Source organism: Chryseobacterium sp. G0162 (assembly GCF_003815715.1).
Classification (GTDB): Bacteria; Bacteroidota; Bacteroidia; order Flavobacteriales; family Weeksellaceae; genus Chryseobacterium.
Genome location: NZ_CP033922.1, coordinates 3,707,400 through 3,763,923, shown reverse-complemented (window position 1 = coordinate 3,763,923; position 56,524 = coordinate 3,707,400). Strand labels below are relative to the sequence as shown.

General features: G+C 35.0%; 66 protein-coding genes and 1 riboswitch (2 of these 67 only partly in view). Of the genes, 39 read left to right on the top strand and 27 right to left on the bottom strand.

What is annotated here, in order from left to right; translation table 11 throughout:
* Positions 1-135, top strand: partial view of an endonuclease gene (locus EG344_RS17075; RefSeq protein ID WP_123910596.1) — the final stretch only. It extends 1,659 nt beyond the left edge of the window; the window shows 135 of its 1,794 coding nt (coding positions 1,660-1,794); the start codon falls outside the window, past its left edge; the stop codon is at positions 133-135.
* A gap of 69 nt (positions 136-204) precedes the next feature.
* Here EG344_RS17075 and tssD read toward each other — a convergent pair whose 3' ends face one another.
* The 3 genes from tssD to namA form a co-directional block, all read right to left on the bottom strand.
* Positions 205-609, bottom strand: coding sequence for a type VI secretion system tube protein TssD (tssD, locus tag EG344_RS17070; RefSeq protein WP_123910595.1), 405 nt, complete (start codon positions 607-609; stop codon positions 205-207).
* Between the two features lie 187 nt (positions 610-796).
* Positions 797-1,081: a DUF2752 domain-containing protein gene (locus EG344_RS17065; protein ID WP_123910594.1), complete on the bottom strand. Its 285-nt coding sequence runs from the start codon at positions 1,079-1,081 to the stop codon at positions 797-799.
* A gap of 34 nt (positions 1,082-1,115) precedes the next feature.
* Positions 1,116-2,168 (bottom strand): NADPH dehydrogenase NamA, encoded by a 1,053-nt coding sequence (gene namA, locus EG344_RS17060; protein ID WP_123910593.1) that lies wholly within the window; start codon positions 2,166-2,168, stop codon positions 1,116-1,118.
* A 100-nt stretch (positions 2,169-2,268) separates the two neighbouring features.
* Here namA and EG344_RS17055 point away from each other — a divergent pair, with 100 nt between their 5' ends.
* Positions 2,269-2,751 (top strand): cytidine deaminase, encoded by a 483-nt coding sequence (locus EG344_RS17055; RefSeq protein WP_123857242.1) that lies wholly within the window; start codon positions 2,269-2,271, stop codon positions 2,749-2,751.
* A 533-nt stretch (positions 2,752-3,284) separates the two neighbouring features.
* On the opposite strand, the gene EG344_RS17050 is transcribed toward EG344_RS17055, so the two are convergent.
* From EG344_RS17050 to EG344_RS17020, 8 genes are all read right to left on the bottom strand, one after another.
* The gene (locus EG344_RS17050; RefSeq protein WP_123857243.1) at positions 3,285-3,593 is read right to left on the bottom strand and encodes a barstar family protein; all 309 of its coding nucleotides are present in this window, start codon (positions 3,591-3,593) and stop codon (positions 3,285-3,287) included.
* Complete coding sequence (locus EG344_RS17045; RefSeq protein WP_123910592.1) at positions 3,590-4,210, bottom strand: Zn-dependent protease; 621 nt, start codon at positions 4,208-4,210, stop codon at positions 3,590-3,592. Before EG344_RS17045 ends, EG344_RS17050 begins: the two co-directional genes overlap by 4 nt.
* An 82-nt stretch (positions 4,211-4,292) precedes the next feature.
* Positions 4,293-4,808 (bottom strand): ribonuclease domain-containing protein, encoded by a 516-nt coding sequence (locus EG344_RS17040; RefSeq protein ID WP_228412754.1) that lies wholly within the window; start codon positions 4,806-4,808, stop codon positions 4,293-4,295.
* Between the two features lie 83 nt (positions 4,809-4,891).
* The gene (nadE, locus tag EG344_RS17035; RefSeq protein ID WP_123910591.1) at positions 4,892-5,686 is read right to left on the bottom strand and encodes an NAD(+) synthase; all 795 of its coding nucleotides are present in this window, start codon (positions 5,684-5,686) and stop codon (positions 4,892-4,894) included.
* 13 nt (positions 5,687-5,699) lie between these two features.
* Positions 5,700-5,882: a hypothetical protein gene (locus EG344_RS24445; protein WP_317126477.1), complete on the bottom strand. Its 183-nt coding sequence runs from the start codon at positions 5,880-5,882 to the stop codon at positions 5,700-5,702.
* A gap of 37 nt (positions 5,883-5,919) precedes the next feature.
* A complete protein-coding gene (locus EG344_RS24440) occupies positions 5,920-6,234 on the bottom strand; it encodes an N-acetyltransferase (protein ID WP_317126476.1) in 315 nt (104 codons plus the stop codon).
* A gap of 6 nt (positions 6,235-6,240) precedes the next feature.
* Positions 6,241-6,762: a GNAT family N-acetyltransferase gene (locus EG344_RS17025; protein ID WP_123910590.1), complete on the bottom strand. Its 522-nt coding sequence runs from the start codon at positions 6,760-6,762 to the stop codon at positions 6,241-6,243.
* Between the two features lie 10 nt (positions 6,763-6,772).
* Positions 6,773-7,411 (bottom strand): leucine-rich repeat domain-containing protein, encoded by a 639-nt coding sequence (locus tag EG344_RS17020; protein WP_123910589.1) that lies wholly within the window; start codon positions 7,409-7,411, stop codon positions 6,773-6,775.
* 46 nt (positions 7,412-7,457) lie between these two features.
* Here EG344_RS17020 and EG344_RS17015 point away from each other — a divergent pair, with 46 nt between their 5' ends.
* The 11 genes from EG344_RS17015 to EG344_RS16965 all read left to right on the top strand — a co-directional run bounded on the left by EG344_RS17015 (position 7,458) and on the right by EG344_RS16965 (position 17,835).
* Positions 7,458-8,444, top strand: a complete 987-nt coding sequence (locus EG344_RS17015) for a gliding motility protein GldB (RefSeq protein WP_185145568.1) — start codon at positions 7,458-7,460, stop codon at positions 8,442-8,444.
* 83 nt (positions 8,445-8,527) lie between these two features.
* The gene (locus EG344_RS17010; protein WP_123910587.1) at positions 8,528-9,430 is read left to right on the top strand and encodes an ABC transporter ATP-binding protein; all 903 of its coding nucleotides are present in this window, start codon (positions 8,528-8,530) and stop codon (positions 9,428-9,430) included.
* Positions 9,431-9,437: 7 nt separating this feature from the next.
* Positions 9,438-11,639, top strand: coding sequence for a thioredoxin-like domain-containing protein (locus tag EG344_RS17005; protein ID WP_123910586.1), 2,202 nt, complete (start codon positions 9,438-9,440; stop codon positions 11,637-11,639).
* A 24-nt stretch (positions 11,640-11,663) separates the two neighbouring features.
* Positions 11,664-11,987, top strand: a complete 324-nt coding sequence (gene gldC / locus EG344_RS17000; RefSeq protein WP_123857252.1) for a gliding motility protein GldC — start codon at positions 11,664-11,666, stop codon at positions 11,985-11,987.
* A gap of 115 nt (positions 11,988-12,102) precedes the next feature.
* Positions 12,103-13,242: a cystathionine gamma-synthase gene (locus EG344_RS16995; RefSeq protein ID WP_123910585.1), complete on the top strand. Its 1,140-nt coding sequence runs from the start codon at positions 12,103-12,105 to the stop codon at positions 13,240-13,242.
* 69 nt (positions 13,243-13,311) lie between these two features.
* The gene (locus EG344_RS16990; RefSeq protein WP_123910584.1) at positions 13,312-13,758 is read left to right on the top strand and encodes a GNAT family N-acetyltransferase; all 447 of its coding nucleotides are present in this window, start codon (positions 13,312-13,314) and stop codon (positions 13,756-13,758) included.
* Between the two features lie 77 nt (positions 13,759-13,835).
* A complete protein-coding gene (locus tag EG344_RS16985) occupies positions 13,836-14,348 on the top strand; it encodes a DinB family protein (protein ID WP_123910583.1) in 513 nt (170 codons plus the stop codon).
* Positions 14,349-14,629: 281 nt separating this feature from the next.
* On the top strand, positions 14,630-15,058 hold the full coding sequence (gene tnpA / locus EG344_RS16980; protein ID WP_123910582.1) for an IS200/IS605 family transposase: 429 nt from the start codon (positions 14,630-14,632) through the stop codon (positions 15,056-15,058).
* Positions 15,059-15,374: 316 nt separating this feature from the next.
* Positions 15,375-15,923, top strand: coding sequence for an L-threonylcarbamoyladenylate synthase (locus EG344_RS16975; RefSeq protein ID WP_123910581.1), 549 nt, complete (start codon positions 15,375-15,377; stop codon positions 15,921-15,923).
* Positions 15,924-16,031: 108 nt separating this feature from the next.
* Positions 16,032-16,376: a nuclear transport factor 2 family protein gene (locus tag EG344_RS16970; protein ID WP_123910580.1), complete on the top strand. Its 345-nt coding sequence runs from the start codon at positions 16,032-16,034 to the stop codon at positions 16,374-16,376.
* A gap of 37 nt (positions 16,377-16,413) precedes the next feature.
* Positions 16,414-17,835, top strand: coding sequence for a CCA tRNA nucleotidyltransferase (locus EG344_RS16965; RefSeq protein ID WP_123910579.1), 1,422 nt, complete (start codon positions 16,414-16,416; stop codon positions 17,833-17,835).
* A gap of 158 nt (positions 17,836-17,993) precedes the next feature.
* Here EG344_RS16965 and EG344_RS16960 read toward each other — a convergent pair whose 3' ends face one another.
* From EG344_RS16960 to pafA, 3 genes are all read right to left on the bottom strand, one after another.
* A complete protein-coding gene (locus tag EG344_RS16960) occupies positions 17,994-19,070 on the bottom strand; it encodes a hypothetical protein (protein WP_123910578.1) in 1,077 nt (358 codons plus the stop codon).
* A gap of 18 nt (positions 19,071-19,088) precedes the next feature.
* Positions 19,089-20,921, bottom strand: a complete 1,833-nt coding sequence (locus tag EG344_RS16955) for a TonB-dependent receptor plug domain-containing protein (RefSeq protein ID WP_123910577.1) — start codon at positions 20,919-20,921, stop codon at positions 19,089-19,091.
* 32 nt (positions 20,922-20,953) lie between these two features.
* Positions 20,954-21,132: riboswitch (cobalamin riboswitch) on the bottom strand.
* A gap of 157 nt (positions 21,133-21,289) precedes the next feature.
* Positions 21,290-22,936, bottom strand: a complete 1,647-nt coding sequence (gene pafA, locus EG344_RS16950; protein ID WP_123910576.1) for an alkaline phosphatase PafA — start codon at positions 22,934-22,936, stop codon at positions 21,290-21,292.
* A gap of 103 nt (positions 22,937-23,039) precedes the next feature.
* Here pafA and EG344_RS16945 point away from each other — a divergent pair, with 103 nt between their 5' ends.
* The 3 genes from EG344_RS16945 to EG344_RS16935 are packed head-to-tail and all read left to right on the top strand — an operon-like array spanning position 23,040 to position 24,804.
* A complete protein-coding gene (locus tag EG344_RS16945; protein WP_123910575.1) occupies positions 23,040-23,825 on the top strand; it encodes a hypothetical protein in 786 nt (261 codons plus the stop codon).
* A gap of 39 nt (positions 23,826-23,864) precedes the next feature.
* On the top strand, positions 23,865-24,257 hold the full coding sequence (locus EG344_RS16940; RefSeq protein ID WP_123910574.1) for a VOC family protein: 393 nt from the start codon (positions 23,865-23,867) through the stop codon (positions 24,255-24,257).
* Positions 24,258-24,267: 10 nt separating this feature from the next.
* On the top strand, positions 24,268-24,804 hold the full coding sequence (locus tag EG344_RS16935) for a GNAT family N-acetyltransferase (RefSeq protein WP_123910573.1): 537 nt from the start codon (positions 24,268-24,270) through the stop codon (positions 24,802-24,804).
* Positions 24,805-24,851: 47 nt separating this feature from the next.
* On the opposite strand, the gene EG344_RS16930 is transcribed toward EG344_RS16935, so the two are convergent.
* Positions 24,852-26,192 (bottom strand): M28 family metallopeptidase, encoded by a 1,341-nt coding sequence (locus tag EG344_RS16930; protein ID WP_123910572.1) that lies wholly within the window; start codon positions 26,190-26,192, stop codon positions 24,852-24,854.
* 132 nt (positions 26,193-26,324) lie between these two features.
* Between EG344_RS16930 and EG344_RS16925 the strand changes: the two genes are divergently transcribed.
* The 5 genes from EG344_RS16925 to EG344_RS16905 are packed head-to-tail and all read left to right on the top strand — an operon-like array spanning position 26,325 to position 29,083.
* The gene (locus EG344_RS16925; protein WP_123910571.1) at positions 26,325-26,873 is read left to right on the top strand and encodes a hypothetical protein; all 549 of its coding nucleotides are present in this window, start codon (positions 26,325-26,327) and stop codon (positions 26,871-26,873) included.
* A gap of 9 nt (positions 26,874-26,882) precedes the next feature.
* The gene (locus tag EG344_RS16920; protein ID WP_123910570.1) at positions 26,883-27,455 is read left to right on the top strand and encodes a Crp/Fnr family transcriptional regulator; all 573 of its coding nucleotides are present in this window, start codon (positions 26,883-26,885) and stop codon (positions 27,453-27,455) included.
* Between the two features lie 53 nt (positions 27,456-27,508).
* Entirely contained in the window at positions 27,509-28,063 is a 555-nt protein-coding gene (locus tag EG344_RS16915) for a putative glycolipid-binding domain-containing protein (RefSeq protein ID WP_123910569.1), read from the top strand.
* Positions 28,047-28,346, top strand: a complete 300-nt coding sequence (locus tag EG344_RS16910; RefSeq protein ID WP_123910568.1) for a hypothetical protein — start codon at positions 28,047-28,049, stop codon at positions 28,344-28,346. The genes EG344_RS16915 and EG344_RS16910 overlap by 17 nt, the downstream gene beginning before the upstream one ends.
* A gap of 14 nt (positions 28,347-28,360) precedes the next feature.
* Complete coding sequence (locus tag EG344_RS16905; RefSeq protein WP_123910567.1) at positions 28,361-29,083, top strand: DUF1963 domain-containing protein; 723 nt, start codon at positions 28,361-28,363, stop codon at positions 29,081-29,083.
* A 458-nt stretch (positions 29,084-29,541) separates the two neighbouring features.
* Here EG344_RS16905 and EG344_RS16900 read toward each other — a convergent pair whose 3' ends face one another.
* The 3 genes from EG344_RS16900 to EG344_RS16890 all read right to left on the bottom strand — a co-directional run bounded on the left by EG344_RS16900 (position 29,542) and on the right by EG344_RS16890 (position 33,358).
* Positions 29,542-30,468, bottom strand: coding sequence for a malate dehydrogenase (locus EG344_RS16900; protein WP_045500033.1), 927 nt, complete (start codon positions 30,466-30,468; stop codon positions 29,542-29,544).
* 119 nt (positions 30,469-30,587) lie between these two features.
* Entirely contained in the window at positions 30,588-31,139 is a 552-nt protein-coding gene (locus EG344_RS16895) for a biliverdin-producing heme oxygenase (protein WP_123910566.1), read from the bottom strand.
* Positions 31,140-31,159: 20 nt separating this feature from the next.
* Entirely contained in the window at positions 31,160-33,358 is a 2,199-nt protein-coding gene (locus EG344_RS16890) for an ATP-binding protein (protein ID WP_123910565.1), read from the bottom strand.
* A 372-nt stretch (positions 33,359-33,730) separates the two neighbouring features.
* On the opposite strand from EG344_RS16890, the gene EG344_RS16885 reads away from it, so the two are divergent.
* The 6 genes from EG344_RS16885 to EG344_RS16860 all read left to right on the top strand — a co-directional run bounded on the left by EG344_RS16885 (position 33,731) and on the right by EG344_RS16860 (position 41,056).
* Positions 33,731-34,780 (top strand): linear amide C-N hydrolase, encoded by a 1,050-nt coding sequence (locus EG344_RS16885; protein ID WP_123910564.1) that lies wholly within the window; start codon positions 33,731-33,733, stop codon positions 34,778-34,780.
* 339 nt (positions 34,781-35,119) lie between these two features.
* Positions 35,120-36,238, top strand: a complete 1,119-nt coding sequence (locus EG344_RS16880) for a porin (protein WP_410493984.1) — start codon at positions 35,120-35,122, stop codon at positions 36,236-36,238.
* Between the two features lie 20 nt (positions 36,239-36,258).
* The gene (locus EG344_RS16875) at positions 36,259-37,689 is read left to right on the top strand and encodes an anion permease (protein WP_123910562.1); all 1,431 of its coding nucleotides are present in this window, start codon (positions 36,259-36,261) and stop codon (positions 37,687-37,689) included.
* 16 nt (positions 37,690-37,705) lie between these two features.
* Positions 37,706-38,362 carry a succinate dehydrogenase cytochrome b subunit gene (locus EG344_RS16870; RefSeq protein ID WP_123910561.1) on the top strand — a complete coding sequence of 219 codons (657 nt, stop codon included), beginning with the start codon at positions 37,706-37,708 and terminating at the stop codon, positions 38,360-38,362.
* A gap of 12 nt (positions 38,363-38,374) precedes the next feature.
* A complete protein-coding gene (locus EG344_RS16865) occupies positions 38,375-40,291 on the top strand; it encodes a fumarate reductase/succinate dehydrogenase flavoprotein subunit (RefSeq protein ID WP_123910560.1) in 1,917 nt (638 codons plus the stop codon).
* A gap of 12 nt (positions 40,292-40,303) precedes the next feature.
* A complete protein-coding gene (locus EG344_RS16860; RefSeq protein ID WP_123910559.1) occupies positions 40,304-41,056 on the top strand; it encodes a succinate dehydrogenase/fumarate reductase iron-sulfur subunit in 753 nt (250 codons plus the stop codon).
* A gap of 514 nt (positions 41,057-41,570) precedes the next feature.
* On the opposite strand, the gene EG344_RS16855 is transcribed toward EG344_RS16860, so the two are convergent.
* Positions 41,571-42,533, bottom strand: coding sequence for a hypothetical protein (locus EG344_RS16855; RefSeq protein WP_123910558.1), 963 nt, complete (start codon positions 42,531-42,533; stop codon positions 41,571-41,573).
* Positions 42,534-42,595: 62 nt separating this feature from the next.
* Complete coding sequence (locus EG344_RS16850) at positions 42,596-43,609, bottom strand: nucleoid-associated protein (protein WP_123910557.1); 1,014 nt, start codon at positions 43,607-43,609, stop codon at positions 42,596-42,598.
* A 640-nt stretch (positions 43,610-44,249) separates the two neighbouring features.
* On the opposite strand from EG344_RS16850, the gene EG344_RS24015 reads away from it, so the two are divergent.
* From EG344_RS24015 to EG344_RS16840, 4 genes are all read left to right on the top strand, one after another.
* Positions 44,250-44,414, top strand: a complete 165-nt coding sequence (locus EG344_RS24015; RefSeq protein ID WP_164464455.1) for a hypothetical protein — start codon at positions 44,250-44,252, stop codon at positions 44,412-44,414.
* A gap of 11 nt (positions 44,415-44,425) precedes the next feature.
* On the top strand, positions 44,426-44,782 hold the full coding sequence (locus EG344_RS16845) for a hypothetical protein (RefSeq protein WP_123910556.1): 357 nt from the start codon (positions 44,426-44,428) through the stop codon (positions 44,780-44,782).
* 82 nt (positions 44,783-44,864) lie between these two features.
* Complete coding sequence (locus EG344_RS24400; protein WP_262484600.1) at positions 44,865-44,996, top strand: hypothetical protein; 132 nt, start codon at positions 44,865-44,867, stop codon at positions 44,994-44,996.
* Positions 44,997-45,047: 51 nt separating this feature from the next.
* Positions 45,048-45,443 carry a hypothetical protein gene (locus EG344_RS16840; protein WP_123857288.1) on the top strand — a complete coding sequence of 132 codons (396 nt, stop codon included), beginning with the start codon at positions 45,048-45,050 and terminating at the stop codon, positions 45,441-45,443.
* Positions 45,444-45,594: 151 nt separating this feature from the next.
* Here EG344_RS16840 and EG344_RS16835 read toward each other — a convergent pair whose 3' ends face one another.
* Positions 45,595-46,107 carry a thioredoxin family protein gene (locus EG344_RS16835; protein ID WP_123910555.1) on the bottom strand — a complete coding sequence of 171 codons (513 nt, stop codon included), beginning with the start codon at positions 46,105-46,107 and terminating at the stop codon, positions 45,595-45,597.
* A gap of 124 nt (positions 46,108-46,231) precedes the next feature.
* Here EG344_RS16835 and EG344_RS16830 point away from each other — a divergent pair, with 124 nt between their 5' ends.
* From EG344_RS16830 to EG344_RS16805, 6 genes are all read left to right on the top strand, one after another.
* Complete coding sequence (locus tag EG344_RS16830; RefSeq protein ID WP_123910554.1) at positions 46,232-47,020, top strand: AraC family transcriptional regulator; 789 nt, start codon at positions 46,232-46,234, stop codon at positions 47,018-47,020.
* Between the two features lie 312 nt (positions 47,021-47,332).
* Positions 47,333-47,752: a DoxX family membrane protein gene (locus EG344_RS16825; RefSeq protein WP_123910553.1), complete on the top strand. Its 420-nt coding sequence runs from the start codon at positions 47,333-47,335 to the stop codon at positions 47,750-47,752.
* Positions 47,753-47,771: 19 nt separating this feature from the next.
* Positions 47,772-48,125 (top strand): cupin domain-containing protein, encoded by a 354-nt coding sequence (locus EG344_RS16820; protein WP_123910552.1) that lies wholly within the window; start codon positions 47,772-47,774, stop codon positions 48,123-48,125.
* 126 nt (positions 48,126-48,251) lie between these two features.
* Positions 48,252-48,974 (top strand): ankyrin repeat domain-containing protein, encoded by a 723-nt coding sequence (locus EG344_RS16815; RefSeq protein WP_123910551.1) that lies wholly within the window; start codon positions 48,252-48,254, stop codon positions 48,972-48,974.
* A 126-nt stretch (positions 48,975-49,100) separates the two neighbouring features.
* Complete coding sequence (locus EG344_RS16810; RefSeq protein WP_123910550.1) at positions 49,101-49,397, top strand: hypothetical protein; 297 nt, start codon at positions 49,101-49,103, stop codon at positions 49,395-49,397.
* Between the two features lie 131 nt (positions 49,398-49,528).
* The gene (locus tag EG344_RS16805; protein WP_123910549.1) at positions 49,529-50,557 is read left to right on the top strand and encodes a hypothetical protein; all 1,029 of its coding nucleotides are present in this window, start codon (positions 49,529-49,531) and stop codon (positions 50,555-50,557) included.
* Positions 50,558-50,658: 101 nt separating this feature from the next.
* Here the strand turns inward: EG344_RS16805 and EG344_RS16800 are convergent, their stop codons facing one another.
* Positions 50,659-51,267 carry a hypothetical protein gene (locus EG344_RS16800; RefSeq protein ID WP_123910548.1) on the bottom strand — a complete coding sequence of 203 codons (609 nt, stop codon included), beginning with the start codon at positions 51,265-51,267 and terminating at the stop codon, positions 50,659-50,661.
* 25 nt (positions 51,268-51,292) lie between these two features.
* Complete coding sequence (locus EG344_RS16795) at positions 51,293-51,778, bottom strand: hypothetical protein (protein ID WP_123910547.1); 486 nt, start codon at positions 51,776-51,778, stop codon at positions 51,293-51,295.
* A 317-nt stretch (positions 51,779-52,095) separates the two neighbouring features.
* Between EG344_RS16795 and EG344_RS16790 the strand changes: the two genes are divergently transcribed.
* Positions 52,096-52,590: an SRPBCC family protein gene (locus EG344_RS16790; RefSeq protein WP_198418053.1), complete on the top strand. Its 495-nt coding sequence runs from the start codon at positions 52,096-52,098 to the stop codon at positions 52,588-52,590.
* Positions 52,591-52,730: 140 nt separating this feature from the next.
* On the opposite strand, the gene EG344_RS16785 is transcribed toward EG344_RS16790, so the two are convergent.
* A complete protein-coding gene (locus EG344_RS16785; protein ID WP_123910546.1) occupies positions 52,731-53,237 on the bottom strand; it encodes a hypothetical protein in 507 nt (168 codons plus the stop codon).
* Positions 53,238-53,311: 74 nt separating this feature from the next.
* Entirely contained in the window at positions 53,312-53,767 is a 456-nt protein-coding gene (locus tag EG344_RS16780) for a DUF3291 domain-containing protein (RefSeq protein WP_123857307.1), read from the bottom strand.
* 93 nt (positions 53,768-53,860) lie between these two features.
* Here EG344_RS16780 and EG344_RS16775 point away from each other — a divergent pair, with 93 nt between their 5' ends.
* On the top strand, positions 53,861-54,223 hold the full coding sequence (locus EG344_RS16775; RefSeq protein ID WP_123910545.1) for a winged helix-turn-helix transcriptional regulator: 363 nt from the start codon (positions 53,861-53,863) through the stop codon (positions 54,221-54,223).
* Between the two features lie 39 nt (positions 54,224-54,262).
* On the opposite strand, the gene EG344_RS16770 is transcribed toward EG344_RS16775, so the two are convergent.
* Together EG344_RS16770 and EG344_RS16765 are read right to left on the bottom strand one after the other, a co-directional pair.
* A complete protein-coding gene (locus EG344_RS16770; protein ID WP_198418054.1) occupies positions 54,263-54,871 on the bottom strand; it encodes a membrane lipoprotein lipid attachment site-containing protein in 609 nt (202 codons plus the stop codon).
* Positions 54,872-54,879: 8 nt separating this feature from the next.
* Positions 54,880-56,524 carry the 3' portion of an RDD family protein gene (locus EG344_RS16765; protein ID WP_123910544.1) on the bottom strand. Its footprint extends 77 nt past the window's final position, so 1,645 of the gene's 1,722 nt are visible here — the last part of the coding sequence; its start codon lies beyond the right edge, outside the window; it ends in the stop codon at positions 54,880-54,882.

The following is a 56,524-nucleotide window of genomic DNA, read 5'->3' as shown; positions in this document are numbered from 1 at the left end:
ACGCTTCAGGGGAAAGTTATTCAGACGATTGACAGACCTTTCAGGAATGGAAATGTAATCAGAACCGGAAGTCTTAATCAGGGAGTTTATATTTTGAAACTGGATGGAACTACACTGCAGTTTTTAGTAAAATAATCCAAATATATTTATAATAAAAAGACTGTCTTTGATTAAGACAGTCTTTTATTTTTAAGAGATAAATATTTAGCTGCTTGGCCAAAGTCCTGCATATTCAGAATTACCATAAGTAATGGTTTCAGCGCTTATTACAAAGCTAATCAGCATATTGTTACTGTCTATTGCATCAAAGTCTACTTCATGTTGAATAACATATCCGTTTTCCCATTTCAAGGTAATTAATGTACCTTCTTCGTGAGATTTATTGAAGTTGATTTCTCCTGATGTAGGTTTATATTTGCTATTAAGTAAACTTTCCAGAACATCAGATTTCTCTGTTGCTTCGATGGTTACTTTTATCAGTGCATTTGACGGATCTGATGCTACACGTCCTGAAACGTCAGTAGCTCTTGAAACGCTGTAATTAAGTTTTAATAACTTCTGACCTTCACCTCCATTGAATTTTAAGATTCCTCTTGAATTTCCTGCCATATTCTTAAATTTAAATCATTAATGATAGCCCTGTTTAAAGGATTTTCTATAACAAAGATAGACTTCAAGTTCTAATATCAAAAGTTTTGAGGGAACAGTTTTAAAAATTGTAGTAATTCTACGACTTCATACTTTATAAAATTATAGAATTTTCAAAAAAGAACTTTGATTTACATTTTTCTCTTCCCTATAATAAGAAATGTTTGTAAACATAGGAAACAATCATAATGACAAGATTGATGACAATCAGGATCATAAGAACAGGGGAATATTTTCTATTCTTATCTATAAAACTTAATCCCAAAATGAAAAAAAACAGCAATACCGAGTATACAGCAGGATACATTTTAAATGCCTCTGAAAATTTCCCTTCAAAGACCAAAACAATGGCACGCTGAGCGCCACAACCCAAACATTCTACCCCCAGAAATTTTTTACTTGGGCAGGTCAGCATAAAGTCTTCTATATTCATTTCTTTTCTTTAGGATGATGGTATTCCTATCTTGTTATGATGAGATCTTCGCTCTGGTATATTGATGTGGGAAAAAGCATTCTTCTTTCATTTCAAAGCTTCCCTGAACTGCAATGTAGGGATTTCTTAATATTTCCCTTGCTACAAAGATCAGATCTGCTTCTCCATGCTGAAGAATTGTCTCAGCTTGCTCCAATTCTGTAATTAAGCCTACAGCTCCTGTTTTTACCCCAGCTTCGCTTTTGATCTGGGAAGACAAAGGAACCTGATACCCGTTGAAAACTGAAATTTTTGCTCCGTGGATATTCCCGCCACTTGATACATCCACAAGGTCAACGGAATGCTCTTTTAAGACTTTTGCCAACGCTACGCTATCCTGAATATCCCAGCCATTTTCTGCATATTCTGTTCCGGAGATCCTTACAAAAAGTGCCGTATTTTCATTCAGTTCTTCATTCACTGCATTTACAATTTCCATGAGAAAACGGATTCTGTTCTCAAAGCTTCCGCCGTATTCATCTGTCCGGATATTGGATAACGGTGACAAAAACTGATGGATAAGATAGCCATGCGCTCCATGAATTTCAATAACATCAAAACCTGCTTTTACTGCTCTTCGGGCTGCTTTTTTAAAATTCTGAACCTGTTCTTTTATCTCATCGGTGCTCAACGCATGTGGAATTCTTTCTGAAGGATGATAAGGAATGGAGCTTGGTGCAATGGTTTCCCAACCTTCTTCAATAGGAATCTGCAAATTATTCCATGTGGAACCTTTTCTACCGGCATGGGCCAGTTGAATTCCTATTTTACTGTCTGAATTTTCATGAACAAATTCTACTATTCGCTGTAACTTTTCTGCTTGTTCATCATTCCAAATTCCCATGCAGTGATTGGTAATTCTTCCTCTCGGTTCTACTCCTGTAGCTTCCACTACAAGCAAGCCGGTTCCTCCCTGTGCTCTGCTCCCGTAATGCACCAGATGAAAGTCGTTGGCCATTCCGTTTTCGCATGAATACATACACATGGGAGACATTACCCAGCGGTTTTTCAGTTCTATATTTCTGAATTGTATTGAAGTATATAACATTTTATAGTCTTAAAAAATTGAACTTTTCATTGGAAGAATAAAATATTGCCCACCTCATTAAAAAGAACTAATTTTACCCCCCTTTTTTAGTCTACAATATATGAAAAAAGACATACAGATCAGTTACGAATATTTTAAAAATAGCAGCGAACTGAGCGATATAGAAAAACAATTATTCGAAAGAGCCAAAGAGGCTCGCGCAAACGCTTATGCACCTTATTCTCAGTTTTTTGTAGGATGTGCTGTGCTGTTGGAAAACGGAGAAATATATTCCGGAAACAATCAGGAAAATGCTGCTTTCCCTTCAGGGCTTTGCGCTGAGAGAACTACTCTTTTTTGGGTAGCCGCCAACTTTCCCAATGTGAAGGTAAAAAAGATCTTCGTTGTGGGTGGTCCTAAAGAATTTCACGAAAAAAACCCACCAATTCCACCTTGTGGGGCCTGTCGTCAAAGTTTAATAGAATATGAAACCAAGCAAAACGAAAACATTGACCTTTATTTTTCAAGTATGAATGAAGAGGTTGTGAAAGTTCATGCAGTGAAGGATTTATTGCCTTTCTATTTTGATTCTACCTTTTTATAAGGTGAACCTGTAGATTTGTAATGTATGATTTTAAAGTAAATATTTGGCTTTGCTGTGATATTTAAAATAATACGGACTTACATGTTATGGTGAGTTATATTGAATTTAAAACCAACAGTCGTTCTGTTGGTTTTTATTTTTAATACCTAAAATTTTATCTACATTAAAATTTAATACAACCATGTTTGTACTCCTATAGCCGTGAATGATATGTAGCCTGAAACCTATGTACCTATGTCGTTTAATTTTTTTAACTACATAAGTACATAGATATTATTCCTCAAAATATACGTTTCCTGAAAATCTTTATTTTTTTTGCACCTTAAAAGGAGTACTTTATTGAAACTCTTTGCGCCTTGGCATTTTTCAACAAACAGTATCAAAGAGAAACTTGTGAAATCCCCTTTATCTGCGTAAAAATATTCTCCATATAACTTAAAACTCTCGCTGATTTTGCTGATTGAGCCAATCTTTAAACAATAAAAAAGGTTGTTCTATTTCTAAAACAACCCTATTACTTTTTACATTACCTACTAGTCTTCTGTTTCCTCTTCGTCTTCGTCATCTTCATATTGCTCCAGATAGTAGCTGAAAGTGAAATCCTCAACTTCTTCCTCTGCATCTTCTAATGTTGTCAGCAGGTCTTCAAAAATTTCAAGCTGATCTACCGTCATATTCACGAATTCAATGTGAAGTGGCATTTCAAGGTCTCCGGTAATGGTATCGAAAAGCGCATCAAGGTTATCCCCGAAATGTTCAGGAAGCTGAACTTTTTCTTTTAATTGAGCATAGAAATCCTCATAATCGCCTATTTCTGTAAAATCTATATATACTGTCTTCATATTGAACTAAATTTCCAATTTTTACTGATTAAAAAAGTTTTGCATTTCTTACAAAAATCCGTTTCCTCATTAGTAGGATTTTTACCTTCTGCATCTCTCATAAAGCACATTTTTTCCGGGCAATGTGGTAGCCCCTGAGTATGACCAAGCTCATGAATAGCGATCTTATAAAACTGCTCGTCTGAGTTTTTCTTGTTTAATCTAAAATCTGATGCTATACAAGCTTTTCCCGGTCTATAACCTAAACCCATCACCCCAAAGTCTTTTATTTTACCTTTGGTCACACTAATATCTTTTGAAGTGAGTCCAATGGTAACAAAGCCTTCCCTGGTCTTAGTGTTTAAAAACTTAATCGTTGAATCCGCTCTATAGCGGTTTCTTTCCTTATAATAAGCATTTCCAGGAAAATCTATAGCTTCAAGAACTTTAACATTAGGATATACTTTTTTAATCCCTTCAGCTACTGTTTTCACTTTTTCAGATTGTATACCTCTGAATGGCTGAATGAGTATGGTTATTGCAGGTTTTTGTTTCTGTACTTTACCATTCCTTTGTTTTTCCGAGCATGAAAACATCAGAAATAAAAACAGTAAATAAGCAAAACTATTATTTTTCAAAATTACTACTTATCCTGGTTTAAATACAAATTATCCTTTTTTACTTTAGATCTTGTCATCGCTTCGTTCCTCAAAGTGATAATTACTGTCTTTCAAAACTCTTATAATGGTTTTTGGTAAGGTAAACATCTCCATTTTTGGTATAAATAATCCGGTCTGCATTTCTTCCACCACAATGGTAATTAACATCGGCTTCAAAATATTGATTTCCATCAGGTAATCTCCCTTCCCTGTTCCCAAATTTATCTCCGCCAATAGCTTTTCCTGGAATTGCTTCACAAAGATTTCCTCTTGAAGGATTCCAGCCCTGTTTTCTGGCTTCATTTTTTGTGATGTAGTAATCCGGAAGTCTATGGTTTTGTTTTACATAACTGATCACCGTTTTTTCTTCAGTCAGCTTTTCAATAGAAACCTGTATTGATGAATTCCCGGTATTATACTGATCTTCTGTGGAAGTACTTCCATAGCTTACAGCCTCAGTTTTAGCTGAGGATGAATGATCTTTACTCTTAATAAAATTATTATAGATATACATCACCGACATTCCGAAAAGAAGGCCCAAGCATATAAAAAATACCGCTCTTATTTTACTATTCATAGTAACAATATAATATTAATGTAATAATGTATCAGTCTAGCAATATACCAATGATTGGTACATTGCTAAATAGTACATTTTATTTATGATTCTCTCCAATCTTCAGGAATATCACAAACCGGAATAGGATCCATCTTATGTTTTGCTGCTTTATGCATTCTGTCAAAGATTTGGAATACCTCTTTATCTCTGCCTTCATAATCTTCAGCTGTTTTGCTTCCGTATTCTTTCTGAATTTTTTCCAGTTCCGGATACGTTGCTCCAATTTGCTGCTCATCTGTACGGTCTACATCCCAAAGTCCGTCCGTAGGAATTGCTTCCTGAATGCTTTTAATCAGATTCAACCCTTTTGCTAAAGCATACACTTCTGTTTTATAAAGGTCTCCAATTGGAGAAACGTCTACTCCACCGTCTCCATACTTCGTATAAAATCCAATTCCGAAATCCTCCACTTTATTTCCGGTTCCACACACTAAAAGTCCGTTAATCTGGCCGTAATAATACAGTGTAAGCATCCTTAAACGCGATCTTGTGTTGGCAAATGCCAGTTTCTCATTCGGATACAGATCATCTTTTACGTCAAAAGTCTTATAAAGCTCTTCAAAAGCAGGTGTTAAATCTACAGACATGATTTCCACATTGGGAAATCTGGATTTCAGGTCATTCATGTGATCCTGTGCTCTGTCTACCTGGTCAGCTTTCTGACGGATTGGCATTTCGATCAATAATGTTTTTAGTCCGGTCATTGCGGCCAGGGTAGAAACCACTCCGGAATCTACTCCTCCGGAAACTCCAATTACATATCCATTTACTCTGGCTTTTGTGGCATAATCTTTTAACCAGCCAACAATATGATCTATCACTTTCTGTGTCTGCATCGTTTATATTTTTTTAGTCTATTCCAAATTCTTTGGGATATTTTACCCTCCCTTTTATATTTTTTAATCCATCTTTTACCAATTCAATGGCCATTCCATTTTCTTCCGGAATTTCAAACGGAAATGAGATCCCAAAATTACTTGTTTTTTTGTAACCAAACTTTGGATAATATTCTTCATGTCCAATTAAAATCACCGATTGGTATCCTAGTTTTTGAGCTATAAGATGTCCTTCACGAATTAATTGTCTGCCAATTCCCTGATTTTGAAACCCAGGTTTTACAGAAACAGGGGGCCAAAGCTAATGATTCAAAAATTTCTGAATCATTTTCAATGATAAGCTTTGTAAATAAAATATGCCCGGCAACACGCCCATTCTCATCTTCTGCAACCAAAGACAGTTCAGGAATAAATGCTTCAGACTTTCTCAATTTTTCTACAAGAAAATGTTCCTGATGATCGCTATGTTCCATATCCCTGAAAGCATCTTCTATAAGCTTAAAAACTTCTTCATAATCTTTTACTTCTTCTTGTCTTATTGTTATCATTATCTATTAAAAATATTGTTCACGTTTCAATTCATACCAAAAGCATTTAACTCCTGAGTCTTCAAATTCCTCTGTATTCTTGAAGCCCAGCTTTTTTAAGATATAATTTGAGCCTGTATTTCCAGAATCTGCGTAGGCATAAATAACGTCTGCTTCTAACTCGTTAAAACCATACTCCAGAGATGCTCGTGCAGCTTCTATGGCATAACCTTTGCCCCAGAATTCAGGAATAAAACGATAGCCCAAATCCAATGTATTCACATGTCCGTTGATAGGTTGTTTCAATAATTTCAAGCCGCTCCATCCAATCATCAAACCACTTTCTTTTTCAATTACGGCAAGTCTGCCAACTCCATTTTCTTCATATTGTTTCTGAATCATTTTGATTGCTTCTTTTGATTCATCAACATTTATCACTGGTTTTCCGAGATATTTCATCACCTCAGGATCAGAATCCATAAGGAACATCCGATCAAAGTCAGCCTCTTCAAGTTTTCTTAAAATAAGTCTTTGGGTTTCTATTTTCATAGTATGAATTTTAGTCAGTCGTTCCAAAAATGGTAACCTCTGTTTTTAATCCTTTCTTGATGTCTTCCTCTTTCATTTTATTTCCACCTACGTTTAAAGTCTGCAAAGCAGGATTTCCGGAAATATCAATTTTAGAAATCTTGTTATGTTCCACATTCAGTCTTCTTAAATTTTTAAGCTGGGACAAATCAATTGTTTTTAGCTGATTTAAAGATAATGTTAATTGGTCAATTTTTGGTGTTGCCTTCAGGGAAATAGTTTCCAAAAGGTTATTATCCATATATAAAGACGTAATATTTCCCAGGTTTTCAGCTTTAAATGATTTCACTTTACATCCTGTACATGAAAAAAGATTCAGTTTATCCATATCCTTCAGAACGATCGTAGAAATAGCATTTTCATCCAGCATAATCATTTTTACATTTTTAAAGAAATGCAGATCATCTGTAGAAGTAATCCCTTTTTGGACCAGAAACAGGTTATTAACGGCTTCTGCTTCAAAGTTACTTATCATTCCATCTTTATTCAGATCAAAATTTTCAATGACTGCCTTTTCCAGATTTTTATCTTTAAACTCAAGCTTCTGTCCCTGTAAAAAAGCAAATCCGAAAATACCGATGAATGCTGTAAATATTTTAAATTTCATCATGAAATCTCCATTTAATCCTTATTTTTGTAAACTTAATGTAAAAATAATGAAGATTTTCAGATACATTGCCTTTTCTTCTATTTTAGTTGTGGGATTGAATTCCTGTAAAAAAGAACCTGAAAACCAATGGAAAATAGAGGTAAAAGATACCACCGAAAAAATTGAAATGACGGATATTTCCAAAGTGTTTTATAATCCTAATGTTGCATTAGACCAGTTTAAAGCTCAGTTTCCGTGGTTTCAGGGAACTGTTTCTGATGCTGACTTCTCTAAAAGAAGAGCCGATGCAGAAGAAATTAAGATCTATAAGGAAGCCATTGGAAAAATAGACCAAGCGAAATTACAGAAAGAGCTTCAGGATTTATTTTCACACATCAAACATTATTTCCCAAGGTTTAAAAGTCCAAAAGTATATCTGTTTTCATCGGCCTTACAAATGGTTCAGGATCCTATCTTTTATGATGAAAAAGGAAATCTTCTATTCATAGATATTACTGGTTTTATGGGTGATGGTAATGCTCATTACAAAGGACTGGAGGTTTACTTTCAGAAATCGATGAACCCACAGAATATTGTTCCTAAGGTTTCTCAGCTTTTTGCTGAAAATATTGTAACAGAATCTCCGGATCATCAAAAATTCATAGATCAGGTCATTCTTAATGGAAAAGTGATGATTCTACAGGATGCTTTTCTTCCTGATTTTCCTGATTATCTGAAAATGAATTATACAAAGAAACAATATGAATGGGCTACATACAATGAAGCCAATATCTGGAATTATTTTGTAGAAAGTAACCTGTTATTTGGAGATGATCCAAGGTTGGGAGAGCGCTTTATTGCTCCGGGACCATTCTCAAAGTTCTATACTGAAATAGACAACGAATCCTCCCCACAAATCGGGATTTTTACAGGATGGCAGATCTGTAAAGCTTATCTTAAAGAGAAACCTGAAACAAAACTGACAGACTTCCTGAAAATGGATGCTACACAAATTTTTAACGAATCCGGTTATAAGCCTCGTGTAACAAAGTAACCGTTATTTCATACCTATATAAGACTTTTTGTAACTACAGAAAGTCTTTTTTTTATTTTTCACCTTTCATCAACACAGTATATATGGAAAATTTAATTAGTATTCGAAATCTAAATTATGGATTTACTCCCCATCAGCTGATTCTGAAAAACATTGATCTTTCGGTCCCCAAAGGAAGTATTTTTGGATTCCTGGGAGCCAATGGTGCCGGAAAATCTACAACGATGAAAATGCTGATCGGCAGTATTCCTGACGACAACCATACCATCCGGATTTTTGACAAGGATTTATCTGATCTCTATCCGGAAGGATTCCAAAAAATTGGGAGCCTGATAGATACAGCTGCATTTTATGACCATCTTTCCGGATGGGATAACCTCATTATCATTTCCAGGCTTCGAGACTTACCTGAATCAGAATGTGAAAGGGTTTTGAATCTCGTAGGCCTTTGGGAAAGCAGAAAAATGAAAATGAAAAAGTATTCTCTGGGAATGAAACAAAGACTTTCTATTGCCATGACTTTACTTGGAAAACCGGATTTGCTGATTCTGGATGAACCTGTAAACGGTCTTGATCCGAATGGAATGCTGGAGATACGGGAACTCTTGATGAAACTCAACAAAGAGGAAGGGGTTACTATTTTCATTTCCAGTCATCTGCTTCAGGAAATAGAAAAAATGATTACCCATCTTGCCATTATTTCCCATGGTGAAATACGCTTTACAGGAAGCATACAGGATCTTAATGAACTCTACCGATACAATCATATCAGAATAGGAATCAACAATGCCTCCCAGTTTATCCATGAAATTCCGGAGCAATATTCTCCTAAAATCATCAATGAGAATACTGTAGAAATCACTGCAGAATCTAAAGAACATATTGTTACCCTTATCAAAAAACTGGTTTTGAATCATGCAGAGATCTTTGAGATCAGAAATAATGCAGGTCTTGAAGACTGGTTTATGGAAATAACAAAAAACTAAAACACAAATGAAAAAATTAATGACAGCCATCGGCACAGAATGGCTAAAAACAAAAGGATTAGGACTCACTTATATTGCTCTTATCTTAGGAGCATTGATCCCACTGCTGGGTTTTGTTCCTGAATTTTTCAAAAAGAACATCATAATAGATGAAATGCTGAACTATTCTGTATTTGAAAAAGCCATAGGTGGTGAAGCTATTAAATATTTCACATTTTTCGTATTACTTTTATTTGTGATTATCGCTTCCAACAGGATTGCCCAGACTGATCATAAAAACAATGGGTGGCAACTGATGGAAACGCAGCCTTTAAGCAGGCTTCAGTTGTATTTTTCAAAGTACATTATTCTGATATTCCTTTGTACTCTATGTATTGCTTCTTATTTTGGATTTAATATTATTTTAGCTTTAATAGATTATTATGTACATCCTGATCCAGCGAAACTGCTTACTTTCGATGCAGCCTGGATGATAAAAACCTTTATCAGGATCTGGGTGACTATTTTAGGAATTGCAGCGCTTCAGCTTTGTGTTTCTGTAGCATTTCAAGGCTTTATCTGGTCATTTCTTATCGGTTCATTGGGAGTAGCGTCTAATATTACTTCTCTTGTACAGAAACAGTCTTTTTTCTTCAATCCTTATAGTTCTCTATACACTTTTTGGAATGCTCCGGAAATAAAAGGGCTGAACAGTTTCATTTCCCACTCTGAGTACATGAGTCTTTTCTGGATGATTATTTTTCTTAGTCTGGGCTATTTTTGGTACAGTAAAAAAGGATTTAAAAATGCTTTTCTTAAAAACAGAAAACAGATTTTTATTTCTGCCGTGGCGTTAATCATTGGTTCAGGATTGCTTTACATTTTCCAGAAACCAAAGCCTTATCAGAGTGATGGAACCGGAGTTTCTATTAAAGGAAAACTGGAAACTGATATTAAAATAGACTCTGTGAGAATTTATTCTAAAGATTTTCACAAAAAAATAGGAGCTGCAGCTGTCAAAAACAATATATTCAGTTGGACGGCAGCCCATCCTATTCCATTGGATGAATATATCCTTGAAATCGGGAATAAAAAAATAAACTTCATTATGTCAAGTGGTGATTGGTTTAATTTTGATATCCAGTTAAATAATACAAAACGGATCTCTTTTTTACGGTCTAACAGAAAAGCAGATCAGGTATACAGCAACAATGAAAGTTCTTTTGGATATGAGTTTGAATCTGCATTGGAAAAACAGAATTACATCAATGACCCTGCAAAATTCTATGACTTAGCCGAATCTGACTGGAAAGAAAACAAAAGAATTCTTAATGTATTTGCTGATCCCGAAAACAACGCACTTTCTGAAGACTACAAAAGATACAGAAGAGAACTTATGTCTATTGAATATCTAAACGAGATCAATAATTATAGAAAAATGACTTCATTGACTGATTCAAAATTTGCTCCTCCTGCATCTTTCATTAAGGAGTTAAATGAAAACATTCAAAAACCAAGCCCTCTGTTAAGCAAAAATGATAATTACCTTCAATATAAACTGGATCAGTTATTATCTGATAAAGATCAGATCTCCAACCCTGACAGTATCCTTTTTGTGAAAATCAACCAGATGCCTAAAGGAATTTCAAAAGACCAGCTACTATCCAAACATTTAGCTAAGACTATAGAATTACAAACGGATAGCCTTACAAGAAATAGGGTTTTTGATGCTGAAATCAACAAGGTAAGCAATACAGATTACAAGCAAGAGCTTTATGCAAAACTTGACCGGATCAACAGGTCTCAGAAGGGAGCTGTATTTCCCGACCTTACTCTTCTTACTGATAAAGGTATCACTCAAAAACTTTCTAAATATAAAGGTAAATATGTGGTCATTGATTTCTGGGCAACCTGGTGCGGACCATGTAAACAGATCAAACCTGTGTTTGAAACGAGAAGCCATCAATACAGATATTATGATAATATTCAGTTTATTTCTATCAGCCTCGATGAAAATCAATCGAAATGGACCAATTATTTAAAAACAAAAACATCCAATCTTCCGCAGTTTTGGCTGCTAAATGCAGAGCAATTTATGAATAAATACAAAATACAGTCTATTCCCAGGTTTATTATCATAGATCCGGAAGGTAAAATTTTTAACTTTAATTCTCCATTTCCTGATGAAGATAATTTCGTAGAAATTTTGGATAAGCTTAAGAAGTATTAACTTTGTCAAAAATTTTAGATTGATATGAGAAAAACTCAGATTACGATAGATGTAGAGCTTGATGAAAACCACATCCCTGAAAATATTACATGGAATGCCCAGGACGGAGGTGTTGAAAAGGAGGAAACAAAAGCTACCATGATCTCTGTATGGGACGATAAAGCAATGGAAGCGCTAAGAATTGATCTTTGGACAAAAGAAATGCCTGTAGATCAAATGAAGATGTTTATCCACCAGATTTTAGTTTCTTTAGGAAGTACTTATCAGAGAGCAACTGGTGAAGAGGATGTAGCACAGTGGATGGAAGAAATTGCAGAAGAGTTTGCAGTGAAATCTGCTATAAAGTAAAAACAATTTGGAAATGAAGTTATTTGAGAATTTGAAAATAAAAGGACTGGTATTTGTAACAAGATCAGTTTAATTTTCAAATTACCGCATTTTCAAATTATCAAATTATATAAATATGAATTTTAATACCAAAGTAATTCACGGAGGGCAGCATCATGAGTCTGCAACGGGATCTGTAAACGTTCCTGTATTTTTAACCTCTACGTTTGCACAGAAAAGCCCTGGAGTACATTCAGGATACGAATATTCAAGAGCAGCTAACCCTACAAGACAGGCGTTAGAAGATTCTTTAGCCAGTATTGAAAATGGAGCAAGAGGCTTAGCTTTCGGTTCTGGTCTTGCTGCTATCGACTGCGTTTTGAAGTTATTAAATCCTGGTGATGAGGTAATCGCGGTAGATGATCTTTATGGAGGAACCTACAGAATGTTTACCAGACTTTTTGAAAAATATCAGCTGAAGTTCACGTTTGTGAATTTTGATGATGTTTCTAAAATTGCAGATGTAATTACAGATAAAACCAAACTAATCTGGGTAGAAACTCCAACGAACCCATTGATGAAACTGGTAGATATCAAAGCTGTAGTAGACATTGCTAAAGGAAAAGATATCTTAGTTGCTGTAGACAATACTTTTGCAACGCCTTATATTCAAAGACCAATTGACCTGGGAGCTGATATCGTGATGCACTCTGCTACCAAATATTTAGGGGGACACTCTGACGTAATTGCTGGTGCTCTTATTGCTAAAGATGCGGAATTGGGTGAAAAACTTCACTTTATTCAATTTGCAAGTGGTGGTATTTTAGGTCCTCACGATTCTTACCTTGTTTTAAGAGGAATCAAAACACTAGCATTGAGAATGCAAAGACATTCTGACAATGGTCTTGCAGTAGCAAAATATCTTGAAACTCATCCGGCAGTGGATAAAGTAATTTATCCAGGATTAGAATCTCACCCTCAATATGAGCTGGCAAAATCTCAAATGAAGGAATCTGGAGGAATGGTTTCATTCACTTTCAAATCCGGTAAAAAAGAAGATGCCATCAAGTTTCTTGAAAAAGTAAAAGTATTTACATTAGCTGAATCTTTAGGAGGTGTGGAATCTTTAGCAAACCATCCTGCTTTAATGACTCACGCTTCTATCCCGGCAGAAAAACGTGCAGAATTGGGAATCACTGATGATCTGGTACGTTTAAGCGTTGGTATTGAAGATGCGGATGATCTTATTGCAGATTTGGAAAGAGCATTTTCTTAAGACATTAAAATAAATAAAATGAGAAGGATTTAATATCTTTCTCATTTTTATTACCATCACCCAATACCTATGAAAAATACGAGAAAAGCAGTCATTGCAGATTTACCTCAATTAGCTGAATCGTTCGATCAATACAGAATATTCTATCACAAATCATCCGATATTCCTGCTGCTTCAGATTTTCTTCAGGAAAGAATTGAAAATAAAGACTCTGAAATTTTTGTTGCAGAAGAAAACAAAACTCTTACTGGTTTTGTACAATTATACCCTATATTTTCTTCCACCAGAATGCAGCGTTATTGGCTGCTGAATGATCTATACGTCAATGCTAACCATAGAGGAAAAGGCTACTCTAAAGAGCTTATTGAAAAAGCAAAAGAACTCTGCAAAGCTTCAAACGCCTGTGGAATCTTACTTGAAACAGGAAAAAGTAATGATGTAGGTAATCAATTGTATCCTGCCTGTGGTTTTGAGTTGTATGACTCCGTCAATTTTTACGAGTGGATAAATAAATAATATAACAATGTATCAGTTTAGCAGCTTACCAATGATTGCTACATTGTTAGACTGCTAAATTGTCAAATTCTAAAACTATGACAGATTTTCAAAAATACATTCAAAGATACTTAGACCAGATTCCATCAGAGAATTGGTTGGCTGAATTAAAAATATCAGAAGACAAAACAGTAGGAATTTATTCTAATCTTACTGAAGAGCAATCAAAATTTGCCTACGCTGAAGGTAAATGGACATTGAAAGCATTACTCCTTCACTTATCCGATACTGAAAGAGTTTTTCAATACAGAATACTAGCTTTTGCCAGAGGTGATAAAAACAATCTTCCGGGGTTTGATGAAAATGAATACGCAGATCAGTCTTTCGCCAGTGAAAGATCATTAGAATCTTTAGTGGAAGAGTATAAACTGGTAAGGAAATCTACTCAGATTCTATTGGAGACGATGAATCCAGCAGCTTTACAATATACAGGTATTGCCAATGGTAACGAAATCTCAGTGGAGACCATAGCGAAACTGATTATTGGGCATAATTATCACCACCTGAATATTATTGAGGAGAGATATTTATCTAAATTGGGATGGATGTGATGAAATAGTAAGTTTTGGCTAAAGCCAATTGAATGTATTATTTATTGTTAAACGGGCTAAAGCCCGTTTCTATTGAATCTGATACAATGTCGTAAGATAATTTTGAACGCTATAATCGAGATTTATTTTCATTCCTAGATAATAAATAACATATTTACAATTCTACATACATAAAACATCAATAGGCACGGGCTTTAGCCCGTCTTTTAATTTTATTCCAAATCCATTGGCTTTAGCCAAAACTTAATTTAAAAAACATTATTTTTGATAAAACAACACAAATGCCCTTTATCAAAATTTATGTTCACCTTGTTTTCTCAACAAGAAACAGAACGCCCCATCTCAATACATTCGATCTAAGAATAAAAGTGTGGAAGCACATCAAAGAATATGCAACAGAAAAAGGAATTTTCTTAGATATGATCAATGGATATTCAGATCATTGCCATTGCCTGGTTTCCTTAGGATCCCATCAGAATATAGAAAAAATTGTACAATTATTGAAGGGAGAGTCATCTTATTGGATCAATAAACATCAACTTACCAAAGATAAATTTTCCTGGCAGGATGAATACTTTGCTGTTTCTGTTTCCGAAACTAAATTAGATGTTGTAAGGAATTATATTAAGAATCAGGAAAAGCATCATCAGAAAAAGAGTTTCACAGAGGAATATCGGGAATTTATTGAAAAATATAATTTTAATGTGTAAATTGAATGCTTTATTTATTATTAAACGGGTTAAAGCCCGTTTCTATTGAGTCTGATACAATGTCGTAAGATAATTTTGAACGCTATAATCGAGATTTATTTTCATTCCTAGATAATGAATAACATATTTACAATTCTACATACATAAAACATCAATAGAGACGGGCTTTAGCCCGTCTTTTAATTTTATTCCAAATCCATTGGCTTTAGCCAAAACCTAAAAACATACCAATGCCACCATCCTTTTTATCCTCAATTTTTTGTACAAAATTCATATATTCTCTACCTTTATCCACTGTTTTGAATGTAATAAAAATATGGAACCTATTATTGAAATATTAAAATCCGGCGGAACGATTCTATACCCTACTGATACCATTTGGGGAATTGGTTGTGATGCCACCAATATAGAAGCTGTCAACAAAATTTTTGACATCAAAAAACGTGAAAAAAACAAGTCTATGATTATTCTGGTAGAATCAGAAAAAAGACTTCAGGATTTGGTGGATGTCCCTGAAATGGCTTGGGAAATTATTGACTTAAGCGAAAAACCGGTAACCATCGTTTATGAAAATCCCAGAGGCTTGCCTAAAGAATTGCTTGCGGAAGATGGCAGCATCGGAATCAGATTGGTGAAGAATGATTTTTGTAAAAAACTAATCACCAAGCTGAATAAGCCTTTGGTTTCTACTTCTGCTAATTTCAGTGGTGATAAAAGTCCATTGAAATTCTCTGATATTTCTCCGGAAATCATCAGTCTTGTAGATTATGCTGTAGAAGAAGACAGAGAGAAAGTTTCAAAATACTCAGGATCTTCTGTAATCAAAATATGGAGTGATAACAGGATAAAAGTTCTTAGAGAGTAAAAATTCTGTATTAATCTGTTTATTTTTTAGAGTCTTGCCTGTTCATATCGGCAGGATTTCTTTTTTTTAATTCTATCTTTGCAAAATCCAACTCGTAAAATACATGTTATGCATCATCAAGAATTCGCTCAAATGTGGATAAATGCTTGGAACTCTCACGATTTAGAGAGTATCCTCACCCACTATTCTGATGATATTGAGATTACCACCCCCATGATTGCTATGGCTACCGGAGGAAAAGAAAGTTCTTTAAATGGAAAAGAAGCCGTTCGTGATTACTGGAGAAAGGCGCTGGATAAGTTTCCGGATCTGCATTTTGATCTGATTCATTCCACAGCAGGGGTAAATTCTGTAGCATTATTTTATAGGTCTATCATGGATAAACATGCTGTAGAAGTAATGTTTTTTAATGAAGAAGGAAAAATAAATAAAATGTACGCTCATTATGATTAATGAGCAGCATTGGTAGAAATTGACGCTATTATAAACGATGAAAATTAATCTTACTCAAAATAAGAATTTAAAACTTTTTAAAATAATTTCTGAGGCTGCAGAAAGGAATAACCAGTCTGTATATATTGTTGGTGGATATGTTCGTGATCTTCTGATGAAGAGAAAAGCATCTACTGATATAGACTTTGTGACGGAACAAAGTGGTATAGAACTGGCACAGAATGTCGCTCAGGATATCGATCCTAAATTAAAGGTTTCCGTATTCAAAACCTATGGAACCGCTATGATCAAATATAAAGATCTTGAGCTGGAATTTGTAGGTGCCCGAAAGGAAAGTTATACGGAGAACAGCCGAAAACCGGAAGTAGAAGGTGGAACTTTGGAAGACGATCAGAAAAGAAGAGATTTCACCATCAATGCAATGGCTATTTCTTTGAATAAAGATAATTTCGGGGAACTTATAGATCCGTTCAATGGAATTGAAGATCTGGAAAAAGAGATTTTAAGAACTCCTTTGGAACCCGCTCAAACGTATTCTGATGATCCTTTGAGAATGATGAGAGCAGTTCGTTTTGCTTCAACTTTAGGCTTCACAATTGAAGAAAATTCTTTAGAAGCCATCAAGCAGGAAGCGGAAAGAATTAAGATTGTTTCTATGGAAAGAATCATGGTGGAATTCAATAAAATCATGTTATCTGAAAAACCTTCTGTAGGATTAAAATTAATGGAGCAAACAGGACTTTTAAAGCTTATTATTCCTGAATTAATTGAACTGAAAGGAGTTGAAGAAGTTGAAGGACAGACTCACAAAGATAACTTCTATCACACTCTTGAAGTAGTGGATAATATTTCTGTGAATACTGATAACCTTTGGCTGCGTTGGGCTGCATTACTTCACGATATAGGAAAAGCACCTACGAAAAAATTTGTTGAAGGTACAGGATGGACATTTCACGGGCATGAATTCTTAGGCTCCAAAATGGTAAAAGCTCTTTTCCAAAGATTAAAACTGCCATTAGGAAGCGATATGAAATATGTTCAGAAGATGGTTAAGCTTTCTTCCAGACCTATCGCCTTGATTACGGACGATGCTTCAGATTCTGCATTAAGAAGGCTTTTATTTGATGCCGGAGAAGACCTTGAAGAACTGTTTACTCTTTGTAAAGCAGACATCACGACCAAAAATTCTAAAAAGCAGGAAAAGTTCAAAAAGAACTTTGAATATGTAGCAGTAAAGATCAAAGAAGTAGAGGAAAAAGATCAGGTAAGAAACTTTCAGCCTCCTATTACCGGAGAAGAGATCATGGAAATGTTTAACCTTCAGCCGGGCCGTGAAATCGGTATTTTAAAGGAAAAAGTTAAAGAAGCAATCCTTGAAGGTGAAATTGCTAATGAAAAGGAAGAAGCAACAAAATTTGTGATTGCCGAAGCTGAAAAGCTGGGATTAAAAATGAATTAATTTTTACTCAATAAAAAAAAGCTGGATTTTGATCCAGCTTTTTTTGTGCTTCAATAAGGTATATACCAAAGCCGGGCGGGTTCTAAAGAACCCGCCCGGAAAAAAACACAAATGATGAAAAAATAAAAAATTATATTATATACGCCGAAGCGTAATTTTTAATTTTTATAGAACCCGTTTGTTCCAACACCTGCTGTAAAGTTTTTCAATAGAGTACCACTTAGTGCATCATAAACATTTACTTTACCATCTTCAGTAAAGCTGGCATCTGATGCAAAAATTCTACCGTCAATTACATCAAAACCATATACATTACCGGATGCTTTAACAATAGGAACTTTAGAAACGAAAGAAGACCCAACAGTCATATTATAAATATTGTTAGAACCTGTAATAAAATAAAACATATTATTATCAGCTCTCAGCTTCTGAACATCAGCAATTCCAGCAAGCGTAGTTGTAGTATAGTTTCCAGTGACTGAATTGATTTTATAAATGTAAGAATCTGTTGTATCAGAAACTAGTACGTAAGCAATTCCTTTGTAAGAAATAAGATCTTTGATAATTCCTTTAGTAGGTAATGTAATGACCTTAGGATTAACCATTGTAGAAGGATTTACAACTGTGATAGTATAACCAGTGGCAAATGAGTTATAGGGTGGATTAGTGTCATATCCAATACCATCTGTCTGCACAATAATATTACCCTCTGCCTCAACTACTTTTTCAGCATAACGCGGAAATCCCATACTGCCAAAAAATGAATTATCTGAAATATTATAGGCATTAAGCTTATTTTTACCAGCAAAATTATTATTTGTTACAAAATATTTATTCCCGGAGAATGCAATATATCTTGGATTATCAAGATTTTCTGTTACTGTAACCTGCTTTTTAAATGTATATCGGTTTACAATATCAATTTTACTGGGACTATTGGCTACAAGATAAGCCTTATCTCCACTGAAGCCTATACTCTGAAGTACTTTCCCGAATGCTTCTCCTCCATTATTGTTAGAGTATATGTTAGTATAAACTGTTCCCAGATTACTAGTAATAAAGGTAACATCAGAAGTAGGTTTTGAGAACCCTCCTTCGTTAGAAACAATAATTCCGTTTTCATAAGCACCTGATGAAGGTTTCTGAATAATTTCTATATCATTATCACTGCTACAAGAAGCATTGAAAAGTAGCATAGACGCAAATGCAAGAGGTAAAATTCTTTTGATATTCATATATATTAAATTTTATTTTTAAAAGTTGATATTTAAATTTACACTGTAATTTCTTCCGGGTAACGGATAAGCAAACATAGTATAATAAGTCTGATTGAAAATATTATTAATCTTAAAGCCCAAAGTATAATTCTTTAAAAACGTAGCCCCAACACCAGCATTCATAACAAAATATTCTTTCAGTGCCTCACTTTTCTTCTCATTGGAATCTGTATAGGTAAGTCCGGTAAACAATCCCTGAGCGTATACTTTTATAAATTCATACTGATAATCAATATTTCCGGTAAACTTATGAAATGGCACATACATCAGCTGTTTCTTCTTTTCAAGATCCTGGGAATTTGTATAGGCATATCCTAAACCTACATTCAGAAAATGTTTTCCAAAGCGTTTAGCAAATTCTGCTTGAGCTTCTACTCCATAAGATCTTACATGCTCAGTATTTACAGGACTATAATATCCAAAGGAAGTAGGAAGCCATCTTATCATATCTCTGATATCCATATAATAAGGAACCAGAGAGAGTTTAAAATCACCAGCTTTAAATTGGTTTCTCAATTCAAACTGATAAGAAGTTTCCGGTTTTAAATTTTCATTTCCACCCGGTCTCCAATACAAATCATTGAAAGAAGGAGCTCTGAAATTCCTTGAAACACTTAATCCCAGATTATACCAATCTAAAGCATTCCATTTTCCTGAAAAAGAAAATAAAAGAGGCGACTTAGTCACTCCAACAAAATCCTGTCTTATTCCTGCTTCAAAACGTAAATCAGTGGTAGGAAAATATCTTATCAATCCAGCAATGGACCCCATATTTCTACTGACATGGTCTATTCCTGAACCATAACCTTCACCTTTATTAAATTGGTATTCTCCAATAATATTGAAGTTCCACTTTGAGGTAAGAAAATAATTGAAATCATTCTTCAGAATATAATTCCTTCCAGTTCCACTACTGAATTTAGGTCTGTCTATATCATTAAAATACTGGAAATTTTCTTCCGTATAAGCTGCTTTAAAAGAGTTATTAAAACGGGTCTTATTCCAATCCCAGGAAATTAGGCTTCTTACATTTTGAGTCTGATATTTTGTTTCCGTTTCTCTGTCAAATAAGATTGGAAAATGCTGTTGACCATTAAACCATTCAGAAATCCATGAAATCTGATGATGTGGAGCGAATTTATAAGCAGCTGAAATATTAAAATTTGTATTGTAATATTCTCCGTTAAGATTTATATAATTCCGGGGTTCTTTATTCACCTCATAAGCATTCTCACTGATAGAATAATTTCCTGAAGCCTTAAAACTGAATTTATCATTGCTGTATGAGCCTTTAACAAAATTATTAAAAGTATTAAAAGATCCTGCTTCAGAAAATAGACTGCCGTGAAAACCTTGATTGAAATTAAGGCTGTTGTCCAGGTGAATACTTCCTCCAATAGCGCCGGAACCATAAGTCACACTTCCTCCCCCTGCTTTTATTCCGATCTGGTCATATCCGAATAGGGAAATATTGTTCACATCTCCTTGCCCTAGAAAATTGGAATTAACATTAATTCCATTCCAAACAAAAGAAGTCTGTTGAGCAGTAGTACCTCTAAATGATGGTGAGGCAGTTCCACCACGTCCGTTTTCTTTAATATAAATGGAAGACTGAAATCTTAATACTTCGGAAAGGTTACTGGAGTTTTTTTCAACATCTTCAGCATGAATTGTTTTCACAGGGTGAAATTGTTTCACCTTGTTCATCTGGCTGTCGAAAATATAAATAGTATCTACAGCTTTCTCCTGTCCGAAAAGAAAACAGCCATAAGATGACAAAAATAGTATTAGAGATCTTTTTATATCCATATCCTTCTACTTTTCCTCCGAAAGCAATATGTTTTTTTGATTAATTTTCTGGCAGGTCTCCTGACTTTCGCTTTCTGTGCCTTCCCGTTTTTATACAGTGGCTATTTACAGAAACTTTTATTGCGATTTACAGTTGCGGGGACAGTTTGGGAGTTTCACCCAATTCCCTTTTCATTCCAATATACTGGAAACCAAAATTTTTGCAAAGATAGCTTTTTAAATGTATTAGGCAAAAAGTGAATTTTATGAAAGAAATACGAAAGCAGAATCGATTGAATCCTGATCTAAAAAAGAATTAATAACCTTCCAGTGTATGTAAAATAAAAAAACATTCCGGAGCGGAATGTTTTTTTTATATGTTATTAAGATTATTGACCTATAACTTCTGTAATTGGATTTCCAACATTTCCACTTGGGAACTGAATTTTCAGTAATGAAGAAACTGTAGGGGCAATATCCGTCATGTGATAAGCCTTATTGCTTTCACCTTGTTTCACTCCCCAACCCATAAAGATTAACGGAATGTGTGAATCATAAGAGTTCCATACACTATGAGTAGTTCCTGTTTTAGAATATGGCGGAAGCATAGAGTCGTGAGAGATCAATTGAATATCCCCACTTCTTTGTCTGTTGATTCCATTGATAATTCTTTGCTTGATGGGCTCAGGAATGCTTGATTCAGACACTCTGTCTACAGAAACTGCATATAAAACAGTAGGATCTTTTTCCAGTTCTTTAATAGCGAAGTTTCTTACATCATCCAATTCAAGTTTGCTGTCTGCCAATACTTTTCTATCGAAATAAATCTGATAATTATCAATAGCGTTGATCAATTTATCAGCTCCGAATTTATCTTTCAGCTTTTGGTTGAGGTTCTTTTCAGCACCTTCTCCAAAGAATCCCGTAGGAATTTTATGTTCTTTTAAAAAACCTACAGAGTGTGCTCCACCATGGTCAGCAGAAAGGAACACCGTGTACTGTCCTTTTCCAACCTTTGAATCCAAATAATTGAAGAATTGTGCTAAATCCTGATCTAATCTGATATAAACATCTTCCACTTCAATTGAGTTTGGCCCAAATTTATGCCCGGCATAGTCCGTAGAAGCCAAATTGATGGCTAAAAAGTCTGTAATATTATCACCTCCCAGTTTTTCTCCCTCTACAGAAGCTTCTGCTAACTTTAATGTCAACGTATTTCCGAAAGGAGTATAACGAATGTTATCTTTTTTGGTTTGATAATCTTTTGCAAGATCATTGTAAGGGAATGTAGGTGTTTTTGCACTACCTAATAATCCTTCCCAAGGAGAATTGTCTGGTGCACTTTCTGTATATTGATTGATCGGGAGCAAAGTATTCCACCCATTAGCTACCAATTTCTCCGGTAAATTCTGAGAATTGAATGATTTTACCCACTGAGGAAGATCATTCATATACCATGTGCTGGTAATAAAGTTTCCTGTACTGTCATCAAACCAGAAAGCTCCGTTTGGTGTATGACCTGCAGGAAGAATAGAAGCTCTGTCTTTTAAAGAAACTCCGACTACTTTCCCTTGGAAATTTGTTGCCAGCCTCAGCTCATCCGTTACTGTAGTTGACCAAAGATTTTTAGGTGAATGGCTTCCTGTTTTGGTATTGGTTGTCCCCACTGGCTGAACGCTGTCATCGGCAGTACAATATACACCTTTACCTGTATCTTTATCTGTCCAGTCATTTCCGGCAATTCCGTGAATCGCAGGTACAGATCCTGTATAAATACAAGTATGTCCTAAAGCAGTAATGGTAGGTACATAAGGAATGTGTACGTTATTTAAAGAATAACCGGTATTCAAAAGTCTTTTGAAACCGTCATTTCCATATTTGTTGTAAAAACGGTATAAATAATCCCAACGCATCTGGTCTACTACAAGACCTACTACTAATTTGGGTCTTTCCAATTGAGAATTTTTGTTCTTCTGTGCATTGATTGTAACTACGGACAAAAAAGTAGCTGCCGCAATTGAAATGTTCCTAAGCATCCAAGTAAAATTTTATTGATCACAAATTTAGGGGTTTTGAATGTTTTAGAACGTGAATTTTTATTTAAATTTGATCTTTATTCAATTATCAACCCGGTTCATCATGATTTTAGGAGTATATTGGTACTTTAAATTCCCTGAAAATTTATATGATTTCAAATTTTTTAAATTTTTCGAGGGATATGGAGGCCATGCAGATAATGCCGCAGAATTGGCTGCAAAAATTCAGGTGGAAAACATCAATGATTTTATCGAAAAACTGGAAAATCTGAGAACCAGGTTTAAAGAAGCATTTTTGTTTCTTAATATCAATGATAATCAGCTTATCATCAGCATTGGAGATCATCAGCTCTTTGATTTTCATTTTCAGTTTGCCCTGGAAGTGGAAGCACTGTTGATTCGTGAAAATGCAGTATTATTAGATGTTAGCATTCCATTTAAAACACAATCTACTAAAGCTTATCATAGTGAAGGAGAAAATTGGGGGCCTAATGAACATCGCTTTCTACAAATTGTAGGTTCAGATTTTAAAAAGAATAATGCGGAAAATCTTTCTATAAGGATTGACTGTAATCTTCCGTTAGCAGATAAAAAATTTTTCATCAATGATCTGGGTTCTATCTGCCGGGAAGAAAATATCAATGTATTTTATTATAAAGATTATGATTTCAGTACTCACTCCAATCTAATGCTCTTCTTTACGAATGGCTGCCAAAGAATAGGTGCTGTTCAATCCATCAATCTTAATTCATTTGGAAATAAAGTAAGACAACTTACTCAAAAATATGCACTTCATTTTGGGCATCTTGAAGGTTTGAAATATTATCCTCAGCATGGTCCTCACATTGAGCTAATCACAGATGAAGAATATATTATAAATAGAAAATAAAACAAAATTGAATTCCAAAACTACACTAAATCTAATAACATGATTAAGTTTAAATATGTCATTTTGTATGTAGAAAATGTAGAATCAGCAATGAATTTCTACCAAAATATTTTCGATGCAAAAATAAAATTCATTACTCCTGAAAAAGATTATGGAGAACTGATTACTGGAGAAACGACTCTTTCTTTTGCTTCTGTTGATTTGGCCAGCTCCAATATTAAAAAGGGATTCCTCCTTTCCAAAACAGAAGTTAAACCTTTTGGGATTGAATTGGGGTTTGTAACTGACGATGTAGAAACCTTAGTGGAAAAAGCTGTAAAAAACGGCGCCATTCTGTATCAAGATATTGCTGTAAAACCTTGGGGACAAAAGACTGCTTACATTAAAGATCCCAACAATTACCTTGTAGAAATCTGTACTGAAATTCAATAAAACATATTCCGTGGAAATTAAAAAACTACAAAAGCTGACTTCCAATCCTGGTTTAGAATGGGGACATAATGGATATTCAACAGATATCATCTACTCTGTTTCTTCAATAGAATTCAGTGGCACCTTTGAATTGACTCTGAGAGAAAAAAAATTATCCTACACTAAAGTATGGGAAACCAATTCTGATGATATCGAAGAACTCAATACGATCATTGAAAAAGATTCATCTTTCGGAGCTTTTGCAGATGGTGAACTTCAGGGCTGGATCATCTGTGAACACAGAACCTGGAACAATAGTTTCTACATCGAGAACATTCTTGTGAATGAAAAATACAGAAGACAGGGATTGGGAATCCTGCTGATTAAAAGCGCAATCAAAGAGGCCAGAAACCTTAACTGCCGGGTTATTGAACTGGAAACACAGAACACAAACTATCCAGCCATACAATTTTATAGAAGAATGGGGTTTAATATCACCGGAGTGAATACAAGATTGTATAATAACTCCGAAGAAATTGCTCTTTTTATGACGTTGGACATAGAATAGCTTGTGAAAATTTTCAGGTTTTGGCTAAAGCCAATACATATTTAAATTTATTTTATTTTCGGCAAAACGATCAAGCTTTCATTTCCGGAAGCGTTTATGGCTTGTATAGCAAAGAAATAATTGTCTTTAGAATAAGGCAACTTGATAACAGTTTCTTTGGTAAATATTTTTTTCTGCCACATAGAAGCATCCGTTTCACGTAACAATACATAATATCCTCCTACCTCTCCTGATTTAGGCTTTTCCCAGGAAAGATCTGTAAAATTGGTAAGTTTACTCACTTCTATTTTTACATTTTCAGGTTTTGAAGGGGATTTTGCAAGATTTGCAAGAACCGCAATATTTACGCTAACATTCTTTTTAAAATACTCAAAATCCATAAATTCCGGTAAATCTCCATACTGCACTCCATTTTCTTTTCTGATATCCTGATGCTGATGGTCGAAATTCTCATTGAATTCCGTAAGCCGTACAGCAGAAAATCCTTTTTCAACAAATGGAGTATGATCTCCACCTCTCAAAAAACGGTCATTCCTGTAAATTAATTTAACCTGAAGATTATCAACATACCGCTCTCCTATTTCTTTAATATATCTTGCCAACTGTCTCGCCTCTCCATCATTTTCCAGTCCGAATTTTCTAATCTCCTGAGCTTTTTTATCCAACTCATATTGAGGCAGACCTTCTGAAAAGACTCTCAGCTGATGGGTATTAATCAAATGAGTATCACTGCTGAGATTATTTGAAATCATGTCATTATTCAACAAACCTTCCAACTGCCAACCTTCATTAGCTGCTTTCTCAGCCAGCATTTTAGAACCCAGCAAGCCTTGTTCTTCTCCAGAAAAAGCGACGAATACAATACTTGCCGGAAATTTAGATTTGCTCAATATTCTGGCACTTTCTATAAGTCCTGCTACTCCACTTCCATCATCATTGGCTCCCGGAGCATTGTCTTTGCTATTCATGACATCACTTACCCTTGAATCCAGATGTCCACTCATCATAAACAATCGTTTATCATTAGGGTTGGTTCCATGAATAATGGCAATAACATTTCCTAAATCAGTAGGACGGTCTATTCTTTTTCCATCTGGTTGGATGGTTTGATTCTGCATAAAGACTTCCATTCTTCCAGCTGCGTTTTTTGCATAGTCATTGAATTTTTTCGACACCCATTTTCTCGCAGCTCCTATTCCTCTTTTGGAATCTGTAGTAGAACTCATGGTATGCCTTGTTCCAAAGTTCACCAAAGAATTGATATGACTTTTCAGAGAATCTGTACTTACCTGTGAAACATAATTGAGGATTTCAGTATCCTGCTGAACCGTTTGTTGAGCGTGAAATACAACAGGAATAAAGAACAAAGTGAATATTATTTTTCTCATAACAGAACAGTCTATTAATCTTTTACAGTTTATTTGTTATTAAATAAAATTACAAAAAAGACAACAAACTTTATTAACAAAATCATTAAATTAAAATTTCAGTATTTTCGCAAAAAGATAACCTTATATCAGATGGATACAAAGAAAAACGTTCTGGAGAAAATGTCTGACCGAGAACTTGAGCAATACATAAAACCTGACAGTAAATTTGTACCTCAAGCGATACAGTACGCTTATGAAATTTTACAATCAAGAGGAAGAACATTTACGAATGAAGAACAGGATCGCATTAACTCTCTTGTTTCTACAGTTGGAAGTAACGAACCCATCATAATACATCCTAATCACACAAAAGCGTCCAATCTTATCTACCTGTCTGGAGCAATAGGAATTGCCGGTTTAATCTGGACATCAGAACAATTAAATTCAGGTTTGGCAATTTTCATTTCTGTCGCGGTAATTGCTTTTGTTTTTGGAACCGGTTATATGATCGGAAAGGGAAACGCAGTAGCAAAATATCTGTTCATCTTTCTTTTTGTGATCGGTATCCTTGGAATACCTGTAATAATAACCCATTTAAGCACCGAGCCTATTCTCGGAATCATCAATATTTTACAACTTATTTTTCAAACATGGGCTGTTGTACTTCTTTTAAAAATTCCTAAAAATAAAAAAGTATAGATATCTCACATGGAAAACCTTCTTACCTATATCCGTTCTCTCACTCCATTTTCAGATGAAAGCTGGACATTACTTCAAGCTGCACTCTCCGAAAAACAATATAAAAAGAATGAACTGATCTTAAAGGAAGGCGAAATATGTCAATCATTATTTTACATTGATAAAGGATATTGTAAGTCTTATTATGAAATCAATGGCGTAACAAAAAACACTGATTTCTTTTTTGAAAATGAAATTGCAACCAATATCAATAGTTTTGGCAGTGGAAAACCTTCTGAATTCAATATGATGGCTTGTGAAGAATTACATGTTGTTATCTTTAATAAAGAAATACTCTTTAAAATTGCAGCACAATACATTGAAATAGAATCTCTGGGGCGTCATTGTATTCGACAAATTGCTTACAAACAGGAAGAGTTCGCCAACCTCTTCAAACTGTATTCAGCGCAGGAAAGACTTGAATATCTTGAAAAAAAACATCCAGAGATATTACAAAGAGTTCCGTTGTCCCAACTGGCTTCATTTCTGGGAGTAGCCAGAGAAACATTAAGCAGGATCAGGAAACGGAGAATTTCTCAATAACCGGAACTCCTGATCAAAAGAATATAAAAAAATTAACACCAATCCAAAATAAAATGAAAACATTGATCTGGCAAGGAATTGCTTTTCAATCCCTGGAATATTTCAGTCTTAAAGAAAATGATAAAGGTTCAATCATAGAATCAAGAATTATTGGTTACTATGAAAGTAAAATGTATACTGTAGATTATCAATTAATCATCGATATTAATTGGAATATCCAGGAATTTATCATCAAATCTGAAGTCAACACGGTTAAAAATGAATTAACCGGTAGAAAATTACAGGACGGATGGGAGATCAACAATGTAATTAATCCCGATTTTAAAGAATTTCCCTTCATTGATATCTCATTAACTCCTTTTACGAATACCTTGCCCATCAACAACCTTACATTGGCTGAAAACGATGCCCGGAAAATCCAGGTCATTTATATTGATGTTCTGAATAACCTGGTAAAACCGGTGACTCAGCAATATACCAGAATTGCTCCCCATACTTATCATTATGACAATCTTCAAAGCGATTTTGAGGCTGACATTTTAGTCGATGATAATGGTTTGGTAGTCAATTATCCTGGATTATTTGAAAAAATTGCTGAATTTTCTTAAACCTCAGCATACCATTACTATGACCATTAATGAAATAAAAGAAGCTGCCATTGCCTGTAAAACATTGAACCAACAGGAACTGAGCGACAAAATAAAAGAATTAAAAGACAATGAAGTTTCATTTCTCGGTTGTTTTGCGTTTACCCAGCATAATCAACAAATTTCCCTTTCAGAATCTATAGAAATGACCTTGAAACTTGATGTATTTACAGAAGAAGAAAAAACTCAAATCAACGGATATCTGAATCTGACTTGGGAAGATTTTAAAGAAGATGAAAACTAATAACTTATAACAAAATGGATAACAGAATTCAGGAAATTAAAGATAAAATAGAAATACCTGCTACAGAATTTTTTACTGGTGGTTTCAGACCTCTTAATGTTTTAGAAGAATCATGGATCGGGCGGGTATTTGCCTATGCTGAAGATGAAGAGATTCCTTTGGATAAAAATGGAGATCCTATGATGCCGCTTATCCAGTTCTATCTTCCCAACCAGCCTTTTGTACCGGAATTGATAAAGGACAAAAAATTAATTACCGTATTTATTTCTCAGGATTTTCCGAGAATGCTTGAAAAAATGGGTGACAATTGGGTAATTCGGGAATATGATGATCTGGAGAATATTGTCATCAAGGATTTGCAAAGTCCGGTTTCTTATTTAAAACCATTTCCACTACGCTCCGAATTATATCCTAAAGATGCCCCTTTATGGGATGGTGGCGGAATTGAAGATATAGATTACAACTTAATCTCTGAAATTGTTAAACTTGAAAGAGAAGGGCATTTCAACAGCTATTTTGACATCATTAAGCACTGTTATAGTACTAAATTGGGTGGTTACCCATCATTCTGTCAGCCCGGCATTGGTTTCAAAGATGGTTTCGGAAAAGGGTTTGAATTTGTTTTTCAGGTGTCTTCAGATAATAAAGCGCATTTGAATGTGATTGACAGTGGAAGCTTTATGTTTGCGAAGAATAAAGAGACTGGGGAGTGGAGCTTGTACTATGATTTTTATTAAAGTATTAAATATAATTTTACACCATTGTCATTCTGACGAAGGAAGAATCTCTTAGCCTATAATTCTTCATTTCAATTCATTACATTCAGAATAACAAAATAAAATGACTTAATTAAATAAAAATAGTTTCGGCGAGGCCTTTGGCCTCGCCGAAACTATTTAAAACATTCATTATGGTTTCCCATAATAAATTTACTAATGAGACTAGTACTTTTGAATTATTAATTTTCAGAGCTATGATTAAGCCAATTCATTTTTTATATTGTTTCATATTAGCAAAAATAATTGGACAAAAACTTTTATTGATCCTTATGTTTATGATAAAAAAGGAAGAGAAAGTTTCTTCAACAAATTCGGTACTAAAAACTGATGAAAATATAAATAAAGATGTATATAAATTTTCAAAACAAAACCCCGCGCCCTTCGGGCGCGGGGTTTTCTATATAAAATTCAGTAGATTAGAATTTAAGATCTCCGTTCACTTCTCTTACTGCATTAGCAGCTTCAGCGAATTTCAATTGCTCTTCAGCAGTCAATGTTACATTTACGATTGATTCTACTCCGTTTGCTCCAATGATTGCCGGAACTCCTAAGCAGATATCGTTTTGACCGTATTCTCCTTCAAGCATTAATGAACAAGGGATCATTTTCTTTTGGTCACATGCAATAGCCTGAACCATTACAGAAACAGCTGCACCTGGTGCATACCAAGCAGAAGTTCCTAATAATTTAGTAAGAGTAGCACCTCCTACTTTCGTTTCTTCGATTACATATTTTTGTTGATCTTCACTTAAGAACTCAGTTACTGGAACTCCATTTCTTGTAGCTTTGCTCAATAATGGTAGCATTCCTGTATCACTGTGAGCAGCGATTACCATACCGTCCACATCAGAAATTGGAGCTTCTAATGCTTCAGCTAATCTGTATTTGAATCTTGCAGAGTCTAATGCACCACCCATTCCGATGATTTTGTGCTTAGGAAGACCTGAAGTTTTGTGTACTAAATAAGCCATAGTATCCATTGGGTTAGAAACCACAATAATGATTACTTCCGGAGAATGTTTTACTAAGTTTTCCGTAACTTCTTTCACGATACCAGCATTGATACCGATCAATTCTTCTCTTGTCATTCCAGGTTTTCTTGGAATCCCTGAAGTGATTACTGCTACATGAGAACCTGCAGTTTTACTGTAATCTCCTGTTGTTCCGGTAATTTTTGTATCGAATCCGTTAAGCGATGCTGTTTGCATCAAATCCATTGCCTTACCTTCAGCAAATCCTTCTTTAATGTCTACCAAAACTACTTCTGAACAGAAGTTCTTCATCGCGATGTATTCCGCACAGCTTGCTCCTACAGCGCCTGCACCTACTACAGTTACTTTCATATTGTTACTTTTTTAATTATTTATTTGTTGAGTTACTATTTAAATTTGAAACTTCCCAAATTTAATAAATCCTGAAAAAATGCGCAATTTTTCAGGAAATTTATTAGAATTAAAAGGAATTAGTTGACGTTCAGTAAAAATGAGTACAGCTTTTTCGCGCCAGATAGCACTTCTCCATACTTTTCCTCTGTCACTTCAGTATCCAAAACCTCCTTAAAGTTCTTCCACATGGGTCCCGTATTTTCCTGATAGCATCCGAAGAAGTTAAAAGTCACCGCATCAAAACCTTCCGTTTTAGAAAGCTGCTTGGCGATTACATTTCCACCCAATGTAGAACCTTCAATCACATACATTGCTCCCAGAGCTTCATGTTCATTCTCAAATTCAAGAGGGTGAGATGCCAACTGATTTTCCAAAGAAAGACTTTCAAGGTCTTTTTCAATAAGAGGAAGCTTTTTTCTATCGGCAAGCTGAAGCTTATCAGCATACTTTTCAGAAAGGCTGTTGAATATTTTATCTTCACTGTGAAGAAGCATCAAGTAATTGGTATGAATGATCTTTTTATAATCTTCTAAAGTAAAGGTTTTATTAAAAATCTTTTCAGAATTAAAAAGTTTTTCGGCTGCGTCGTGATAATCTGCTGTATTTTGTTTAAGATATTCTGATACCATAATTACGTTTTAAAAGTTTCTCAAATGTAAGGCTTTTTAAACGTTAAAATGAATGAAGTTCCTTCTTTATTACTCTCATAATCTATATTTCCACCTATCCTTTTCATAATACGGTGTACAATGGATAACCCTATCCCATTTCCTTTGAATTTCTTGGCATTATCCATTCGATTGAAGATTTTAAACATCTTATGTTTCTCCTCCTCAGGAATACCAATCCCATTGTCTGAAATTCTGTAAACAATAGTTTGTCCGTCTTCCGTTCCTTCAATTTCTACTTTCGGCTGCTCTTTATGAGATGAATATTTGACCGCATTATTGATAATATTCAGAAATACCTGATGAAGTAATGTTTTATCACCCAAAACATCTGGGCACTCTTTAATAATAATTTCACTTCTCGGACTTCCGTAAGTGATCTTGGCATTATCAGAGATCTTTTGAATTGTATTACCGGTTTTCAAGCTTTCCAGTTGTATTTCACTATGCTTGGCCCGGCTGAGTTGCAAGACATCCTGCATCATTTCAGCGATGCTGTCGATCTCGTCAATGATTGTATTAATCTTGGTTTTGCTTTTTTCAGAACCATCGGAAAGATTTCCCAAAAGCATTTGGGCATTCAGTTTCATAACAGTCAAAGGAGTTCCCAAATCGTGAGAAATAGTGTAGGAAAAACTATCGAGTTCTTCATTCACTTTTTTAAGCTCATCATTGAGCCTTTTGATGGCATTATAATTCTTATGAGAAGTTTCTAGAATAAGATCTCTTACAGCCTGTACCGCACTTACATTTCTGGAATTCCATCTTTTGGAATGCCCTTTAATATTTTCAGTAAAAATGCGGAATGAGGTTCTTGGAGAAATCATCTGTCTGTCTTCTCCATTTTGAGAAAACACGCCTATTTTCTTTTCCGGATTTCCTGCCCAGTCAATATGTTCATTAAATTCTTTACGGAACCAGATCAGCATCTCATTTTTATCTCTTTCAATAAAATAAATGATAATTCCGGCTGCATTTTCTGATAATCCCAATTTCTCACCATAGTTTTTAAGAAAGCTGCGGTTAACGTAAATTCTGTCACTCGTATTTTCCAATGCCCAGTGCACAATCCTGCTGATAGAATCCATTGCCGGAATAATCCCTTCAGTGATTATATTTTCATCAGATACAATCGCAAGACCGTCTGCTTCCGGTAGATTCATGATCTCTGCTTTATTCTCCCACAGAGAATCAAATAAATGATTATGTTTTAAAAATTCCGTTTTAAGATCAGAAATTCTTTCATTCAGTTCAAGACGATAATTCAGTTCATTTTTTGATTTAAAAGAAGAATAAGCATTAGATGCCAAGGCCGTAAAAATTCCAGCCTGAACCCGGTCTTCAAGATCAATATGTTTAGGTTTTACATTCTGACAGGTTACCAGCCCCCAAAGGTGATTATCAATAATAATCGATATACTGAAACTGGAAGAAACCCCTGAATTTTTAAGGTATTGCCCATGAATAGGAGACATTGCCCGTGATGCAGAAAAACTAAGATCAATATTTTTATTCGTTGTACTCAAAATCGGGACTGTATCAGCATACACATTACTGAATATTCTTTTTCTCTTTTTAAGATAAAGCTCCCGTGCCTGTTTAGGAATATCTGATTCAGGATAATGAAGTCCGAGAAAACTTTCCATTTCTTCATTTTTCTTCTCTGCAATGACTTTTCCGGAGCCATCCATCATAAACTTATACACCATTGTCCGGTCATAATTCACTACTTTAGAAAGTGTTTCCAAAAGGTGATTCCAAAGTTCCTGTTCATTATCAATAACATAAAAGTTATCATATTTATTGGAAATCCTTTTATCAGGATTAATCAGAACTTCTTCAAATTCCAAGAAGATATGCCCACCACTTCTGAAAACAGAAAAATGGTATTCTTTTTTATCTATAAAGATCTTATCAAAATAGGTTTCATTTTCCCGTCTGGTAAAACGATTCAGTGAAGTGTAAATATCTGACTCTATAATATTCTGAAAACTTTCTGGGAAATCCGTAAGCTTTCTATCAAATAGCTCATTCAAGCTTCCGATTTTAAAAATATCCGATAGATTCTGGCTTAAAAAAGTAATGGAGTGAGATTCTGCATCAATGCCAATCAGATAACCAAAACTTTGTATAGAGCCTGGAATATGGATAGGTTCTTCATGACATTCTATAAAATTCATATCTCTTTTCAGTCTATCTATCAAAGATAGAGCTTTTTTTTAACTGGTTTTGGTGATGTGGTATTTAATTTCCACTTTGATCATGTGGTATCATACAGCAGAAAAACCAGCATTAATCTTCATTAAAAAATTATTGATTTTAACCTGATTTTACTACGATATCTCTAAAATATACGGAAATTTTTCCAATAATAGTGTTTTTAACTATTAAACCATGATTCATAACATGAATTGCTGTTTATCAGCTAAATTAATTATGTTATTTAAACAATTTTAACTAAATTTATATCACCAAATAATGATTACAACCACGAAACAATTGAATTATTCACAATAAATTCAATATAAATTTTAAATTCAAATAATACTATTATGAAAAAGTTCCCATTAATTTTATTTTCTCTTGTCCTTTCAATAGGATTATGGAATCCATCAGAAGCGTGTACCCGCGTGGTGTACAAAGGTCCGGAAAATACAATTCTTACAGCTCGCTCTATGGACTGGCGTGATGAGATTCCCGCTAATCTCTGGGTTTTTCCAAAAGGAATAGACCGCAATGGTCAAACCGGTCCTAAATCTGTAAAATGGACCTCCAAATATGGAAGCATCATTAGTTCTAGTTGGGATATTGCTTCTGCAGACGGAATGAACGAAAAAGGATTGGTAGCCAACATGTTATGGCTAGGGGAATCTCAATATCCAAAATTCGATCCTAAAGGAGGAAAAAAGGGACTTGCCATCTCTTTATGGGCACAATATTATCTTGATAACTTCTCAACGGTAAAAGAAGCCGTAGAGTTTTCAAAAAAAGAACCCTTCGTTGTAGTAAGTGATTATATTCCGGGAACCGAAAGATTTACAACCATTCACCTTTCTATTTCTGATGCTACAGGAGATAACGCCGTATTTGAATATATTAATGGAAAACTGGTTATTCACCATGATCCTTCTTACACGGTAATGACCAACTCTCCTATTTTTGAAGAGCAGCTTGCACTTAACAATTACTGGAAAGGAATTCCGGGAACAGTAATGCTTCCGGGAACCAATCGCGCTGCCGATCGTTTTGTAAGAGCTTCTTATTACATTAACGCAATTCCAAAAACGACTGATCCCCGTACTGCTGTAGCCAGCGTATTCGGTGTCATCAGAAACTGTTCCGTACCGTACGGGATCACTTCACCTACAGAGCCTAATATTTCTTCTACAAGATGGCGTTCTGTTTCGGACCAAAAGAACCTGGTGTATTATTTTGAAACCGTTTTTACCCCCAACACATTCTGGGTAGATCTTAAAGATTTTGACCTAAGCGCAAAAGGAAAAGTGATGAAACTGGACCTGAGCAACTATCAGACCTACAACGGTAAATCAAATACCAATTTCAAAGAAACTCCATCTTTCAAATTCTTAGGCTTAGAATAACAATTCAGGTTTAAAAATAAAGATTTAGTCTTAAGTGTTTCTTTGAGGAGCAGCTTTTTAGAAACACTTAGGATTCTGTAAATTGTGAATGATTACATTCAGGATGAGATATAAAATCATTTCCTTCCTCTGAAGAAGTATACATCGGAGATGTAACGGAAGGAGTTAAGCAACAAAAGTTTTTATCATTTATGCGCACGCTCAGTGCATGACCTCAACTTTTCAAGGATAGAGACAGGAACTTTCATGCTTACATAAAATTTCAAAAAAGCAAAAATTAAACAAATAGATATGGCCTTTTTTTCATTAAAAAAGAGAAGCTTGATCCTGTGCATACTCATGGGCTGGTTTTCAGCAAATGCACAAATACAAGACTCTCTACAGACCACCCCCCAACCACAAGAAGAAGATCATGTAAAATATCCTCAGCTTCAGATCAAAGGACTTTTTCAGGCACGTTATCTGGTAGGAATGAGCAAGGATGTTGACGTCAACGGACTTCATCATTCTGACGGATCAGGAACCAGCAATAATTTCATGCTGAAATACATGAGGATTCAGGTACGGGCACAAATCAGTAAGCGTACTGAAGTTGTTGCATTGGCCAACCTTGCCGACTTTAAAAACGATCCTAAAAGCAGAGTTCTTGAAAATGCTTATCTGAAATATACCTTCAGTCCCAAGTTGGCATTCACTGTGGGCCAGTTCAGACCCTGGTTTGGTATTGAGGAGACTTATCCTATCGATATTATTAAATCCCTGGACTGGTCTAATCAGTATTCCGAATTTGGGAAACTGGGCTGGACGAGTTTCCAGATAGGGCTTTCTGCCACAGGACAAGTACAATTAGGAGAAATTCCACTCCAATATGCTGTGTCTGTAGTGAATGGAAACGGGAAAAACCAAATCAATGATAATGACAATGGGAAACAATATTCTACCCGTTTACTTTTCGGATTATCCAAGAAATACAATTTCAATGTGGGCTTAAATGGAGGAATTGGCGAAGTTTTCAGCAAAAAAGTATATGCTGTAGGCGTCGACCTCAGCTCAATGATTCATTTTGATCCCAAATGGAGTCTTGATATGCAACTGGAAGCTAAACAGGCGACCAACCATGTTCTGTACAATTCTATTGCTCCTGAAGTCAGACCAGATAATCCAGATCAATACCTTGTTCGAGGAGTTTATTTCCTTCCGAATCTGAGATACGAGATTAACCATAAAAACCTGAGCGCTTTTGAATTATCTTGCCGATACGAATACCTGGACACCAATTTCAGAATGGCATCCAACCCCAGACAGACCATTACACCAATGGTAGGACTGGAATTTCTGAAAAACTATGGTGCCAGAATTCAGCTAGGCGTACAGTTCGATCGCTATAAATATCAGGTAGAAAATACCAGCCAATACAACAACAATCTATTCATAGTGCAAGTACAAAGTAGATTTTAACGGATTAAATAGTAAGTATCATGAAAGAAATTAATATTAAAAACGTTGCGATCACATTTGTCGTTGCGTTAATCATCTGGTTTATTCCAGCTCCTGAAGGGGTTGCCCAAAATGCCTGGCACCTGTTTGCCATCTTTGCCGCAACTATTTTAGGAATTATTTTAAAAGCAGCTCCTATGGGAACCATGTGTATGATGGCCATTGGATTTACAGCCCTTACACAAGTAGTAGCTCCCGGAGATGCCGGAAAATCTATTACCAAAGCACTCTCCGGATTTGGAGATAAAGTAATCTGGCTGATCGGGATTTCATTCTTTATTGCCAGAGGATTTATCAAAACAGGACTTGGAAACCGTATTGCCTTTTTATTCATCAGGGTTTTTGGTAAAAGTTCATTAGGACTGGCTTATGGATTAGGACTTGCTGATGTTTGTCTGGCTCCTGCAATTCCTAGTAATACGGCAAGAGGAGGAGGAATTATCTACCCGATCATGAAATCTATGGCCATAAGCTTTGATTCCGTTCCTGAAAAACCGGAAACCCATAGAAAACTGGGTTCATTTTTAACATTAAACAGTTACTATATGAACCTCATCGCTTCTTCTATGTTCTTAACCGGAACTGCAAGTAACCCTATGTGCCAGAAATTTGCCGCCAACCTTGGAATTGATATCACATGGATGTCTTGGGCAGCGGCTGGTTTTCTACCCGGTTTAGTGGCGTTCTTCGTTGTTCCTTTGGTATTGTATAAATTGTATCCGCCTGAATTGAAAAAAACAGGTGATGCCCCGAAAATGGCCGCTCAGAAATTAAAAGAAATGGGACCTATTTCCAGAAATGAATGGTTGATGCTATTGGCTTTTTTTATCCTTTTATTCCTTTGGATCTTTGGTGGTACGCTTTCTATTGATGCAACCACTACTGCCTTTATCGGATTAACTTTATTGCTATTAACCTCAGTATTAACCTGGGAAGATGTAAAAGGTGAAAAAGGAGCATGGGATACCATCGTTTGGTTTGCTGTTTTGGTCATGATGGCAAGTTCTTTGAATGAATTGGGCTTCATTGGCTGGTTCAGTAACCTTATCAAAGTTCAAATCGGAGGTTTAAGCTGGCAGGTAGCCTTCCCGGTTATTATTGTAGTCTATTTCTTCAGTCATTATATTTTCGCAAGTGCTACAGCTCACGTAGCGGCTATGTATGCAGCCCTGCTGGGTGTAGGGGTTTCTTTAGGAATTCCTCCTATGTTGTTGGCAATGATGCTTGGTTTTATGGGTTCAATTTATGGTGTGCTTACCCATTACGGACATGGTCCGGCTCCGGTATTCTTTGGGAGCGGATATGTTGATCTAAAAGCCTGGTGGCTTCGCGGCCTTGAAATAGGAATCGTGCTTTTAATCATCTACATGGTTGTAGGAGGTTTATGGATGAAAGTTTTAGGATATTATTAATTATTAAATCAAATATATGTTATCAACATTGTCAAGAAAAATGCTGATGTGCCTTACAGGACTCTTTTTGGGATTCTTCCTGTTGATTCATTTCCTCGGAAATCTTCAGCTTTTTCTCCCCCAGGAACAAGCACATCTGCAATTCAATGCCTATTCTCATTTTTTATCAGGAAATATCATTATCAAAATAGTTTCTTATGTTTTGTATGCCAGTATTATCCTGCATGCTGTAGATGGGCTGATGATTACTTTAAAAAATAAAAAATCAGGAGGTGGTTACCAGTCTGACAGACGTGGAAGAGCCAGTAAATGGGCTTCCAGAAATATGGGAATCCTGGGAACATTAATCCTGATCTTTCTGGTCATTCATTTCCAAAATTTCTGGTATGTCTATAAATTCGGAAATCCCCCATTGGATGAGAATGGAAATAAGGACTTATATATTTTGGTCGTAACAGTGTTTAAAGAGTGGTGGTACGTGGTGATTTATGTCCTTTCTATGATTGCCTTATGTTATCATCTGATCCACGGATTATACAGCTCCGTAAGAACTCTTGGATTGTACCATCCTAAATTTGTGAAATGGGTTAAAATCATTGGAACAGCCTACTCTGTCATTATAAGTTTAGGTTTTGCCCTTATGCCTGTTTATGTATTCTTTACTTATCATTAAAAAGACCTCATCATGATTTTAGATTCAAAAATACCACAAGGCCCATTGGAACAAAAATGGGCATATTATAAAAAGAAAGCCAAGCTTGTCAATCCGGCCAACCGTAAAAAGCTTGATGTGATTGTTGTAGGAACAGGTCTTGCCGGAAGCTCTATCGCTGCCTCTTTAGGAGAGATGGGCTATAATGTGAAGGCATTCTGTTTTCAGGACAGTCCGAGAAGAGCGCACTCTGTAGCTGCTCAAGGTGGAGTAAATGCTGCTAAAAATTATAAAAATGATGGTGACAGTGTGTACAGAATGTTCGTTGATACTTTGAAAGGTGGAGACTTCAGGGCGCGTGAAGCCAATGTGTACCGAATGGCAGAATGTTCTTTAAACCTCATCGATCAAGCTGTAGCACAAGGAGTTCCTTTTGGACGTGAATATGGTGGTTACCTTAACAACCGTTCTTTTGGAGGAGTTCAGGTAAGCCGTACTTTCTATGCCAGAGGACAGACCGGACAACAATTGCTTCTGGGAGCGTATCAGGCTTTGATGAGACAGGTTGGAAAAGGTTCTGTACAATTGTTTTCAAGACATGAAATGCTTGATTTGGTTACGATTGATGGGAAAGCAAGAGGAATTATCGTAAGAAATTTAGATACCGGAGAAATTGAAAGACATGCAGCCCATGCTGTAATATTAGCAACCGGAGGCTATGGAAAGATTTATTACCTGTCCACATTAGCTATGGGATGTAATGGTTCTGCGATCTGGAGAGCGCATAAAAAAGGAGCTTTAATGGCTTCCCCGAGCTGGATTCAGGTACACCCTACTTCCCTTCCGCAATCCGGAGATTATCAGTCTAAATTAACATTAATGTCTGAATCATTGCGTAATGACGGAAGAATCTGGGTTCCTTTAAAAGAAGATGAAAACAGACTCCCGAATGACATTCCTGAAAATGAAAGAGACTATTATCTGGAAAGAAGATATCCTGCATTTGGAAACCTGGCTCCAAGAGATATTTCGTCCCGTGCTGCCAAAGAAAGAATTGATGCCGGATTCGGAATTGGTCCCTTGAAAAATGCAGTGTACCTGGATTTTTCCAAGGCGATTAAAGAACAAGGAAAAGAGAAAATCAAAGAGAAATACGGAAACCTATTTGACATGTATCTTAAAATTACAGGATATGATGCTTATAAAGAACCGATGATGATCTCTCCTTCTGCCCATTTCTCAATGGGTGGCCTTTGGGTAGATTACGAACTGATGACTACCGTTCCGGGACTCTTTGCCTTAGGTGAAGCTAATTTTGCAGATCATGGAGCCAACAGATTGGGAGCAAACTCTCTCTTACAGGCTTCTGTAGATGGATATTTTATCGCTCCTTATACTATTGCAAATTATTTAGCAGATGAAATTCATACCGGGAAAATTTCACCGGATGCTCCAGAGTTTGAACAGGCTGAAAATGCCGTTAAAAATCAGATTCAGGATTTAATGAATATCAAAGGAACCAAAACTGTTGACTATTTCCATAAAACATTAGGAAAGTTGCTGTACGATTATTGCGGACTGGCAAGAAACGAGGAAGGGCTTAAATATGCTATTCAGGAGATCAGAAAACTAAAACAGAAGTTCTATAAAGACGTAAGGGTTTCCGGACAAGGGGATAAGATGAATGCTGAACTGGAAAAAGCTGGTCGTGTTGCTGATTATTTTGAAATCGGAGAACTGATGTGTTATGATGCTTTAACCCGTAATGAATCTTGTGGCGCTCACTTCCGTGAAGAATACCAAACTCCGGATGGGGAAGCAATGAGAAATGATGCAGAATATCAATTCATCTCAGCATGGGCATGGACAGGTGAAAATGGAGAACCTGAACTGGTTAAAGAACCATTAACCTTCGAAGAAATACAGCCAACGGTAAGAAGTTACAAATAAAAAACAAAAATTATGGATTTACACCTTAAGATATGGAGACAGAAAGACAGAAAAAGTGAGGGAAAACTGGTCAGCTATGACCTTAAAGGATTAAATTCTCACATGTCTTTCCTTGAAATGTTAGATACATTAAACGAAAAACTGATTACCGAAGGAGATGAACCAGTAGAATTTGACCACGACTGTCGTGAAGGAATCTGCGGACAATGTGGAATGATGATTAACGGTATTGCTCATGGCCCTTTAAAAAATACAACGACCTGCCAGCTTCACCTGCGTTCTTTTAAAAATGGGGAAACAATTCTGATAGAACCTTTTCGTGCAGAAGCTTTTCCTGTCAAAAAAGATTTAAAAGTAGACCGTTCTGCTTTTGACAGAATTATTTCTTCCGGTGGTTTCGTATCAGTAAATACCGGCCAGGCTCCGGATGCGACTGCTATTCCGGTAACCCATCAGGTTGCTGAAGAGGCTTTTGATTCTGCTGCCTGCATCGGATGTGGTGCTTGTGTGGCAACCTGTAAAAACGGAAGTGCTGCTTTATTTACTTCTGCAAAAATAGCTCACATGGCATTATTGCCTCAGGGCAAAGAAGAAAGAAGCAAGCGTGTTTTGGATATGGTTTTCCAGATGGATACTGAATTATTTGGGCACTGTTCCAATACGGAAGCTTGTGAAGTAGAATGTCCGCAAGGAATCTCCGTTCTGAATATTGCCAGAATGAATTTTGAATACAACAGAGCCCTATTTTTCAATAAAAAAGGGTAAATAAACGAAGAACGCTAAAAATGATACTATGTGAGAGGGTGAATCTGCAAATGCAGGTTTGCTCTTTCTTTTTTTAAACAAATTTTTATGAATCAGTCTCAAAGCTGGGTGATCGTATTGCTGATATTTATGGAATTTAATTTAACGCAAAGTTTTTAGCACATTATCTCATATTTTCAAGGGAACAAAAGAATGGAATCAATATTTCGGATTTAGCTAGATTGCAAGATGAAAGCCATGAAGGTCATAAAACATAACCATTTATCTTTTTATTTAATGTAGAATTAATTGTCCCCATTGATCAATAATAACAATAATAACTTAAGGTTACTAATATAATTTAACACTACTGTCATTCTGACGAAGGAAGAATCTCAATACCTGTTACAATAAAGAGATTCTTCATTTCACGTTGTTTCATTCAGAATGACAGAGTCATAGTAATAAAATAACAGCACCAGTATAAAATTGTATATAATTACCAAACTGAAAATAACTTCCAGCTTCCTACCTTTTAAAATATCTTCGGAATCATAATCTTCTTTGGATCATTCTCATCATACATAATCTCAATGGTACCTGCTTTGGGTACAGAGGCAAGATTCAAAAGGCTTACAATTTTTTTGTAGACTGCAATATGCTCGTTTCCTCTGAAATCTTTAAAACTCACCTGAAACATAATTTGCGGCTGGTCATTAATACTAACCCCCGTTTCACTGACGCTGAGAATATTCGCTTCCGCATTTCTTCCGGCAAACAGGATTCGTTCTTCTTTATTATTCTGAAAAAACTTCCCTACGATCAGCTGAAAGACCAATACATAAATAAGAGTCATCACTCCACTGAAAATAATCGGATGCATAAAGGTGAGAAATCTCCATCCAAAATCAAAAGATTCCTGCGTATAGAAATAAGAATACAATCCAACCACATAAGCGATTAACAATACTATAAATACGATTCTTAGCACCATTCCTGACGCATTGAAACCGACTTTCTGATCACTTAAAATAAAGTAAGGTTCCTGAGAGACATCAGGATTCAGCAGTACTTTTACATGGTTTCCCACATCGAATCTTTTTTCCTGTGGTTTGGAATCATGAAACATCATCTCATGCTCAATCACCGTATTTCTAAGATTCGGAAACGAAAGCACAATCTGAATGGCATTCATATTGGTTTTTGGAAAGTATTTGATGAGCTGATAACGGATGATTTTTGCCTCTCTTGGGATTCCGCTTCTCAGAATAGAATGAATGGCATTCTTCTGTTTAAAGGTTTTAATGAAAAGATTATTGATAAAGAAGACAAGAATATATCCCCATATCAATAATGAAAAACCGAGATACCCATAGCTCACAGCTAATGAATTTCTCGGTTCTGTTGCGGTCTCTTCACTCATCAAATAAATGAAAATCGGAAAAGGTACGCAGAAAAAGAAGAGGAAAACTCCCCAGAAAATGAGCATAAATTTCATAACTACTGTTTTGCAATCAGCAATAAAGTTATGATATTATTTAATGCCTTTCTTTATATATATTATACTTCTTTATCAAAATACAATCTGTAATACTTCCCTTTATCATCTTCTCCGGTTTCGATTTTCTGTCGGTCACCGTGAATATATATATGGAAGTTTTTATCAAGTTTAATAATACTTTTAAAGTGCCTTTGGGTTTTCTTAACCGCCGCTTCACTGATCGGGAATTCTTCAGCAATATTCACCTGCATGTCTTGTTCGTAATCAGTTTTAAAGTTAACAAAACTCTCGATCACATGCTCGTCTCCCAATACTTCACTGGCGAATTCATCCAATTTAAACTCTTCTTTTTCTTTAAAGAAGTTGATCGATTTGTTCAGAAAGTCTGCCTGGTCTGCTTTAGAAACCTCAAATTCCTGTGGAAGCTGTTTGGTGATATAATCTTTGTAAACCATCAATGCTTCCTGAGTGTGGAAATACTCATCATCACGCTGCTTTACTTTTAGGAAATCTTCAAACCAGTAATACATATCTCCGTTTTTGTTGTTGTCAACCACGGAAAGTACATATCCTGTATCTTTATCGTTATTGTATATCAGAGCTGCTTTATCAATCTTAGATAACCCAATACCCTGATCTTTTTCAATATCAAATGTTTCTTCGGCAGGATTAATTTTAAGGAAAGATTCTCTCTTCTCGGTTTTAAAAATTCCAATCTTATCGACTCTGTCAGGACGGTCACTTTCATCTTCGAAAAGAACGATAAATAATTCTCCACTCTGAACTCTAGGATTTTCAGCCGCTTCGAAAAGGTGTTTGGCAATATTTTCAGATTCCCAGATAAATTTGGATTTATCCTCAAAAATTTCAGATACCGCACTGTAAACCGGGTTATTCACCAGATACGTATCACTATAAAAATGAAAAGTTTCTTCCGATTTGAATGATCCTAAAAAGTAATCCTCAAGCATCTCTGCCATTCCTTCCTCCAGCTTCAATTCCTCCTGGGAAAGCGTTAGAGAATCTCCATTGATCTTATTTCCGACTCTGTGTACTATTATTTTTGAAAACATCTTCTGAATATTTGGACTGCAAAGATATTCATTCTATTCTTTTCCTGAAACTTAAAAACAGGTTTGATTGTACTGAACTTTTAAACCACAAACGACAGAAAAGTTTTTATTTTTAAACACTTTAGTTCGCTTGAGAAATCTCCTTACGATTAAACTTTAATGATACTTTAATAGGTTAGTACTTGTCATTCTGAATACACACTGAAGGTTTGCAAACGTAGTTCAGAAGTGTAATAAAGAATCTCTTTGCTCTAGTTATTATTGAGATTCTTCCTTCGTCAGAATGACAAGTACAAAAGCTCCAATTTAGTTTACATTGGAAATTTAAAAGATAAATTCAAAAGATGAAAATCGTAGATGTTCAAAACTTATGTGTACTTTTTATACATCAAGCTTGCCATTTAAAAATAACTTAAGTGTTATAATTCTTTTGTGACTTTTGTGGTTGATCTCAAAAACAGTTAATGCTGTTAAAAGATTCCTGTTTCTTTCAATTTGATAAAATCCTTATCATTTTGAAATGCTTTTCTCAATTAAAACCATCAGTATAAAACATACAAGTAGCTAAATATCAATACATTAAACGTAATCCATTTTCAAAGGTATACCATTGGCATCATGATTCTCAAAACATACAAAAATGGACTTGAAAACATTGAACAGAATAGACAAACTAAGAAGATTAAAAAGCAGAGGACCGCAAACGCCTAAATGGCTGAAGCCTTATCATCTTCTGTTTATTGCGTTTTTAATCATTTTCATGTTTGGAGCTTTCATCAAACTATTGGAACAAAACCATATTTAACACTATATACTATGAACTATTTACAAGCTGTACAGGAAATCAATGAACTGTTTCCTGACTTTGAAACTGGATTAAATGAAACCAAAAGTCCCAATTCATACAGTGTGATCCGGACTTTCACGGAACGTATCAAAAATATGATCCGCCAGAATGACAGTAATTTGTTGTTCAAAAGTTTACAAAAGATTGACAAAATGTACATGGATGGAGATATCCTCTTAAAAAATGCCATTGAGAACACTTTTATCTACTCTCTGGACAATTTTACAGCGTTTTGCAGCAAAGAATACAGACAAATGATCTTCAGTCACATTTCTTCGGACCTGAAAAACAGCTATTCAAGACAAATTTACAGTCATGGTATATAAAGCTTTTATTACATTTTTAGACTGTTTCATTACAAAGTGTTTAAATTAAACAAAAATAAAAATAACTCACAATCAATAGATTATGAAAAATAAAATCAGAAGAATTTCCGATTGGAAAACATGGAAAACCACGACTAACAGACACAATTCAGAGATATTACTCACTCACATAGCTGTGATTGTAGGTGTATTTATTTTTGCTGCATGTCTTTAAATTTTGGTATACATTTCGCTGCAATAAAAAGTGTTTGAAAAATTCTTAATTATGATGAAAGTACAAATGCAAACTATTAATCAAAAAATAGCTGTTGAATACTTAAAATTTTTCTATCCGCGACTTCGCAATGAAATCATACAGTTGTCTGTACAGGATAACTTTGCAGGAATTATGCAAATGACGGTCAATTATCTGAAAGGTCTGCTGCAGGAATCAAAGATCAACATTATTGCCCATCACATCAAACTGATGGACGGACTTTACAGAAATGGAAATTCCTATGTAAGAACGATGATTGAAAATATCTTCGTAAGATCTTTTGAAAGCTTTAAAAAACACGCTAAGATTGCCCATTGGAAACTTCTTTATCAGTATATGCCGGTAAGCTTCCAGATTATTTATAATGAGCAGCAGAAGCAGGACCAGATTTATTTTGGAAAATAAAATATAAAGAAGAAATTGGCTTACAATGCAAAGAAAAAGAATAATGATTTTACTTTTAAGATCATTATAAAATAAGTTTTAATAGATAAAAAATCGCCTCAAATAACAGTATTTGAGGCGATTTTTATTTTGATCTGTGAATCAGAAATTTTTACTTCTTGGTAAATACCTTTTCAATGATCGAAATCTCTTCCTTCTTCAGTTTTGAAGCTTTCTCAAGCTTCGCGATAAAAGTGGCCACTTCTTCTGGAGTGGAAGGTGATCCCAAGTTTTCTCCTTTGGCATTAAATGAATCTGCCAGCACTTTTCCTTCCGGATTTAAAATCAGCCAAAACGGAAGTCCTGCATTTTCTCCTTTGTATTTATTCATCAATTCCTGCCCGCCAGGATTTTCAAGAGATTTTTTCTCTCCTCTTTCCTGAACATCTACATAAGCTGTGATAAATCTGCTACCGAAAATAGGTTGCGTTTCTGGAAGATTCATATTTTTTTCCATCATTTTACACCATTTGCACCACGAAGCATGAAATACTAATAAAACATTTTTCTTACCCGCTTTCGCTTCAGTAGATGCTTTCTTTAATACAACATCTGCTTTTTCCTGTGCTGCACCCAGCTGAAACAGCAATAGCGCAACGATGACAATAATCTTTGAATATTTCATTGAATTTTATTTTATGCCATACGAATGTAGGTATTTTTCTTTTGTTGATCTACTGAAATTCATCGCATAAAATCTTTATTTTACAGTGTCATTTTTTGTAATTTCGTTTCAATGAATATAAAAAATGATTGAAATAAAAAAATATTCTCATCAGGCAGGACATCCGGAACCAAGAAGGGTCATCAAATATACTTTGTTCTGGTGCAACAAAGGAACTGCTGAAATTCTGATTGACGAAAATGTTTTTATGCTGAAAAGTGGTCAAACAATTACCATTACTTCCGGACAGTTTCATCAGCTAATTTCTGTGGAAGGTGAAATTACCACTCTTGAGTTTACCCTGGATTTTTTCTGTAAAAGTGACAGTGATATCGAATTGATTTTTCATAACGGATTATTCTGCCATTTTGGAATGAACGAAATGATTACCGTTCAGCACCCAGCATTTTTTACAGACACTCTCAACCTAATTGAAAAGGAAATTCAGGAAAAACCTTATCAGTATCTGATTTCAACACATTCTTTGGTAGAGTTACTTTTAGTAGAGATCAATCGCAGTAAAATTGCCAACGGTGATGAAATATGGAAACCAGATGCTTTGTTTCTAAAGTTTCTAGAGAATGTCCGTAATAATTTTTCAAATAATCATCCTGTCTCTTATCATGCTGAGGCCCTTACAACCACTGAAGCTAAACTGAATGAAGTCTCTAAACTTCACACCAATAAAACGGCTCAAAACGTGATCTATAGTCTTACCATTTCCGAGGCGAAAAGATTATTACTTTATGAAAAACTGAGTGTTAAGGAAATCGCCTATCAGCTTGGCTTCAATGACCCTTTTTACTTTTCTAATTTCTTTAAAAAACATGCTTCTCTTTCTCCCAAAGATTATCAAAAGTCAGTGAAAGATTAGATTTGGAGCCTGTAAAAGCAATTTTATTTTATGAATATAAAGAATTTAATATTCGTACAATTAACTCTGTTGATTCCATCTTTGCCTCCTTAAAATCTAACATAAGTTTCTTAACACTTTCCGTTTTCATTAAAAATCAACCAAATACATACAATATTGTTCTCCCAAATTTCGGAACTGATCCAAATATAATGTATTACTTGAACCCCGAAATTCTCCAAATATTCTATGCTTTTCCCGGAATTGTCTATTCTTTAGACGAAGCCTTTCACTGAACTTTGTACCTGTCATTAAGACCTAAAAATCTTTCCTATGAAAACAAGACAGGACATCGCAGTTTTTTTATTAAGAATGGCATTGGCAGCCGGATTTTTATCTGCTGTTGCTAGCCGGCTGAACTTTTGGGGAGCACAATCTTCGGGTTGGAGAAATTTCGTGAATTATACCGCTGAAGTCAATTCATTTTTCCCTTCGTCATGGTCGCCAACCCTTGCTCTGGTATCTACTGCGACAGAATTAATTATTGGTATTTTAATTCTTACAGGATATCAGATTCGTAAAGCAGCTTTGTCTGCATCTGTATTAACCTTTGTTTTTGCCATAGCAATGAGCATTTCTTTTGGAAGTAAGGAAGCTTTGGATTATTCTGTTTTTGTATTCAGTGCAGGAGCGTTTTTACTGAGCAGTTTTCCCTGTTATCAATGGTCTTTAGATCAGCTTTTACATCAATAATAATTTTAAATATACTATCATGAGTACTAACATCAATGATTACATTGTAAAAACCGAACAAAAAGAATGGCAGCCTTTAATTGAAAAAGGAATTCATTACGAAGGTATTTTTGTAAAATCCTTGAAATTTGATCCTGCACAAAACCGTTCTACCACTATCCTTTTAAAATTTGAACCCGGAGCAAGTTATCCTTATCACAATCATCCAGCCGGTGAAGAACTTTTCATTCTGGAAGGAGATGCTCTTATTGCGGGCGGCAACCTGAAAAAGGGAGATTATTTGTATACTCCACCCAACTTCAAACACGCTGTACAATCAGAAAATGGCTGTATCATTCTGTTTATGGTTCCGGAAGAAGTGGAAATCCTTTAATAAGGTAATCCATTTTAAGATTAAACCTGTGATGAGCTAGTCTCCATCATAGGTTTACTTGTTCCTACTGTTTTCTTCAATCCCTTAAATTAATTACTTTTACAGCCTATTAAATTTATATCTGGAATGAAAAAATTTGGAATATCCGTTCTTATATGTCTGTCTTCATTATTAAGTGCCCAAAACAAACAGCAGATTGATGCCTTCTATGATGCCATCCGTGAGAATAATTTTCCATTGGTAAAAAAAATCATTGACCAGGGATATCCTATTAAAGCCATGCTTCCTGGTGAAACAGCACCAGTATTGGCAGCCATCTGGAAAAAAAACTTTCCAATGGTGGAATATATGGTCAATAAAGGAGCCAACATCACTGCCAACAAGAAATTGGTAGATGGCGCTATTGAATATGGAAGTCCGGAAATTACTTTCTACCTTATCAAAAAAGGAGCCTATGCTAAAAATGCATTGTATACTGCGATATTCTATGAAAATTTTGGAATTGCAAAGGAGCTATACATGAATCACCAGCCACAGATCACCAATAATGAAGATATGGGAAAATTTTTATTGCTGGCCGTAAAAAGCAAGGATCTGGAATTCATCAAGAAACTTCCGTTAAAAGGAAAGAATTTCCTAATGGATTTCTTCAATTATGATGGGTATAACGCTTTATTGCTTGCTGTAGAAAAGAACGACACTGAAATTGCAAAATATCTTTTATCTCAGGGAGCTGATAAAAAATCAAGAATTACTTTTGAGACCGATAATGGTACCGTTTCTGGAAAAACAGCCCTACAGATGGCTAAAGCCAATAAAAATGCAGAACTCATGAAACTTTTGAAATAAAACGCCCATGAACAAGATAAAAAACTAGTGCTCTGGAACTGTAATGACAAAACCCCGAAAACAACTCCAAGTAAGGTGGAACACACTCCCCTTCAGATACTAAAGGTAATATTTTTAATTTTGATCTTGATAAGAATACCATCTGAAATAAAGAACTGGGCATTCAGTGGCGGTAAAATCATTAACACTACTGCAAAAGGTATTTTTTATATGGACACAAACGTAGAAAATTACATGGAATTTTATGTAAAAAATTCACCGATTTCTGGCATAGAATCCATTGATAAGACTCATTTTGTATATGTTACCCCACAAGGAATTGAAGTTTTTGATACAGCTTCCAAAACAGCAAAATTAGTTATTGCTAAGGTATTCAATAAGAATGAATACAATAATTTACAGATTAAATATATTGCAAAATAAATATCTGAGCTGATTTCCATTCGACTTTGATTATCTTATATAAGCTTCTATATAGATACAAATTTTATTTTCGAGATTCTTTATTTTATCGTATTTTGCCTTCCCTCATAAAAGACTAAAAAACCAACACGATGAAATTTAATTTTAAAAAAAAATCTGTTATACTCTGGAGCATTGCTGCCATTGCCATTATTATTTTGCCTGATTCGGAAATGTATTATCAACGGTATAAGCTCAGATCTGAAAAACTTCCGGAACAATATAAATCATATCCTAAACTGGACAGCCTGAAAGATAATGACTATGAAATCATTAAACTGTCCCGTGGGATCCACGAACCTGTCATTCAGGAAAACGACAGTACTATTGTCATCATTACCAAAAGAGATCATAATTCGGAAAAAGAAGGGGCGGATAATACCTATACATGGTATAAAATAAATCTGAAAGGTCAGATAACAGATAGCCTTCAATACAAGTACAATACTGAAAATGGTATCCATAATTATCAAACCTTCAATGATTATATTGTGGATGTAGATCAGAACACCTACAGCAACTGGATGAAAGATGGTGACACTACACATTATCCTTATAAAAATTTAGATGATGCTAAAATATTTTCCGTGGCAGAAACGGAAGATATCATTGCCAACAGAGACTATATGTATGATGACATTATTCATTCCGAATCACCCGGAAATGAATATAAATATAAACTGACTGTATTTAAAGATAATGTCTGGAATTATTTTTACGCTGAAAAAGACTGGCACGGCTATCCGAAGAACACGCCTAATAAAAAATCAATTAACTACGGAAATTCCGGCTATGAGGTAGATAAACCTTCAGGACTTATTAAAAGAGAACATGTTCAAAAAGAAAAATGGAATGCTCATACTTTCTGGAGCTTAAAAAACCTAAGCTGGGGAACCGGAAATAGTTCCGGACGTCAGGGATGGACAGGGACGTCTTACTTTTCCATCAAGATGCCCAAAAAAGTACTGCATTACAAACAGAATGTCATCATAGAACGTCCTGATAATGCTGTAAAAGATCCTTTTTCTTATTTTGTATACCAGCCTAAAAACGGAGACTATATGCTGTTAATTGATGAAGAAAACCAGCTCTACTATCTCATAAGACCTAAAATACATTAATGGGACGAATTAAAGCTAAAATCCAGATCCATTTACTCTTATGAACATCTTCAAACTATTCTAAAAAATGGGTGCAATATAATCCGGAAACAAAATAAAAGCTACTCCCCTGCTTTCACGGTATCATAATTATTAAATCCTTTATAGATTCTGGTTTCTTTAAGCTTTCCTTTTTTATAGATCTCCACTTTTTCTATATCTGAAGATTTCTTATTGAAATATTTTATTTCCGTCAACTGTCCATCATTATTGAAAAACTCGGTTTTAAGATTTCTTCCGTCTTCCTGATAGTGCTTCGTCCGCAGCTTCCCGTTCTTTTTATAAGAATAGCTCTTGAGATTATAAAAATTACCATCGTTGTAAGTGATTCCTTCATACATGTACTGAGCCGTATATTTTCCTTCTTCTATCAGTTGCTGTTTGTCATTATAAATGAAATAATACGCATTATTTTTAGGATTTATCAAATTATAGCGCATTGTTAATTTGGGATAACTGTCAGGATGCTTTATCATTACCTCTTCCTGTCTGAAAACAGTAGAGTCATTCTGTGAAACCCATAGAGTATCTGTATCATTAGAGCCACTTTTGTGATATATTTTTGAAATGATACCATCGTCTTTTTTGGAAGCATCATTTTTTCCTTTGGCACAATTGCAGGCGGTCATGCAATAGACAGCTATCCATAAAAATGATAATATTTTCAACATTTGAATCTGTGGTTCTATGTTACTGTTAAGGTATGGTTTCTACTCCAGAAAGCTTAAAGTTTCCTTTTTCCTCTTTTAGCCAGAAGACAAACTGAGCCCCTTCATGGCCGTCACCAAATTCATTTGGGCGATAAGTGGTGTATAATACTATATAATCTCTGTCTTTAAATCCGGGATCAGCTCCGTCATAGGAAAACTCTGTTTCATTACGATTCAGTCTTTCCAATAATTCTTTGTTGAAAATAGTACTGACATGTTTCTTGTAAAAAAGATCTTTTCCCATAAAATAACTTTTTTCCGGTGCTTCATCAAAGCATAGAGAACAATACACTTTTTTAGTTGTTAATTGATTCAAAGCGGTATAATCCTTCTCAGTAATCAGATGGATTATTTTTTGAGTAAACACTTCAGCCTTTATTTGCAACGGTTGATTTACCTGTTTTTTTTGTCCATAGTACGCCAGATGTAATCCGATCAGAAAGAATAAGGATAAGTATTTTGTCAACTTCATTGTTACTATTTTTAGTGGTTTTATTTTTATTACTTTTTGGCGTTCAACGGTGTCTTATAGCTGGTAATAGCAAAACAATAGATATCATTGTTCGGTTGTAGAAAAAACATTAGACTTCAATTCTTTTTTCTCATGGCAACATAGTTTATCATTACTAAAGTACAAAAAACGGTTTATTAGGCCACTATTACATTTGATATTTGTTCCTTTAATAATTTGAAATGAGGGTAGAAATAGTTTTAGTTTTTATGGTTTATTTTTATTTTGTATTTTTAGTATTAAATTAAAAACCAAACCATTATAACTCATCATTGAATATGTCGAACATTTATCATTCTTTACTGATTGGTGCATCAAGAGAAAAAGTTTATCATGCCATCACCAGTCAATCCGGGTTGTCTGCGTGGTGGACACCCCATACCAAAACCAGTACTGAAGTGGGTAGCATTGCCCGGTTCTCTTTTGGTCCGGATTATTTTAAAGAAATGAAAATTGTAAAGCTTGTTCCTTTTGAAGAAATTCAGTGGCATTGTATTACAGGCGCTCATGAATGGATAGGAACCGATATTTCATTTCATCTTTTATCAGGAGATAAAGAAACATTACGCAAAATGCATCCGGAAATGGCAGGCCAAATTGATCAGTTAGTATATGACAGCGGTACTTTATTAATTTTCTATCACAAAGGATGGGATATGTACTCGCCTATGTTCGCTGAATGTAATTACACCTGGGGACAGTTTTTGAGAAGCTTAAAATTACTTTGCGAAACAGGAAAAGGAAAGCCGTGGCCCCATCAGCATCGTTTATGATTTGTTTTTAAGGTGGGAAGCTGGATGAGGGAAGAAGTTACTTTGAGTTTTAATAACCCACCAAAACCATCTTAAACTGAGCTATCATTGTTCCTTCTATGCTTTTTCTTCTAACAATTCTTTTTTAGGTTTAGATTAAATTATGGAATAATGTCAATTCCGGTTATTTTAAATTTTCCCGCTTTTTTCACCAGAGTAATCATTCCCTGAGTACCCTCCCTAGTTTTTGAAGGCGGAACCAGCGTATATAAAAAAGAAATTCCGTGTATATTCACTTCTTTATTAAAATAAGGATGAAAAAACTGTACATTAAATTTCCGATGTTTTTTAACTTCAGCTTTTAGCTCTTTTTCAAAAAAGATTTTATAATGTTTTTTATGATATAATTCCTTGGTTACCTTCACTGTGACAGGGTTACTGTTTTTATATTCTGTATAATTAAGACAAGGTCTGCAATAGAAAGGAAATTCACAGAGTGTTTTTATTTTTTCCTTATCATTTCTGGTCACAGCATCTGTAAAATCTCTCCAGAATTTTTGTAAAAGGATCTTATCCTGGGCAGAAATTTCATCATCAGACCTATTTTTATGTCCGTAGATCGAGACCGAAAACAGAAGACCAAGTAGTACAATCAGAATGCTTTTCATGGCAGATTATATATTATATTAAAATTTTATATTTGGTAATGAACAGACAAGATACAAAATTTAGATTTTTAGCCTTAAAAATTTAATTCCGGCTTCTGAAATGCAGTTTGAAAACTGAAAGCATATTCCGAAGGACCGTTCTTCTGGAGATATTCTAATCTTTCCAACGCTTCTTCTATACTTGGATATTGATGATCTTTAATCCACCACAGTACATAATACGCTTTCCCATATTTTTGAAACCATTCTTTTCTTCTTCGTAAAAAATCCACATGAAAAGTCTTATAAGTAAAGTATTCTAATGATTCTTTATCTTTCCATACAGAGAGATTGATGATCACCTGCTCATCATTAAACGGATTAAAACCTGTGGCATTATTATCTTCATCCTTTAATCTCCATACAAAACCATTGCTCTCTTCCGCCAGTTGATTCACTGAATCAAAATGCTCTACAAACTCTTTCATTACCGGGTCTTCAATATTCATCCCAATCATTCTGGCTACGTTAATCTGTGCTAATTGATACATTTTATTATTTCCTGTTTTATGTCTATTATTGTGTAAAAATAGATTCCTCAGCCTTAGAATAAAATAACTATCAATTTAGATACTATAAAAAAGATGGAAAAAGAATGTGAGACTTCCTATATCAATGTTGACCAAAAATCTTATCCCTGTGCGGTAAGCTTTGTCATGGACCTTATTGGCGGAAGATGGAAAGGGGTAATTCTTTGTCACTTAAAAAACGGAGACAAGCGGTTTGGGGAACTCAAAAAAGACCTTTCCTTTATCACTGAAACAACGCTAAGTCTTCAGTTGAGGCAGTTGGAAAGAGATGGGTTGATTACCAAAACTGTTTTCGGAATAAAACCTCCTGTAAAAACAGTGTATAGCTTGTCAGAGCTGGGCACTTCATTCATTCCATTGTTGGATAATATCAATGAATGGGGTAAAAATATTTTGGAAAATAGAAAAACCTCTTAAAAACTCGAATATTTCAGATTTTTAAGAGGTTAGCTTCATTTAATATACTTTACTTCCTTTGATGGTTAGGGCATGTTTAGTCCTTATTGAAGGACAGCATCTTCCATCTTCTTCGGTATATTCCAGTTTTTCTACAATAATTTTTCCATTTTTAATGGTATCAAAGGCAAACAGGTAATCCGGTTCATATCCGGCTATCACTTTAACGGAATGTCCATCATTTTTGTATAAGGATAATCCCTGTCCTATCAGTGCATTTCCGCCTTCAGGGGCAATATTCCAGTAAATAGCTACATCTTCTATCCCATCACCGGTAAAATCTCCAACATGAGGATCCTGCAGGTCAATGACTCCATCATCATAAGTTTTAAGAATCTTAGGTAAATAAGCTTCAAATTGTTTTACAGCCAACTTTACAGCTTCTTCTTTGGAAATCCTGTCTTTCGATTCTTTTGGATTTGATTCTTGTTCTTTGGATAAAGACTTCTCTTCTTTTGATTCATCTTTTTGCTGCCCTGTATGCTCAGATTGGTTACAACTTGCCAACACTGCCAGCAGCCCTATGATACAGATGATCTTCTTCATATATTTTGTATTTCCGATGATAAAATTGAAACGATAAAGATACAGCAATATAATAGAATCCATAGGGAACATTATTTTACCCTAAAAATTTTTAAAACCCCTTCATTAATTTCTAAAATATAATTTTGTTGATTATTTAGAGAATCTTTTACTGTAATTTCAGAGGTACTATTTTTCGTTTTAGTTGAATAATTGGTTTTTAATACAATTTTTTCTTCAGTATTCCCTTTTGCAGCACCAAAATTTACCGGAAAATGATCTTTCCAGACAATGTCACCTTTTATATTTTTAACAGAAATAACTCTTCCACTTTTCCCTCTGTTTCCGATGATCAATTTACCACTATTACTTTGAGTTTCCTGCTGGGTATCATAAAAGGTATTTCCCAGATCGAAATAGGGAACATTTACTTCATATACATTGTTAAAATTATATCTTACTCCGTTATTGAACAGATCCTGAGCATGAACTCCCTTATGTTTTTCCATATTATTTTGTGGAAATAAATTTTCCAGTTTCATACGGGATATGGTATAAACCTGAGCAGTATCAACCTGACGGTCATAATCCATTTTCACTCCCCAAAAATCATTGCTAAAACCATCCATCAGCTTTATTTTTTTTACTTCTACATCATCTCCTTTGATTTTTTCTATCTTTAAACCTAAGACGTTGTTATCAGGAGCATAATCCATAGCCTGAACTACATAGAACTGATTGGTATTGATATTCTTTCTGCTGTGATTATACCACTGCTCATCATATCCTTCTTCTTTTTCTGAAAACTGAGCGTATTTATAATCGCTTATTGCTTCTTTAATAAAATAATGATACGTAATGACCGGAACAGCAAAAGCCAGAATCCACAAAAACTGCTTGGGATGTATTCCTTCTCTTTTTTCTTTGATTACATAGGTTTCGGAAAGTGAATCATGCCATCCATTTTTGCTAAAGAAAGAGAGAGAATCAAAAGGAATACTTCTATAAAGACTTCGTATAAAAATAGTCTTAAATCCAGGTTGATTATTATTTTGATCCACCACTCTTGATTCTGTTAAGAATTTCGCTGGCGTTGATCCAAAATAAAATTCAAAGACGGGATAAAAAACCAGCCTGATCAGAACAATGATGACTGCCAAACCCCAATAATTATTAAAGTAGCTTTGGAAAATATCATTGTTCTTTAAAGTGAAAGAAAATCCCAAAACAAAATTTGTAAACACAGCTATCATTACCAAGCTGTCAATCAGCAAATGGAACCCTCTCTGCCATTGAACAGTATATTTAAGGTCCTCAGCAGAAGCTGTCCTTTCTTTTTTATTTTCCAGTTTGATCTTTCTAAGAACCATGAAGCTCAAGATAATATAACCTATCTGAATCAGAAGTTGTATTATTGAAACTATTGCTGTGGATTGCCCTTCCAAAGAAATTCCTGACGGAGGGTTAAAAGAAAAATATAAACCATTAAAAATTCCGAAAAGCGCTAACATGATATTGTTTATCAGTACCACAGAAAAAGCAAACCCGAGTAATTTTTTTTCTTTTCCTTTTGTTTTCAGGTAAAAAATAATCCCAAGAAACAGAATAAAATAAATAATGGTTTCCCACAGATTAAAAGGAGTTTCTAAAGGCGCTTTAAACAGGTATAAAGGCTTAAACAGATAAAAATATGAGATCCAGCCGTTTATTGTTTCACCTTTATAAAAATTATAAAAA

What these genes read in the sequence shown, in the direction of transcription:
- EG344_RS16955 (WP_123910577.1), bottom strand. Translation starts at nt 20,921, where the DNA reads ATGGATATAAAAAGATCTCTAATACTATTTTTGTCATCTTATGGCTGT.
- EG344_RS17010 (WP_123910587.1), top strand. Translation starts at nt 8,528, where the DNA reads ATGGAAAATTTAATTAGTATTCGAAATCTAAATTATGGATTTACTCCC.
- EG344_RS16915 (WP_123910569.1), top strand. Translation starts at nt 27,509, where the DNA reads ATGAAAACATTGATCTGGCAAGGAATTGCTTTTCAATCCCTGGAATAT.
- EG344_RS16780 (WP_123857307.1), bottom strand. Translation starts at nt 53,767, where the DNA reads ATGTATCAATTAGCACAGATTAACGTAGCCAGAATGATTGGGATGAAT.
- EG344_RS16825 (WP_123910553.1), top strand. Translation starts at nt 47,333, where the DNA reads ATGAAAACAAGACAGGACATCGCAGTTTTTTTATTAAGAATGGCATTG.
- EG344_RS16870 (WP_123910561.1), top strand. Translation starts at nt 37,706, where the DNA reads ATGTTATCAACATTGTCAAGAAAAATGCTGATGTGCCTTACAGGACTC.
- EG344_RS16775 (WP_123910545.1), top strand. Translation starts at nt 53,861, where the DNA reads ATGGAAAAAGAATGTGAGACTTCCTATATCAATGTTGACCAAAAATCT.
- EG344_RS16815 (WP_123910551.1), top strand. Translation starts at nt 48,252, where the DNA reads ATGAAAAAATTTGGAATATCCGTTCTTATATGTCTGTCTTCATTATTA.
- EG344_RS24400 (WP_262484600.1), top strand. Translation starts at nt 44,865, where the DNA reads ATGAAAAATAAAATCAGAAGAATTTCCGATTGGAAAACATGGAAAACC.
- EG344_RS16885 (WP_123910564.1), top strand. Translation starts at nt 33,731, where the DNA reads ATGAAAAAGTTCCCATTAATTTTATTTTCTCTTGTCCTTTCAATAGGA.
- EG344_RS16855 (WP_123910558.1), bottom strand. Translation starts at nt 42,533, where the DNA reads ATGAAATTTATGCTCATTTTCTGGGGAGTTTTCCTCTTCTTTTTCTGC.
- EG344_RS17025 (WP_123910590.1), bottom strand. Translation starts at nt 6,762, where the DNA reads ATGAAAATAGAAACCCAAAGACTTATTTTAAGAAAACTTGAAGAGGCT.
- EG344_RS16940 (WP_123910574.1), top strand. Translation starts at nt 23,865, where the DNA reads ATGATTAAGTTTAAATATGTCATTTTGTATGTAGAAAATGTAGAATCA.
- EG344_RS16930 (WP_123910572.1), bottom strand. Translation starts at nt 26,192, where the DNA reads ATGAGAAAAATAATATTCACTTTGTTCTTTATTCCTGTTGTATTTCAC.
- EG344_RS16995 (WP_123910585.1), top strand. Translation starts at nt 12,103, where the DNA reads ATGAATTTTAATACCAAAGTAATTCACGGAGGGCAGCATCATGAGTCT.
- gldC (WP_123857252.1), top strand. Translation starts at nt 11,664, where the DNA reads ATGAGAAAAACTCAGATTACGATAGATGTAGAGCTTGATGAAAACCAC.
- EG344_RS17065 (WP_123910594.1), bottom strand. Translation starts at nt 1,081, where the DNA reads ATGAATATAGAAGACTTTATGCTGACCTGCCCAAGTAAAAAATTTCTG.
- EG344_RS16835 (WP_123910555.1), bottom strand. Translation starts at nt 46,107, where the DNA reads ATGAAATATTCAAAGATTATTGTCATCGTTGCGCTATTGCTGTTTCAG.
- EG344_RS16860 (WP_123910559.1), top strand. Translation starts at nt 40,304, where the DNA reads ATGGATTTACACCTTAAGATATGGAGACAGAAAGACAGAAAAAGTGAG.
- EG344_RS16800 (WP_123910548.1), bottom strand. Translation starts at nt 51,267, where the DNA reads ATGTTGAAAATATTATCATTTTTATGGATAGCTGTCTATTGCATGACC.
- EG344_RS16970 (WP_123910580.1), top strand. Translation starts at nt 16,032, where the DNA reads ATGCATCATCAAGAATTCGCTCAAATGTGGATAAATGCTTGGAACTCT.
- EG344_RS24440 (WP_317126476.1), bottom strand. Translation starts at nt 6,234, where the DNA reads ATGATAACAATAAGACAAGAAGAAGTAAAAGATTATGAAGAAGTTTTT.
- EG344_RS17040 (WP_228412754.1), bottom strand. Translation starts at nt 4,808, where the DNA reads ATGAATAGTAAAATAAGAGCGGTATTTTTTATATGCTTGGGCCTTCTT.
- nadE (WP_123910591.1), bottom strand. Translation starts at nt 5,686, where the DNA reads ATGCAGACACAGAAAGTGATAGATCATATTGTTGGCTGGTTAAAAGAT.
- EG344_RS24015 (WP_164464455.1), top strand. Translation starts at nt 44,250, where the DNA reads ATGGACTTGAAAACATTGAACAGAATAGACAAACTAAGAAGATTAAAA.
- pafA (WP_123910576.1), bottom strand. Translation starts at nt 22,936, where the DNA reads ATGCTTAGGAACATTTCAATTGCGGCAGCTACTTTTTTGTCCGTAGTT.
- EG344_RS16985 (WP_123910583.1), top strand. Translation starts at nt 13,836, where the DNA reads ATGACAGATTTTCAAAAATACATTCAAAGATACTTAGACCAGATTCCA.
- EG344_RS16925 (WP_123910571.1), top strand. Translation starts at nt 26,325, where the DNA reads ATGGATACAAAGAAAAACGTTCTGGAGAAAATGTCTGACCGAGAACTT.
- EG344_RS16945 (WP_123910575.1), top strand. Translation starts at nt 23,040, where the DNA reads ATGATTTTAGGAGTATATTGGTACTTTAAATTCCCTGAAAATTTATAT.
- EG344_RS16830 (WP_123910554.1), top strand. Translation starts at nt 46,232, where the DNA reads ATGATTGAAATAAAAAAATATTCTCATCAGGCAGGACATCCGGAACCA.
- EG344_RS16960 (WP_123910578.1), bottom strand. Translation starts at nt 19,070, where the DNA reads ATGAATATCAAAAGAATTTTACCTCTTGCATTTGCGTCTATGCTACTT.
- EG344_RS16770 (WP_198418054.1), bottom strand. Translation starts at nt 54,871, where the DNA reads ATGGATTCTATTATATTGCTGTATCTTTATCGTTTCAATTTTATCATC.
- EG344_RS16905 (WP_123910567.1), top strand. Translation starts at nt 28,361, where the DNA reads ATGGATAACAGAATTCAGGAAATTAAAGATAAAATAGAAATACCTGCT.
- EG344_RS16900 (WP_045500033.1), bottom strand. Translation starts at nt 30,468, where the DNA reads ATGAAAGTAACTGTAGTAGGTGCAGGCGCTGTAGGAGCAAGCTGTGCG.
- EG344_RS16840 (WP_123857288.1), top strand. Translation starts at nt 45,048, where the DNA reads ATGATGAAAGTACAAATGCAAACTATTAATCAAAAAATAGCTGTTGAA.
- EG344_RS16805 (WP_123910549.1), top strand. Translation starts at nt 49,529, where the DNA reads ATGAAATTTAATTTTAAAAAAAAATCTGTTATACTCTGGAGCATTGCT.
- EG344_RS16875 (WP_123910562.1), top strand. Translation starts at nt 36,259, where the DNA reads ATGAAAGAAATTAATATTAAAAACGTTGCGATCACATTTGTCGTTGCG.
- EG344_RS16990 (WP_123910584.1), top strand. Translation starts at nt 13,312, where the DNA reads ATGAAAAATACGAGAAAAGCAGTCATTGCAGATTTACCTCAATTAGCT.
- EG344_RS16785 (WP_123910546.1), bottom strand. Translation starts at nt 53,237, where the DNA reads ATGAAAAGCATTCTGATTGTACTACTTGGTCTTCTGTTTTCGGTCTCG.
- EG344_RS16795 (WP_123910547.1), bottom strand. Translation starts at nt 51,778, where the DNA reads ATGAAGTTGACAAAATACTTATCCTTATTCTTTCTGATCGGATTACAT.
- tnpA (WP_123910582.1), top strand. Translation starts at nt 14,630, where the DNA reads ATGCCCTTTATCAAAATTTATGTTCACCTTGTTTTCTCAACAAGAAAC.
- tssD (WP_123910595.1), bottom strand. Translation starts at nt 609, where the DNA reads ATGGCAGGAAATTCAAGAGGAATCTTAAAATTCAATGGAGGTGAAGGT.
- EG344_RS16895 (WP_123910566.1), bottom strand. Translation starts at nt 31,139, where the DNA reads ATGGTATCAGAATATCTTAAACAAAATACAGCAGATTATCACGACGCA.
- EG344_RS17005 (WP_123910586.1), top strand. Translation starts at nt 9,438, where the DNA reads ATGAAAAAATTAATGACAGCCATCGGCACAGAATGGCTAAAAACAAAA.
- EG344_RS16850 (WP_123910557.1), bottom strand. Translation starts at nt 43,609, where the DNA reads ATGTTTTCAAAAATAATAGTACACAGAGTCGGAAATAAGATCAATGGA.
- namA (WP_123910593.1), bottom strand. Translation starts at nt 2,168, where the DNA reads ATGTTATATACTTCAATACAATTCAGAAATATAGAACTGAAAAACCGC.
- EG344_RS16865 (WP_123910560.1), top strand. Translation starts at nt 38,375, where the DNA reads ATGATTTTAGATTCAAAAATACCACAAGGCCCATTGGAACAAAAATGG.
- EG344_RS16965 (WP_123910579.1), top strand. Translation starts at nt 16,414, where the DNA reads ATGAAAATTAATCTTACTCAAAATAAGAATTTAAAACTTTTTAAAATA.
- EG344_RS17020 (WP_123910589.1), bottom strand. Translation starts at nt 7,411, where the DNA reads ATGATGAAATTTAAAATATTTACAGCATTCATCGGTATTTTCGGATTT.
- EG344_RS16845 (WP_123910556.1), top strand. Translation starts at nt 44,426, where the DNA reads ATGAACTATTTACAAGCTGTACAGGAAATCAATGAACTGTTTCCTGAC.
- EG344_RS16880 (WP_410493984.1), top strand. Translation starts at nt 35,120, where the DNA reads ATGGGCTGGTTTTCAGCAAATGCACAAATACAAGACTCTCTACAGACC.
- EG344_RS16920 (WP_123910570.1), top strand. Translation starts at nt 26,883, where the DNA reads ATGGAAAACCTTCTTACCTATATCCGTTCTCTCACTCCATTTTCAGAT.
- EG344_RS17050 (WP_123857243.1), bottom strand. Translation starts at nt 3,593, where the DNA reads ATGAAGACAGTATATATAGATTTTACAGAAATAGGCGATTATGAGGAT.
- EG344_RS16820 (WP_123910552.1), top strand. Translation starts at nt 47,772, where the DNA reads ATGAGTACTAACATCAATGATTACATTGTAAAAACCGAACAAAAAGAA.
- EG344_RS16975 (WP_123910581.1), top strand. Translation starts at nt 15,375, where the DNA reads ATGGAACCTATTATTGAAATATTAAAATCCGGCGGAACGATTCTATAC.
- EG344_RS17015 (WP_185145568.1), top strand. Translation starts at nt 7,458, where the DNA reads ATGAAGATTTTCAGATACATTGCCTTTTCTTCTATTTTAGTTGTGGGA.
- EG344_RS16790 (WP_198418053.1), top strand. Translation starts at nt 52,096, where the DNA reads ATGTCGAACATTTATCATTCTTTACTGATTGGTGCATCAAGAGAAAAA.
- EG344_RS16890 (WP_123910565.1), bottom strand. Translation starts at nt 33,358, where the DNA reads ATGAATTTTATAGAATGTCATGAAGAACCTATCCATATTCCAGGCTCT.
- EG344_RS17055 (WP_123857242.1), top strand. Translation starts at nt 2,269, where the DNA reads ATGAAAAAAGACATACAGATCAGTTACGAATATTTTAAAAATAGCAGC.